The 56663-nt window shown below is 51.2% G+C and carries 60 protein-coding genes, 6 pseudogenes and 2 riboswitches; of the genes and pseudogenes, 18 read left to right on the top strand and 48 right to left on the bottom strand.

What is annotated here, in order from left to right; translation table 11 throughout:
- Positions 1-500: 500 nt before the first annotated feature.
- Complete coding sequence (locus CD000_RS18845; protein WP_198962546.1) at positions 501-647, bottom strand: hypothetical protein; 147 nt, start codon at positions 645-647, stop codon at positions 501-503.
- Positions 648-840: 193 nt separating this feature from the next.
- Here CD000_RS18845 and CD000_RS12005 point away from each other — a divergent pair, with 193 nt between their 5' ends.
- Positions 841-1182 (top strand): YhaI family protein, encoded by a 342-nt coding sequence (locus tag CD000_RS12005; RefSeq protein WP_011230157.1) that lies wholly within the window; start codon positions 841-843, stop codon positions 1180-1182.
- Here CD000_RS12005 and CD000_RS12010 read toward each other — a convergent pair.
- Positions 1175-1780: an HTH-type transcriptional regulator Hpr gene (locus tag CD000_RS12010; RefSeq protein WP_198962507.1), complete on the bottom strand. Its 606-nt coding sequence runs from the start codon at positions 1778-1780 to the stop codon at positions 1175-1177. The two genes, CD000_RS12005 and CD000_RS12010, sit on opposite strands and share 8 nt — an antisense overlap.
- 154 nt (positions 1781-1934) lie before the next feature.
- On the opposite strand from CD000_RS12010, the gene yhzF reads away from it, so the two are divergent.
- Positions 1935-2123: a membrane protein YhzF gene (gene yhzF / locus CD000_RS12015; RefSeq protein WP_096225753.1), complete on the top strand. Its 189-nt coding sequence runs from the start codon at positions 1935-1937 to the stop codon at positions 2121-2123.
- 93 nt (positions 2124-2216) lie between these two features.
- Here yhzF and CD000_RS12020 read toward each other — a convergent pair whose 3' ends face one another.
- The 7 genes and pseudogenes from CD000_RS12020 to CD000_RS12050 all read right to left on the bottom strand — a co-directional run.
- Complete coding sequence (locus CD000_RS12020) at positions 2217-2741, bottom strand: tryptophan transporter (protein ID WP_011230154.1); 525 nt, start codon at positions 2739-2741, stop codon at positions 2217-2219.
- A 95-nt stretch (positions 2742-2836) separates the two neighbouring features.
- Positions 2837-3919 (bottom strand): 3-phosphoserine/phosphohydroxythreonine transaminase, encoded by a 1083-nt coding sequence (serC, locus tag CD000_RS12025; protein ID WP_096226287.1) that lies wholly within the window; start codon positions 3917-3919, stop codon positions 2837-2839.
- A gap of 123 nt (positions 3920-4042) precedes the next feature.
- The gene (locus tag CD000_RS12030) at positions 4043-4231 is read right to left on the bottom strand and encodes a sporulation YhaL family protein (RefSeq protein WP_096225754.1); all 189 of its coding nucleotides are present in this window, start codon (positions 4229-4231) and stop codon (positions 4043-4045) included.
- A gap of 108 nt (positions 4232-4339) precedes the next feature.
- Positions 4340-4468, bottom strand: a complete 129-nt coding sequence (locus tag CD000_RS12035; protein WP_014194989.1) for a hypothetical protein — start codon at positions 4466-4468, stop codon at positions 4340-4342.
- A 22-nt stretch (positions 4469-4490) separates the two neighbouring features.
- Complete coding sequence (yhaM, locus tag CD000_RS12040; RefSeq protein WP_096225755.1) at positions 4491-5468, bottom strand: 3'-5' exoribonuclease YhaM; 978 nt, start codon at positions 5466-5468, stop codon at positions 4491-4493.
- A gap of 118 nt (positions 5469-5586) precedes the next feature.
- Positions 5587-6279 (bottom strand): annotated as a pseudogene (locus CD000_RS12045) (ABC transporter permease); the annotation flags it as partial.
- Positions 6264-6692, bottom strand: a pseudogene (locus CD000_RS12050) (ABC transporter ATP-binding protein); the annotation flags it as partial. The pseudogenes CD000_RS12050 and CD000_RS12045, both read right to left, overlap by 16 nt.
- A 149-nt stretch (positions 6693-6841) precedes the next feature.
- On the opposite strand from CD000_RS12050, the gene CD000_RS12055 reads away from it, so the two are divergent.
- Positions 6842-7027 (top strand): YhzD family protein, encoded by a 186-nt coding sequence (locus CD000_RS12055; protein WP_014194986.1) that lies wholly within the window; start codon positions 6842-6844, stop codon positions 7025-7027.
- A 37-nt stretch (positions 7028-7064) separates the two neighbouring features.
- On the opposite strand, the gene CD000_RS12060 is transcribed toward CD000_RS12055, so the two are convergent.
- From CD000_RS12060 to CD000_RS12075, 4 genes are all read right to left on the bottom strand, one after another.
- Positions 7065-8570, bottom strand: coding sequence for a coproporphyrinogen III oxidase (locus tag CD000_RS12060; RefSeq protein ID WP_096226288.1), 1506 nt, complete (start codon positions 8568-8570; stop codon positions 7065-7067).
- 214 nt (positions 8571-8784) lie between these two features.
- Positions 8785-9648: a Cof-type HAD-IIB family hydrolase gene (locus CD000_RS12065; RefSeq protein ID WP_096225756.1), complete on the bottom strand. Its 864-nt coding sequence runs from the start codon at positions 9646-9648 to the stop codon at positions 8785-8787.
- A gap of 133 nt (positions 9649-9781) precedes the next feature.
- Positions 9782-10141, bottom strand: a complete 360-nt coding sequence (locus CD000_RS12070; RefSeq protein WP_011230144.1) for a YlbF/YmcA family competence regulator — start codon at positions 10139-10141, stop codon at positions 9782-9784.
- A gap of 71 nt (positions 10142-10212) precedes the next feature.
- Positions 10213-11346 carry a DUF445 domain-containing protein gene (locus tag CD000_RS12075; RefSeq protein ID WP_042381801.1) on the bottom strand — a complete coding sequence of 378 codons (1134 nt, stop codon included), beginning with the start codon at positions 11344-11346 and terminating at the stop codon, positions 10213-10215.
- A gap of 126 nt (positions 11347-11472) precedes the next feature.
- On the opposite strand from CD000_RS12075, the gene CD000_RS12080 reads away from it, so the two are divergent.
- From CD000_RS12080 to CD000_RS12095, 4 genes are read left to right on the top strand one after another with little or no spacing between them, the layout of a single operon-like run.
- Complete coding sequence (locus CD000_RS12080) at positions 11473-12549, top strand: YheC/YheD family endospore coat-associated protein (protein WP_011230142.1); 1077 nt, start codon at positions 11473-11475, stop codon at positions 12547-12549.
- Between the two features lie 6 nt (positions 12550-12555).
- The gene (locus CD000_RS12085; protein ID WP_096225757.1) at positions 12556-13623 is read left to right on the top strand and encodes a YheC/YheD family endospore coat-associated protein; all 1068 of its coding nucleotides are present in this window, start codon (positions 12556-12558) and stop codon (positions 13621-13623) included.
- On the top strand, positions 13620-14969 hold the full coding sequence (locus tag CD000_RS12090) for a YheC/YheD family endospore coat-associated protein (RefSeq protein ID WP_096225758.1): 1350 nt from the start codon (positions 13620-13622) through the stop codon (positions 14967-14969). The genes CD000_RS12085 and CD000_RS12090 overlap by 4 nt, the downstream gene beginning before the upstream one ends.
- Positions 14963-16129: a YheC/YheD family endospore coat-associated protein gene (locus tag CD000_RS12095; RefSeq protein ID WP_096225759.1), complete on the top strand. Its 1167-nt coding sequence runs from the start codon at positions 14963-14965 to the stop codon at positions 16127-16129. Before CD000_RS12090 ends, CD000_RS12095 begins: the two co-directional genes overlap by 7 nt.
- Here the strand turns inward: CD000_RS12095 and CD000_RS12100 are convergent.
- Complete coding sequence (locus CD000_RS12100) at positions 16089-16490, bottom strand: hypothetical protein (protein WP_011230138.1); 402 nt, start codon at positions 16488-16490, stop codon at positions 16089-16091. The two genes, CD000_RS12095 and CD000_RS12100, sit on opposite strands and share 41 nt — an antisense overlap.
- A gap of 115 nt (positions 16491-16605) precedes the next feature.
- On the opposite strand from CD000_RS12100, the gene CD000_RS12105 reads away from it, so the two are divergent.
- The 3 genes from CD000_RS12105 (at position 16606) to CD000_RS12115 (ending at position 19165) form a co-directional block, all read left to right on the top strand.
- The gene (locus CD000_RS12105; protein WP_011230137.1) at positions 16606-16794 is read left to right on the top strand and encodes a hypothetical protein; all 189 of its coding nucleotides are present in this window, start codon (positions 16606-16608) and stop codon (positions 16792-16794) included.
- Between the two features lie 239 nt (positions 16795-17033).
- Positions 17034-17924 carry a PucR family transcriptional regulator gene (locus CD000_RS12110; protein ID WP_096226289.1) on the top strand — a complete coding sequence of 297 codons (891 nt, stop codon included), beginning with the start codon at positions 17034-17036 and terminating at the stop codon, positions 17922-17924.
- Positions 17925-18052: 128 nt separating this feature from the next.
- Positions 18053-19165 carry an ABC transporter ATP-binding protein gene (locus CD000_RS12115; RefSeq protein ID WP_096225760.1) on the top strand — a complete coding sequence of 371 codons (1113 nt, stop codon included), beginning with the start codon at positions 18053-18055 and terminating at the stop codon, positions 19163-19165.
- A gap of 82 nt (positions 19166-19247) precedes the next feature.
- Here CD000_RS12115 and CD000_RS12120 read toward each other — a convergent pair whose 3' ends face one another.
- Positions 19248-19490: a hypothetical protein gene (locus CD000_RS12120; protein WP_011230134.1), complete on the bottom strand. Its 243-nt coding sequence runs from the start codon at positions 19488-19490 to the stop codon at positions 19248-19250.
- 289 nt (positions 19491-19779) lie between these two features.
- Between CD000_RS12120 and CD000_RS12125 the strand changes: the two genes are divergently transcribed.
- Positions 19780-19992 carry an alpha/beta-type small acid-soluble spore protein gene (locus CD000_RS12125; RefSeq protein ID WP_011230133.1) on the top strand — a complete coding sequence of 71 codons (213 nt, stop codon included), beginning with the start codon at positions 19780-19782 and terminating at the stop codon, positions 19990-19992.
- 84 nt (positions 19993-20076) lie between these two features.
- Here the strand turns inward: CD000_RS12125 and CD000_RS12130 are convergent, their stop codons facing one another.
- From CD000_RS12130 to tenA, 10 genes are all read right to left on the bottom strand, one after another.
- Complete coding sequence (locus CD000_RS12130; RefSeq protein WP_011230132.1) at positions 20077-21348, bottom strand: hemolysin family protein; 1272 nt, start codon at positions 21346-21348, stop codon at positions 20077-20079.
- 481 nt (positions 21349-21829) lie between these two features.
- Positions 21830-22855: a thiazole biosynthesis adenylyltransferase ThiF gene (locus tag CD000_RS12140; protein ID WP_023634429.1), complete on the bottom strand. Its 1026-nt coding sequence runs from the start codon at positions 22853-22855 to the stop codon at positions 21830-21832.
- The gene (locus CD000_RS12145; RefSeq protein ID WP_013146257.1) at positions 22852-23619 is read right to left on the bottom strand and encodes a thiazole synthase; all 768 of its coding nucleotides are present in this window, start codon (positions 23617-23619) and stop codon (positions 22852-22854) included. Before CD000_RS12145 ends, CD000_RS12140 begins: the two co-directional genes overlap by 4 nt.
- Positions 23620-23621: 2 nt before the next feature.
- Positions 23622-23825, bottom strand: coding sequence for a sulfur carrier protein ThiS (gene thiS, locus CD000_RS12150; protein WP_011230128.1), 204 nt, complete (start codon positions 23823-23825; stop codon positions 23622-23624).
- Positions 23822-24955 (bottom strand): glycine oxidase ThiO, encoded by a 1134-nt coding sequence (thiO, locus tag CD000_RS12155; protein ID WP_096225761.1) that lies wholly within the window; start codon positions 24953-24955, stop codon positions 23822-23824. The genes thiS and thiO overlap by 4 nt, the downstream gene beginning before the upstream one ends.
- A 3-nt stretch (positions 24956-24958) precedes the next feature.
- The gene (gene tenI / locus CD000_RS12160; protein ID WP_011230126.1) at positions 24959-25564 is read right to left on the bottom strand and encodes a thiazole tautomerase TenI; all 606 of its coding nucleotides are present in this window, start codon (positions 25562-25564) and stop codon (positions 24959-24961) included.
- A gap of 16 nt (positions 25565-25580) precedes the next feature.
- Positions 25581-26363, bottom strand: a complete 783-nt coding sequence (locus tag CD000_RS12165; RefSeq protein ID WP_011230125.1) for an energy-coupling factor transporter transmembrane component T family protein — start codon at positions 26361-26363, stop codon at positions 25581-25583.
- A complete protein-coding gene (locus tag CD000_RS12170; protein ID WP_096225762.1) occupies positions 26363-27814 on the bottom strand; it encodes an ABC transporter ATP-binding protein in 1452 nt (483 codons plus the stop codon). Before CD000_RS12170 ends, CD000_RS12165 begins: the two co-directional genes overlap by 1 nt.
- A gap of 14 nt (positions 27815-27828) precedes the next feature.
- Positions 27829-28419 (bottom strand): ECF transporter S component, encoded by a 591-nt coding sequence (locus CD000_RS12175; protein ID WP_096225763.1) that lies wholly within the window; start codon positions 28417-28419, stop codon positions 27829-27831.
- 23 nt (positions 28420-28442) lie between these two features.
- On the bottom strand, positions 28443-29126 hold the full coding sequence (gene tenA, locus CD000_RS12180) for a thiaminase II (protein ID WP_011230122.1): 684 nt from the start codon (positions 29124-29126) through the stop codon (positions 28443-28445).
- A 106-nt stretch (positions 29127-29232) separates the two neighbouring features.
- Positions 29233-29340, bottom strand: a riboswitch (TPP riboswitch).
- Positions 29341-29482: 142 nt separating this feature from the next.
- Here tenA and CD000_RS12185 point away from each other — a divergent pair.
- Entirely contained in the window at positions 29483-30667 is a 1185-nt protein-coding gene (locus CD000_RS12185) for a class I SAM-dependent rRNA methyltransferase (protein ID WP_025038991.1), read from the top strand.
- Positions 30668-30730: 63 nt separating this feature from the next.
- Here CD000_RS12185 and CD000_RS12190 read toward each other — a convergent pair whose 3' ends face one another.
- The 6 genes and pseudogenes from CD000_RS12190 to CD000_RS12220 form a co-directional block, all read right to left on the bottom strand.
- Positions 30731-31936, bottom strand: a complete 1206-nt coding sequence (locus tag CD000_RS12190; RefSeq protein ID WP_096225764.1) for an MFS transporter — start codon at positions 31934-31936, stop codon at positions 30731-30733.
- A gap of 217 nt (positions 31937-32153) precedes the next feature.
- Positions 32154-32690 carry a YfiT family bacillithiol transferase gene (locus CD000_RS12200; protein WP_011230120.1) on the bottom strand — a complete coding sequence of 179 codons (537 nt, stop codon included), beginning with the start codon at positions 32688-32690 and terminating at the stop codon, positions 32154-32156.
- 55 nt (positions 32691-32745) lie between these two features.
- Positions 32746-34413, bottom strand: a complete 1668-nt coding sequence (locus CD000_RS12205) for a glycoside hydrolase family 13 protein (RefSeq protein ID WP_096225765.1) — start codon at positions 34411-34413, stop codon at positions 32746-32748.
- Between the two features lie 139 nt (positions 34414-34552).
- On the bottom strand, positions 34553-35479 hold the full coding sequence (locus CD000_RS12210) for a ketopantoate reductase family protein (protein ID WP_011230118.1): 927 nt from the start codon (positions 35477-35479) through the stop codon (positions 34553-34555).
- A 151-nt stretch (positions 35480-35630) separates the two neighbouring features.
- Positions 35631-35834: a YbdD/YjiX family protein gene (locus CD000_RS12215; protein WP_011230117.1), complete on the bottom strand. Its 204-nt coding sequence runs from the start codon at positions 35832-35834 to the stop codon at positions 35631-35633.
- A 19-nt stretch (positions 35835-35853) separates the two neighbouring features.
- A pseudogene (locus tag CD000_RS12220) lies at positions 35854-36693 on the bottom strand (carbon starvation CstA family protein); the annotation flags it as partial.
- Between the two features lie 304 nt (positions 36694-36997).
- On the opposite strand from CD000_RS12220, the gene CD000_RS12225 reads away from it, so the two are divergent.
- Positions 36998-37384 (top strand): hypothetical protein, encoded by a 387-nt coding sequence (locus CD000_RS12225; protein WP_063330479.1) that lies wholly within the window; start codon positions 36998-37000, stop codon positions 37382-37384.
- Between the two features lie 66 nt (positions 37385-37450).
- Here the strand turns inward: CD000_RS12225 and CD000_RS12235 are convergent, their stop codons facing one another.
- From CD000_RS12235 to CD000_RS12255, 4 genes and pseudogenes are all read right to left on the bottom strand, one after another.
- Positions 37451-39121: an IS1634 family transposase gene (locus tag CD000_RS12235; RefSeq protein ID WP_096225766.1), complete on the bottom strand. Its 1671-nt coding sequence runs from the start codon at positions 39119-39121 to the stop codon at positions 37451-37453.
- A 512-nt stretch (positions 39122-39633) separates the two neighbouring features.
- Positions 39634-40425: a TerC family protein gene (locus tag CD000_RS12245; protein WP_063329850.1), complete on the bottom strand. Its 792-nt coding sequence runs from the start codon at positions 40423-40425 to the stop codon at positions 39634-39636.
- Positions 40426-40959: 534 nt separating this feature from the next.
- On the bottom strand, positions 40960-42240 hold the full coding sequence (locus CD000_RS12250) for an IS110 family RNA-guided transposase (RefSeq protein WP_096225767.1): 1281 nt from the start codon (positions 42238-42240) through the stop codon (positions 40960-40962).
- Positions 42241-42920: 680 nt separating this feature from the next.
- Positions 42921-44285: pseudogene (locus CD000_RS12255) on the bottom strand (ISLre2 family transposase); the annotation flags it as partial.
- Between the two features lie 161 nt (positions 44286-44446).
- Here CD000_RS12255 and CD000_RS19210 point away from each other — a divergent pair.
- Positions 44447-44551 (top strand): annotated as a pseudogene (locus CD000_RS19210) (transposase); the annotation flags it as partial.
- 6 nt (positions 44552-44557) lie between these two features.
- Positions 44558-44854 carry a hypothetical protein gene (locus tag CD000_RS12260; protein WP_047818047.1) on the top strand — a complete coding sequence of 99 codons (297 nt, stop codon included), beginning with the start codon at positions 44558-44560 and terminating at the stop codon, positions 44852-44854.
- Positions 44855-45015: 161 nt separating this feature from the next.
- On the opposite strand, the gene CD000_RS12265 is transcribed toward CD000_RS12260, so the two are convergent.
- Positions 45016-45288 (bottom strand): YkvA family protein, encoded by a 273-nt coding sequence (locus tag CD000_RS12265; protein WP_063330078.1) that lies wholly within the window; start codon positions 45286-45288, stop codon positions 45016-45018.
- Between the two features lie 392 nt (positions 45289-45680).
- On the opposite strand from CD000_RS12265, the gene CD000_RS12270 reads away from it, so the two are divergent.
- Entirely contained in the window at positions 45681-46052 is a 372-nt protein-coding gene (locus tag CD000_RS12270; RefSeq protein WP_063330077.1) for an EamA family transporter, read from the top strand.
- Between the two features lie 74 nt (positions 46053-46126).
- Here the strand turns inward: CD000_RS12270 and CD000_RS12275 are convergent, their stop codons facing one another.
- The 7 genes and pseudogenes from CD000_RS12275 to CD000_RS12300 form a co-directional block, all read right to left on the bottom strand.
- On the bottom strand, positions 46127-46447 hold the full coding sequence (locus CD000_RS12275) for a DMT family transporter (protein WP_096225768.1): 321 nt from the start codon (positions 46445-46447) through the stop codon (positions 46127-46129).
- Positions 46448-46503: 56 nt separating this feature from the next.
- Positions 46504-46606, bottom strand: a riboswitch (guanidine-I (ykkC/yxkD leader).
- Between the two features lie 107 nt (positions 46607-46713).
- A complete protein-coding gene (locus CD000_RS12280; RefSeq protein ID WP_096225769.1) occupies positions 46714-47004 on the bottom strand; it encodes a hypothetical protein in 291 nt (96 codons plus the stop codon).
- A gap of 82 nt (positions 47005-47086) precedes the next feature.
- Positions 47087-47188, bottom strand: coding sequence for a cytochrome bd oxidase small subunit CydS family protein (cydS, locus tag CD000_RS19665; RefSeq protein WP_483299629.1), 102 nt, complete (start codon positions 47186-47188; stop codon positions 47087-47089).
- Positions 47188-48216 carry a cytochrome d ubiquinol oxidase subunit II gene (locus CD000_RS12285; protein ID WP_096225770.1) on the bottom strand — a complete coding sequence of 343 codons (1029 nt, stop codon included), beginning with the start codon at positions 48214-48216 and terminating at the stop codon, positions 47188-47190. Before CD000_RS12285 ends, cydS begins: the two co-directional genes overlap by 1 nt.
- Positions 48213-49559: a cytochrome ubiquinol oxidase subunit I gene (locus tag CD000_RS12290; RefSeq protein WP_096225771.1), complete on the bottom strand. Its 1347-nt coding sequence runs from the start codon at positions 49557-49559 to the stop codon at positions 48213-48215. Before CD000_RS12290 ends, CD000_RS12285 begins: the two co-directional genes overlap by 4 nt.
- Positions 49560-49848: 289 nt before the next feature.
- Positions 49849-50487, bottom strand: a pseudogene (locus CD000_RS12295) (SpoVR family protein); the annotation flags it as partial.
- 47 nt (positions 50488-50534) lie between these two features.
- Positions 50535-50891 (bottom strand): Kiwa anti-phage protein KwaB-like domain-containing protein, encoded by a 357-nt coding sequence (locus CD000_RS12300; protein WP_255404869.1) that lies wholly within the window; start codon positions 50889-50891, stop codon positions 50535-50537.
- 55 nt (positions 50892-50946) lie between these two features.
- Between CD000_RS12300 and CD000_RS12305 the strand changes: the two genes are divergently transcribed.
- Positions 50947-52416, top strand: a complete 1470-nt coding sequence (locus CD000_RS12305; RefSeq protein WP_096225772.1) for an IS5-like element ISGka1 family transposase — start codon at positions 50947-50949, stop codon at positions 52414-52416.
- Between the two features lie 278 nt (positions 52417-52694).
- On the opposite strand, the gene CD000_RS12315 is transcribed toward CD000_RS12305, so the two are convergent.
- The 5 genes from CD000_RS12315 to CD000_RS12335 all read right to left on the bottom strand — a co-directional run bounded on the left by CD000_RS12315 (position 52695) and on the right by CD000_RS12335 (position 56169).
- The gene (locus CD000_RS12315; RefSeq protein WP_062898466.1) at positions 52695-54143 is read right to left on the bottom strand and encodes an IS66-like element ISBst12 family transposase; all 1449 of its coding nucleotides are present in this window, start codon (positions 54141-54143) and stop codon (positions 52695-52697) included.
- A gap of 87 nt (positions 54144-54230) precedes the next feature.
- Positions 54231-54479, bottom strand: a complete 249-nt coding sequence (locus tag CD000_RS12320) for a hypothetical protein (RefSeq protein WP_233130439.1) — start codon at positions 54477-54479, stop codon at positions 54231-54233.
- Positions 54469-55347, bottom strand: a complete 879-nt coding sequence (locus CD000_RS12325; protein WP_014195983.1) for an IS982-like element ISGsp1 family transposase — start codon at positions 55345-55347, stop codon at positions 54469-54471. Before CD000_RS12325 ends, CD000_RS12320 begins: the two co-directional genes overlap by 11 nt.
- 86 nt (positions 55348-55433) lie before the next feature.
- Complete coding sequence (locus CD000_RS12330) at positions 55434-55679, bottom strand: hypothetical protein (protein WP_233130440.1); 246 nt, start codon at positions 55677-55679, stop codon at positions 55434-55436.
- Complete coding sequence (locus CD000_RS12335; RefSeq protein WP_096225773.1) at positions 55672-56169, bottom strand: hypothetical protein; 498 nt, start codon at positions 56167-56169, stop codon at positions 55672-55674. Before CD000_RS12335 ends, CD000_RS12330 begins: the two co-directional genes overlap by 8 nt.
- A 132-nt stretch (positions 56170-56301) precedes the next feature.
- Between CD000_RS12335 and CD000_RS12340 the strand changes: the two genes are divergently transcribed.
- Positions 56302-56663: DUF6444 domain-containing protein (locus CD000_RS12340; RefSeq protein ID WP_233130441.1), on the top strand; the 362-nt coding region annotated here is incomplete at its 3' end.

Genomic DNA, 56663 nt, shown 5'->3' on the forward strand with positions numbered 1-56663 from the left:
AATACGTTTGCCGCTGAACTTATATTCTTTTGGATTGTCGGCATTATATTCAGGAATCTCATCGCCGTCAAAAAAGCTGGCTTGAGACGTATAGGATTCTTCCTGTTTCAAGAATTCAATGCCGTAAAATTCACAAAGATATTCTAGTTTTTCTTTTATGTTACCGAGAGGATTATTGACAAAGTTTTGATTTGTCTTTTTTCCTAGATTAATATTGCGTTGCCATGTTTCCGCATAGCCAATGACAAGTTTGCCAATTTACAATCCGACGTTGTACATGTTCTTGGCAATATGGCACAGTTCTCGAAGAGTCAAGTATTCTTCTTTGGTCAAACCATTTAGCTGTTGTTTGATACAAAAATACATTTTTTCACCTCCCATCTAACTATATTATACTATATTTTACTGAATCTGTCCTATTTTCAGCAAAATATAGTTAAGGCGATTCATCTCCCACTTACTCCGCTTCGCTTCGTTGAAGTGGGAGTCTTCTCGCCTAATTAAGATAAAATCGTAATAAGGACATTAATCGTGCGAAAAACCGCCGGCTGCTGCTCCTCCGGGATGTCACGCTGCGCGCAAAGCGAGTGTGTGAGCTGGTTGATAAAAAATAAGACCGTAACCGCCAGGAGGATGAAATAAAGCACCAAAACTGTTCCCCTCCTCTTTGATCTTCACCAAACGCCGCCCATGGCTTTAACTTTACATCGTTCATGGCTGGAAATCAATCATTTCTCTTTTTCCGGACACAAACCGATTTTTCTATTGGTGAATGCGCACAAATTCGGTAAAATATACGTAAAAACGGTCACATTTTCGTCACCAAAAGGAGCACGATATATGGAATCGTTGGAAAAGCGAGTGGCCAAGCTGGAATTTCACCAGTCTCTGCTGATGGAAATGATCGACGAAACGAAAAAACCATTTTATTCCCTCATCATCCGCGCGGATTTGACCAAAGAAGAAGTCGACGCCTTCTTGGCGTTTTGCCAAGAGCTTGCCGACCAATACGAACAGCAAAAAGCGGAAGGGTTGACGATTTTCACCCCCCTGCTCGTGCAGTTTGCTGGGATGCTTCATCCGAACCTTCCGCTGGAACAGACAGTTGACGCCCTTTTGGCCCAACAAATGTTTGTCCCGCTGATGACTGAGCTGAAAACGCTCATTCGCACCATCAGTTAGCCTGGCTGGCCAATTCTTTCTCGTGCTCTTCCGTTTTCGGCTTTCGCTTGACAAGTTTGCCGTCCTGCTCGATAAAATCTTCTTTAATGTTTTCAAACACCCGCTCAAAAATTTCCATGAAATCATCGCCATAAATGTTGCGGACGATGCACATCATTTCTAAAATTTCTGGAAACTTTCCGTACAACTCGCGCAACGGCAACGCCCCATTGAAAACGGCATTTTTCGTCGGGTCATACGTCTCCATCAGCTTCATCAACACTTCTTCTCCTTTTTCCGTCAACTCAATGTACGTATTGCGCTTGTCATCCTGTTTTTTGGAAAACGAAAGCAATCCTTTTTCTTCTAATTTCTTTGAGAAGTTGAACGCCGTCGACACATGCATCACACCGAACTTAGCGATTTCCGAAATCGAGGCTCCTTTGAAGTGGTAGGCGATCCATAAAATGTGATGTTCGTTAATGTTCAAGTCAAACGGCTTGATCCACTGCTGCCAATCTTTTTCAATCGATTTCCATAGCGCTTTGCTCAGCTGGGCAATTCGTTGGCTGAATAACATCGCCTCTTTGATGGAATAATGCTGTTCTGTCGCTTTCATCGTTCCACCCACTCTTCCCTCACCGTATTTTTTACTCTCCATTATATCAATAAAACAAAAAGAAATAAAGACAAAAGTATTTATTTTTATGATTTTTTTTGCATATTCATAGTAGTAAGCATAAGGCGCTTGGCGCATACAGGAGGAGAATGCCATGGTGTATATACAATGGCTGCTTATCGCTGTCGGATTCTTATTTTTCTGTCTTTTTATAAACGCATTTTTCGCCTTATGGAAAGCGCGGTCGTACCCGCCGAAAGCATTGCTGAAAGAACGGACTTTGCGCTATATTGGAATAGCGTTCATTTGCTTGCTCACCGCTTGGCTTCTCAGCTATGTCTAATACGCGTTAAAAACAAATGGAGCATAAGTATTTTTTCCTACTCTCTCTTTGATAGCAAAAAACCCGACCAGCAATGATCGGGCTTTTCGCCGTCTACACGTGCGCTGTAACGTTCATCCGTCGGAAAATCGACGATGCGATCGGATAGATGATGGCCATCGCCACTGCGTTCAACGCCGCTGTCGGCAGCACGATGGTGACAAACAGCGCCGAAAACGTCGCTCCGCCCGGCAACCCGACAAGCAAGAGCGCCGCAGCCAAAAACACCCCGCCGGAAATGACCGTGCCGACTGCCGCCAGCACTGAAGCCCCAATGACCGTTTGGCTGTATGCTTTCATCAAAGTCGCTAGGGCAAACACGACAAAGGCGGTGATGATCTTATCGATCATATTCGGCAGCTGTCCGCCCGGGAACGTCGTCGTCATGGCTGAGATCAAGCCAGTGACGACGCCGACAAGGCCGACCGCTTTGACGTTTGGAAAAAGCAAAATCGCCAAAAACATCATCGCCAGCATCATATCCGGCTTCATTCCGAAAAACAACCCCGGAATGACCGCGTGCAACACGGCTCCGATTCCGACTAACAGCGCCATCGATACTAATGCTCTCACATTCATGCTCATCTCTCCTCATCTCTCCTCGTCTATATCTTTTGCTCGAGAATCTTTCTATCATTATATCACTTTGCAGTGTAAAAGTGAAGAAGAAATTTTCAGGCAAAACGGCGGCGGAACTCGTTCATAAACGACGCGAGCGCTTCGCACGCCTCAAGCGGCACCGCGTTGTAAATCGACGCCCGGCAGCCGCCAACCGATCGGTGCCCGCCGAGCCCGACAAACCCGCGTTCTTTCGCCTCGGCGAGGAACATTTTCGTCAGCTCCTCATTTGGAAGCGTAAAGGTGACGTTCATGAGCGAACGGCTTCCCTTTTCGGCGTGCGGTTTGTAAAAGCCGCCGCTTTCATCAATCGCCTCATACAGCACGGCCGCCTTTTGCTGGTTGCGCTCTTCCATCGCCGCCACACCGCCTTGCTCTTCGACCCATTCGAGCACGAGCGACAGCATGTAAATCGCAAACGTCGGCGGCGTGTTGTACAGCGAATTGCTCTTCTGGTGCGTCCGGTAATCCAGCATCGTCGGCAGCCTGTCCGGAATGCGCTCAAGCAAATCGTTGCGAAGAATGACAACCGTGACTCCTGACGGCCCGAGATTTTTTTGCGCCCCGGCGTAAATGAGGGCAAACTTGCTGACATCGAACGGCCGGCTTAAAATATCGCTCGACATATCCGCGACCAAGTCAACCGGCGTGTTTGGAAATTCCTTCCATTGAGTGCCGAAGATCGTGTTGTTGGACGTAATATGGACATAGGCGGCGTTTTTCGGCCATTGGACGTCATCAAGCGGCGGAATGTATGTGTAGTTCGCTTCTTTGCTCGACGCGACGACCGTTGTCAAACCGATTTTTTGCGCTTCTTTCAGCGCTTTCTCCGACCACGCCCCGGTCAGCACATAACAGCCGATTTTCCCTTCCGTGAGGAGGTTCATCGGCACCATTGAAAACTGCAGGCTCGCCCCGCCTTGCAAAAATAAAATGTCATATCCGTCCGGCACATTTAGAAGCCGCTTGAGCCGCTCTTTCGCCGCATTGTGCACCGCCTCGTATTCCTTGCTTCGGTGGCTTAATTCCATCACCGACATGCCGGTGTTTTGAAAATTAAGCAGCTCTTTTTGCGCCCGCTCGAGCACCGGAAGCGGAAGCGCGGACGGGCCGGCGTTGAAGTTGTACGCGCGTTTCATTGTCATCCCTCACTTTGCCTCCTGGTAGTCCGTTGATATTACTATCCTAACACGATTCAAAAAAAAAGAAAGAGAATTTTTTGAAAAAAGCGTTTTCAAAAATCAAAAAAAGAAAGCCCTTGGCTATTGCAAGGACTTCGCTTGCTTCCGCCGCTCCCGTTCTTGACGGATGCGCTCCATATAAATTTCGCCTTCTTTTTCTATAAACGCCTCGTCGATTTCCCGCTCGCGCGCCGCTGTTTTTACAGTCATGTAGCCGCTGAAAATAATGCCGGCCACGATCAAATAAATCCACCATGGCAAACTGAACATCGCCATCCCCTCCTTTGTACGCTTGTCTTACTACACTATACGCGTGAACGGCCAGCTGTATGCATGAAGAAAGAGGCGGGGACACCGCCTCTTTCCTCGGGACAACGCTTATGCTTCGTTTCGCTTCTTCTTTGTTTTCTTCTTCGCTTTCTTCCACTGTCGGCGCAGCTCGTTCAACTCTTCTTTCGCCTGTTCATACTGAGTCGTCGGGACGATTTCAATGATCGGTTCGATCATGATCATCCCCCTTTTTCCGCCCCTACTCTTTACTACCCGGATTTTTTGGCTTTGAAACAGACAAAAACGCTGGTTTGTAAAACGAGCGGTTGTCAAGGGCAAAAACGCGTTCCGTAAACTCGCCCGGCTTCACCTTCTCGAGCGCGCGGTCGATCATCGTAATTTTCGCATCCAAATTGTCAATGTAATGAAGCACCTCAGCTTCTTTGACGAGCGGCGGCTTCGGGCTGCCCCATTCCGCCTTGCCATGATGCGCGAGCACAAGATGCTGCAAAATGACGACTTCCTCACCTTGAATGCCGAGCTGTTCCGCCGCCTTGCTGATCTCGCTCACCATGATCGAAATGTGTCCGAGCAAATTTCCTTCCAGCGTATACGCCGCCGATACCGGACCGGATAGTTCCATCACTTTGCCAAGGTCATGCAAAATGACGCCGGCATAAAGCAAATCTTTATTGAGCGACGGATAGAGATGGATGAGCGCCTTGGCGAGCTCGAGCATCGACACGACGTGATACGCCAGTCCGGAGATGAATTCATGATGGTTTTTCGTCGCCGCTGGATACTCAAAAAACGCCTTTTCGTATTTTTTCAACAAATAGCGGGTAATGCGCTGGATGTTTGGATTTTCCATCGCAAATATGTATTCCATGACTTTCGCCTTCATTTCCTCGCGGCCGAGCGGAGCCTTCTCCAAAAAGTCATCGATGCGCACGGCATCGCCCGGATGAGCAGGACGGATCGAACGGATGCGCAACTGCAATTTGCCGCGGTAGTTATGGATGTCTCCCGCCACTTTGACGATGCACTCCGGCACATACCGCTCTTCGTCATCCGGCGAGACATCCCACAGTTTGGCTTCAATGTCGCCGCTTTTATCTTGCAAAATCAAAGTTAAGAACGGCTTGCCGTTGCTGGCGATGCCTTTCGTTGCGGATTTGATGAGCAAAAAGAGATCAACTTGTTCCCCAACCTCATAATGGATGATGCCTTTCGCCACTTCGTTCTCCTCCGTTTCTCTGTACGTACTTTCTAGTATATCATAACGGTTAGAGGGCAAAAAGAAAGCCTTGCCGAAACGGCAAGGAAACATTGGCCCAAACGCCCCGTCACGCTGTTTATTTTTTTGTTAGCTGAATGGCCCGTTTTACATCCTTGAAAATGTTCATTCGCCCATACATCAGCACACCGCCTCGATACACTTTGGCGCCAAAATAGATCAACAAGGCAATCGTCGCCGCTAAAAGCACAAGGCAAAGCGCCACTTCCCACCCCGGCACGGAAACGAGGCCGATGCGCAAAAACATGAGCATCGGAGCGAAAAAGGGAACAAACGAGGCGCCGGTCACGAACGCCGACTCTGGCGCATTCAAGCCAAACATCGCGATCATAAATGCAGCGACAACCAACATCATGACCGGCGTAATCGCCGGCTGCACATCTTCGACCCGGCTGACGAGCGAACCGAGCACGGCAAATAGCACCGCATACAAGAGGTAACCGAGCAAGAAAAAAACGAGTGCATACACAAATATCGATGCCGGCAGGTGGTCAAATCCGAGGAAACGCCACACTTCCTGCCCGCTCGTTTTTAACGCGGCGAAAGCGACGGCGAAAAAAACGAAAAATTGCGTCAAGCTCACAAGAGCAACGCCGATGATTTTGCCAAACAGCTGTTGGACCGGCGGGACGCTTGACACTAAAATTTCCATCACGCGCGACGATTTTTCCGTCGCCACCTCCGTCGCAATCATTCCTCCATACATCAAAACAAACATATACATCGCGAAAAGAAGGACATAAACTGGATTTTTTGCTGGTTGCCTTTCGACAGCTCCTCCACCCGCTTGTTGGCATAATCGCGGATATGGAAGCGCTCAAGCCAGCGGTCGATTTCCGGAAGAATATCCGTCTTTTTCATTCCGCGCAACCGCCCTAAATACAGAAGCTGCTCTTGCACTTTCAGCTTCGGGTACAACCCGCGCTCTTCCGGCAAATAGCCGATCAGATGGCCTTTCGAGTCATCAATCGGTTCGCCTTGCCAACGGATCACCCCTTCCGTCGGGAGCAGAAGGCCTAAAATCATGCGAAAGGTCGTCGTTTTTCCCGCTCCGTTCGCCCCAAGCAATCCGAACATCTCCCCTTCTGGAACCGTCAACGTCAAATGGTCGACGGCCGTCGCCTGACCAAACCGTTTCGTCACCTCAATGATCTCTAAACTCATCCACATTCCCCCAACGTAAAACAAATTTTCCATCCACATTATTAAAACGTGCAGTCTCAAAAAAAGTTTCAGACAGAAGCAGGAATTTGCCTATCAAACCTCTAAATGAAAGAGAAATGAATGATGATTCAGCGAAAGGAGATGGTGACATGCCGATGTATACGTTGACCGCTTTTGAGCGCGACGGAGAAAAATTGCTTGATGAAACGTTTGAAGCAGCCAATGATGAAGAAGCAAAAAAAATCGGTGAACAAAAGTTGCGCGAGCGCGGTTGTTGGGACAAAACACACCGTTGCGTCAATGCCAGCGGCAAGCTCATTTTATTTCACCGCTAATCAAAACACCCCGGGGTTGTTCCCGGGGTGTTGTTATTTATCCAAATATTTCCTTTAATATATTGATTTTCTCTTCCGTATATTCGGCGAAATGCTCGTTGTACACTTTCGGCTCTTTTGGGTTCGCCTGGCGGGTGATTTTCCGCGTTTTCGGATCGACGAATTTGCTTGATGCCCCGCAGCCAAGGCCGATGATCGACTGCTGCTCTTCCATGATCATAATGTTGTATATGCTCTCTTGACCTGGCAGCGCGTAGCCGACGTTTTCAAGGTTGCCGAGAATGTTTTTTTGTCGATACAAATAGTAAGGGACATAACCGTGTTCCTTTGTCCATTCTTGGGCAGCCTTCATCATCGCCTGCACTTCCTCGCGGCTGGCGACTTTGTACTTTTGTTTGTTCTTTGTCATTTCCGACGCCCGTTTAAATGACAGCGTGTGGATGGTGAGCGATTCCGGCATGAGCCGCTCCGTCTCGGCGAGCGTATGCGTAAATTCCGCCAGACCCTCGCCGGGCAGTCCGATGATTAAATCCATATTAATGTTGTTCATACCCATTTGCCTTGCTAAATGAAACTTGTTGATCGTCTCTTCGACCGTATGATGGCGCCCGATCGCTTTTAACGTCTCCTGAATGTAGGATTGCGGGTTAATGCTGATGCGGTCGATCCGCCACTTTTTCAACACTTCGAGCTTCTCCAGCGTAATCGTATCCGGACGCCCGGCTTCGACCGTGATTTCGCGGACGCGGTCGACGTCTGGAAATACGTCATACATATGAGCGTACAGCCGGTCCATCTCGTCGGCCGTAATGCTCGTCGGCGTCCCGCCGCCGTAGTAAATCGTTGTGATGCGGATGCCGCGCTCGCGCAAAAAGCGGCCGACCGCCTCCATTTCGTAATGAAGGCCGGCCAAAAAGGCGTCGACCGACCCTTGGCGGCCGTTGATGGCGTACGCCGGAAATGTGCAATAGGCGCATTTCGTTGGGCAAAATGGAATGCCGATATAGATGCTCACTTCGTGGGCCAAATCGTATAAATCCGGAACGACCGTGAGCTGACGATCCACGATCGCTTGCATTAATTCGATTTTTTCGTTTGTCACTAAATACTCTTCAGCCAGCTTCCGGTGCGCCTCTTCTTTCGAAAGGCCTGAGCGCAAAAGCTGATGAAGCAGCTTGACCGGACGAACGCCGGTCAGCACGCCCCACGGCTGAATGAGGCCGGTAGAACGCTCAAGCAACGTCAAATAGACATGCAAAACGGCGTTTTTCAGCTGTTTTTCGTACGTTTTCCCGTCAGCATCCGCCGGCGTGCTGCATTCATGACTCGCTTCCTCAACGCGCCCGGACGTCTTGTCGAGAAGCGTCCCAGAAACAGCGATGCACCCGTCTTTCTTGACGGAAAACATAACGGCCATATCGGCCTCGGGAAGCGGCGCGAGCGACAGCTCCGGCGCTTCGAAGAACAGCTCGGTCATCACTTCGAGCGGGCGCTGAAACCGTTCCGGATGAGGCAGTCCTTGAATTTCGATCCGCACGTTCATCACCTTTTCTTTCAAACTTCTTTCAGTGTACTGAACGGCTGTTTCCTTCGTCAAGCGGAAGAATGCACCTTTGCCGCCGACTTTACGGAAATGACTCTCGCCCGGCCAACTAGATTAAAAAAGCCGGACATTCGCTCCGGCCTCATTTTTATGATTTTCGTGAAAACGGCAAGCGCCAGTTGTCCGCTCACGGTTCGCTCCCCGTTCAAGCTGCTTACTGTTTCGTTTTGAGTTTTTGCAAAAACTCGATCCGTTGCTGTTTGCGGAAATGTTCTTTCACCATGTAGGAGACGCCGAGCTGTTCGTTCGAACGCGTCACCCAGTCGGCCGCCCGCTTCACCTCAAGCGGCGCGTTGCCCATCGCGACGCCGAGCCCAGCCGCTTCAATCGCCGGCAAATCGTCAAGGCCGTCACCGATCATCACCGTTTCTTTCAACGATACGCCGATATGTTGAGCCAGCCGGCGCAACCCCGCGAGTTTAGACACTCCTTGCGGGACAATTTCCATTTTTCCGTTTGGCTGCATAATCATATCAATGGACGGAATCGATTTCGTCAATAAAGCGGCCGCTGCATCCCTCTCTTCGTCTGTAGCAAAATATACATCAATTTTCGGCACAGCGATCGGTTCGTCGATCAGCACATCGCCAAGTGAATCGACAAATTGGGTCGGATAGAAAAACGGGTCGCTTGAGGAGAGAACCGTTTGCACGACAAGGTTTTTCTTCACTTTCTTCCGATTGCCGAGCGAATACCGCTCATGCATGAGGCGGATGTTGCAGTTGAAATTTTCCAAAATTTGCACGATATTAAACGTCCGCTCCTCAGGGATCACGGCGTCAAACAGCCTATCATCAAGCGTTCTGGCAATCATCGCTCCTTGGAATGCAATGAGCATCCCATTAAGCCGCAGCGCTTTCGCCACTTTGCGGGCGGAAAGCAAATTGCGGCTCGTGATTAACGTAACATAAACTCCTTTTTTCTTCACGTAGTCGACCGCCTCTTTTGTTTCGCGCGGCAGGCGGCCGTTGTTTTTTAAAATCGTTCCGTCAATGTTGAGCGCCAACAGCTTATACACGGCTGTCTCCCCCTTTTGTCCGTCTCAACCTCTCTTGCCGCCGCCAGCAAGCTGGCGGCGGCTTTGCATTCCTTATCATTTTCATGACTATGACGAAACGGACAAAAAAAGAACACCCGACCGGGTGTTTTTCCTATCTTCCTTCCATGAATGAACGGTGCAACTCCTCAAGCGGCTTCATGGCGATTTGCTGAACCTCGGCAATGGTCATGCTCATTTGCTGCTCGAGCGCCATCAGGCGGGCGAGTTTCTCGTTTTGCTGGGCGAGCGCCATCGCCTTTTGCGCCTGTTCGATTTCATCAGGCAAAATGGCCGCCCCGCGCATCTGTTTTTCATGGAGCTGAAGCTGGATGTCGCGGACATTCGCGAACATTCGATAGGCGGTTTCATCTCGGCGGACATCTTCGTATGCCCGTTTCAGCTGCTGAAACGGCTCGCTCGCCCGAATCGCCTGCTCAAGCTGTTTAGCGAGCGCATGAAGGGGTTCAGACATAAAAAGAGCCTCCTATACGAATATCGTTCACGTTCTAACGTATGCGCCATCTGGCGGCGATATGCCACAGCCTACAGCCATAAGCCAATGACACCTTGAACGGCGCCGATCAGCCCGCCAAGCAAAGCGCCCAAATACGTAATCATCTTTAGTTCACGGCGGGCGATCGATAAAATGATCGCTTCCAATCGTCGTAATGAAAACGACTCCACTTGGTCGCGGACAATATCCGCCAACCCAAGCTGTGCAACAATCGCCTCGATTTTGTCGCTTAACAGGCAACTGACCGTTGCCGCCGCCTGCGGGATGAGGCGGTCAAACAATGGTTGCTCGTACGGAGCGATCAGCTCATCAAGCGGGCGATGCAGCCAGCCGCCGCTTTGCACCAAGCGGCGGGCAGCCGACCGCACCGCTTCATCGATGCGCCGGCGGCCGATCATCTCTTCCACGGTTGCGAGCGGATAGTCCAACCATTTGTTCCACTCCGTCCAAAGAAGGCGGGAGAGCACCTCTCTTGTGCCAGCATGGCGCAAAAATTTACCGAGCTCCGCCTGCACCTTATCGACGAAATTGACATTGCCAAGCAACATCTGCAGCATATTTCCAACCATCCCGCGCTCTTGGAAAAAACGCTCGATCATGCTGGAAATCTGCTGCTTTCCCTCCTCGCTGCGAAAGTAGTCAAGCGTCCTGTCGGCCAAATAACCCGCTAGACTTTCGACGCGCGCTTCCATCGTCTGCTTCAACTCCGCTGGCAATACATCGCGTATCGGCCGCAGACGCCACGTTTCGCTCCACCGTTCATACGCTCGCTCAGCTTGCTCGGCCGCCATCGCTTCGAGCCGCTCGGCGGGAGAGCGAATACCGAGGCGTTCAAGCAACTCAGCCGGCGTTTCTTTGCGCGCAAGCCACTTTCGAAGCCATTCCCGCCCCCACTCGGCCATCTCGGCCGTAAAGGACGGATCCATGAGTTTGCGCCGCAATCCTTCCGGCGTCACCAAATGCTCCACGACCGTTTTCCCGAGCTGTTCGGCCAGCTCCCGCCGCCGCTTTGGAATCAATCCCGGCGTAAACGGCAGCCGTTTTCCAAACACGTACATCGGCTCATATGGGCGAAACAGCATCACGATGGCGATAAAATTCGTCACCCCGCCAATGAGCGCCCCGACCGCCACCATAAACAGCAAATAAACGAACGTTTCCATCCTCTTCTCCTTCCGTCCCCGCCGCTGTCACCAAACGGCGTCCGTCATCATACGATGGCGATATAAACGTTTGCCTAATTGTTCATTATAGAGCTTGCCTGACGAATGCGCAAATGAGGGACTGCGATGAGCAAACAACGAACGATGGCTGTGCTGACGGAAATCAATGAAACAAGTGAACGGGCTGCCTTTGGATCCATCCATCATTTTTGCGAGGAATTGGCGGCATATGCTAGAAAGCGTGGTCTCTTTTTTTACGTGTCCTCGCCGGCGCTTTACTTAGAGGGAGTCGGCTATCAGTGGACCGAAAGCGGATGGGGCAAGCGGGACGTGCCTCCAGCCGATGTCGTTTACAATCGCCTTCACTCGCGCAAGCTCGAACGCTCCCCTTTGTTTGCCGAGCTGCTCGCTCGGCTTGCCGAAGAAAACGGGATGATGTTCAACCATCGCTTTTTGCATAAATGGGAAGTGCACTGCCATTTTGAGCGGCACGAGTACTTGCACCCGCACTTGCCGAAAACGGCGCTCTGGAGCGGTCAACATACGCTTGAGGCGTTCCTTGACGCTTTCCCATCCGTCTTTCTCAAGCCGATCTATGGCAGCCAAGGGCGAGGGATTTTCTGCCTCCAACATTCGGACGACGGAATTTGTCTTCGCCATTCCACTTCCGCTTCAACGGCCGTATATCGTTCGATGGACGCTTTAGCTTCCGCTTTGCGGCAACAAATCCGAACGCCGATGATCATCCAACAAGGGCTTGAGCTTCGCACCCTCGACGGCCGCCCGGTCGATTTTCGCCTGCTTTGTCATCGCGCCCGCCACAATGATTGGCGCGTCACTTCCGCCGTCGCCCGCGTAGCGCCGCCCGATCAGTTTGTCGCTAACCTTGCCCGCGGCGGAGAACTGATGGCGGTCAATGATGTCTTGCGGAAGTGGTATACGAGAGCTGACGCGTTCCAGCAAAAACAGCTTCTGAAAGAAATCGCACTGGAATCCGCCGCCGTTCTCGCCTCGGAAGCGGAGGGACTGTATGGAGAGTTTGGCGTTGATCTTGCCATTGACATCCATGGCCAGCCGTGGATCATCGAGGTGAATACGAAGCCGTCGAAACAGACGGATATGGCCGCTTCCTACCAATCGGTCCGCCCGTCGGCGAAGGCGATCATCGACTATAGTTTGACATTGATGGAGGAAAAGGAGTGAACCGTTTTGCTTTCACTCGGTTTTGTCACCCTTGACGAACAGCAAGACCACACGTATTGCACTGAGGTGGCGAAATGCGCCAGACGCTACGGCATTTCCGTCTGCCGCTTTTCGCCGCTTGGCATCGATCCGCAGACGGAAAACGTCCGCGGCTTTCTCTTTCAAGAGGAAACGAATGAATGGACAAACGCCGTCTTTGCCATTCCGCCATTTTTATATGACCGCTGCTTTTACGGCAATGATGAGCGGTCCAAAAAAGCAAAACCGATTATGAACTGGTTGAAGCAGCGGCCTGACCTCACGTTTTTAGGCTATGGCCTGCCGGGCAAATGGGACGTATATGAAGCGCTCTCCTCTCACCCGCTCTTGTCCGCATACGTGCCTCCGACTGTCCGGCTTGAGCGCGCCGATGATGTGCTTGCGCTTCTCCGCCGCGAACAAGCCGCCATCGCCAAGCCGGTGCACGGCTCCGGAGGACGCGGTATTTGCATCTTTCAAAAGAAAGGGAAGGCGCTGTCCGTCCAAGACAGTCACGGTCAAGAACCGGCCGTCATTGCCCGCCGAAGCGAGCTGGAACAGCTCCTCGCCTCTTGGAGCCGCCGCGGCGAGTATGTCCTGCAGCCATTGCTTCAGCTATCGACCCCGGAGGGTGAACCGTTTGACCTCCGCATTCTTTTGCAAAAGGATGAAAACGGACGCTGGGTGGAGCGGGTGCGGGCCGTGCGAGTCGGCCGACCGGGGGCATGGGTGGCCAACGTCCGCGCCGGCGCGGACATTCGTCCGTTTTCCGAGTGGCTCGACCGCCTTTCCTCTTCAAAACGTCTCTTCGTGCTCGATGGCGTTGAGACGATCATCCGCACGCTGCCAGTTTATATGGATCACACGTTCGGTCCTTTGTTTGAAATCGGCTTGGATCTTGGTGCAACCGACAACGGGGCGGTGTGGATTTTGGATGTCAATTCCAAGCCGGGGAGAAAAGTGGCGCATCTTCTGCCCCCGGAGCAACAAAACGAACTGTACGAAGCGCCGCTTCGGTATTGCTTGTTTTTGGCTAGAGGGGGGAAAAGCCAATGACCTACACGTTGATCATTGACGAACAACAAACAAATACGGTGATTCTTCCCGCCACGCTCCAAACATCTAGACAAACATCAGCCGCGTTCGGCAGCCTTGTCACCCCATGCCGGGTCATTTCTTCCCCCCGTCTTGTCGACCGTGTGATTGTGGCGCATGACGTTGCCCGATGCTTGTCGATCCCATTTGCCGCTGACGTTCATGTCTTTTTGACCGATGAAGCTGTTCACTTCGGGCCGCTTGTCGGCATTTTGACCGCCGGATTCACAAAGTCGCTCCACCGCCCGGTCGGCAGCCGGAGCTTCTTTTTTGCCAAGTTGCTGGCGCAAGAAAAGCAAGTCGGCGGATTTGCCTTTTTGTTTGGCGCGCCCCATATTGACTGGGAAAACGGCATGACGAACGGCTATTTTTACACAGAGCGCGGCTGGGAACGCCATACGGTGCCGTTGCCGAATGTCGTTTACAACCGGCTGCCAAACCGGCGCGTCGAAAAGGAGGAAACGTTTCAAACGATGACGAAGACGCTGCAAACCACCTACGGCATCCCGATCTTTAACGGGTGTTTTTTCAACAAATGGGACATTTACCGCCGGCTCGCTGCCCATCCGAAGGCGCAGCCGTATTTGCCGGCGACGTCCGCCCACGTGACGCAGCACACCATTGAGCAGTTTCTTGCCCGCTACCGTGAAGCGTACATCAAGCCGGCCGACGGCAGCCTCGGCCGCGGCATTTATCATTTAGCGAAAAAAAACGCCTATGAATGCCGGTTCCGCGATGAAAGCGGAGAAATACAAACAGTGCTGTTTCCCACCGCCATGGCGGTGTGGCATCATTTGCTCGCCCATGCGCCGCTTCACCGCTATGTCATCCAACAAGCGGTTCCGCTTCTTGCCGTCAACGGCCGACCGGCTGATTTCCGCGTTCACGTTAACAAAAACGAACACGGCATATGGCAAGTGAGCGCCATCGCCGCCAAAATCGCTGGAAAACAAAGCATCACGACCCATATGAACAGCGGAGGCATCGTCAAAACGCTGGAAGAAATTTTCCCGGATGCCGCCGAGCGCGAAATCATGCTCGCCCGTCTTTCTGACGCCGCCCTTACGCTCAGCCGTTGCCTTGATGAAGCATCAGAAACGTTGATCGGCGAAATCGGTTTTGACCTTGGTGTTGACCAACAAGGAAGGATTTGGATGTTTGAAGCCAATTCCAAACCCGGACGGTCGATTTTTAAGCATCCAAAATTAAAGGACGCAGACGAACGAACAGCGCGGTTGCCGCTCGCTTACGCCGTCCACCTCAGCAAAACAGCCATCACCGAACCCGAGGCGCTTTGGCCATGCTGACGATCGGCTACCGTCCTGACACCGGCGAGTGGGTGTGCAACAGTCCGGGCGGCCCTTATCGATTCGGCAGCGGCTGGGTTGCTCCCGCCGCTGTCCTTCCCGATCTCGTCTTTCCCGTCCGCGAGCAAGATGGACGGGTGGGACCGCTCGTCGGCGTGCTGATCAGCGCCTCGTCCCTTTCCGCTTTGCTGGCTGGGAAAAAGCCGTGGCTTGAAACCGTCATCCGCTCCATCCACAAAGCCGGCGGCATCTCCGTCGTCAGTGCGGCCGCCGGCATCGGAGAGAAAACGGTCTCCGGATATCTATTCGTTCCGACGCTTCATCGTTTCATCGAAGCGGCCGCTCCACTGCCCGATGTCGTCTACAATCGAGTAAAAAGCCGCGAAGAAGAAGAAAGCGAGCCGTTTCAAACGGCGGCTGCCCAGTTGAGCGCCCACGGCGTTCCACTTGTCAACCGCTCTTTTTTCCGCAAATCGGACGTTTATGACGCGCTGCGGTCCGACCGCCGGCTCTGGCCGCATCTATTGCCGACGGCGCCTGTCCAAACAGCGACCGATCTTCGCGCTTGGCTCCGCCAATACAGCTGCATTTACTTGAAGCGGGATGACGGCGCCAGAGGAATGGGGCTGTTTCGTCTCACCGCCTTGTCAGAGACGGAAGCCATTTGCGAATATCCGGGCGGCCAAAAACGGTTCTGCTCGCTCGATGCGCTCGCATCACTCATTCAGTCCGGCCGCTACATCGCCCAAGCATTGGCTGAAACGGACGAGTGGAATGGACGCCGCTACGATTTGCGCGTGCTCGCCCATTGGCACAACGGCCGCCATACGATCACCGGCATCGGTGTTCGTTCGGCCGACATCGAGTCAGTGACGACCCATGTGTTTCATGGCGGAACCATCCTCCCGTACAAAGAAGTCAAGGAACGCATCGATGAAGCGGCGCTCGAGCGGCTTATTGCCTTGAGCGGCGCACGCCTTGGCGAACGGTTTGGCTTTGTCGGCGAGTTTTCCGCCGACATCGGCGTCGGAAGCGAACAGCAGCTTTACATTTATGAAATCAACGCCAAGCCGATGGTGTTTGATGAGCCGGAGATTGAGGCACGGCGGCTTGAGAGGCTCAATCAGCTGTTTGCCGAGCTCGCTCATCGTACGCCATAGCTAGAAACTGGCCGCTGTAGCGAAGCGCCTGGCGGAACACAGCATCAACCGCTTGTTTGGCGGCTCCATTTAAGCTTTGGCAGACGTTCTGGCATAACATCGCTTTTTCCCACTCAGCCGCCGCCATGGCTTGCAAGAGATCACAACGAGGTGCGCCTGCTTTGCTTTGCTCTCTTTCCGCTCGACCGTCGGCGTTAGCCCCAGCAACTAAATAATGCACGTATTGCCAAAGTTTACGCTGCCGCTCGGCTTCAGCCAAATAGACCGCCCATGCCTCATCCGTTTCCATCTCAGCGAGCTGCCGGGCTTTTTCTTCCGCCGCGGCGGTTGTTTCGAGCAATTTTTTGATCAGCATGATCATCGCGTGCCGCCCCTTTCTTCCCGCTTGTCCTCTTTCATCCATATGAATGGCATGGATAGCGTATGCCTCTTTTGGACAAACTTTAGGAAAAACGATGAGAGGAAGGAGCGAGATGATGGAACGAAATGAAGCCGAGCGCCGGGATTCATTGTACGAAGGACGCGATGAATACTATATGGACATCGACCGCATGATCAACGAAGGGATGGCCGGAGGTGCTGTGTACGGCCACGGCGATGACGTCAACATTGAGGAAGCGCGCGATCTTGTCAAAGAAGAGCCGCCGTACGAAGCCGGCCAGTAAACGGAGCCGATTTTCCCGCCTCGGGAAAGTCGGCCTTTTGTTTTATGAAGCCTCTCCGCTAATGCGTTAGGCAGGGATCGTTCGAAACGACCGCTGTTGGCCAAGCCGCCCGTTCATCCTGCGGCTTTCCCGCTTTCATCCATTGTCTTTCTTTCCATTCGCAGAGATTTGGTATAATGAAAACAACGCCGATTCCTCTTCGGCGTGACATCATCCTTGACGGAAAGTGGTGCGCCGCGATGCTAAAAGAGCTCGAATCGCTTTATGAAGGGGACATCGTCATCAACGGTCAGCCGGAACACCCCGAAGATTACGAATGGTTTTATACCGCCGATGGCGATGAGATCGGCATCGCCAAGCATCGATTGACAGAGCAGGAGCGGCGATTGCTGGCGCTTTTTTTCACCCCCGCCGAGCGCCGACGCGAACCGGAAAGCGAAGAGGAGCGGGCATGGAAACGATGGATGGCAACCGGCGACCCAGCCGCGCTCGCTCGGCTCGCTGCTCCGTATTGCCGGTTCATTCATTTTACAGCCAGCCGGCCGATCGCCAACAAAGAGGAATTTGCTGACGCTGTTCGCGGCTTATTTTCCTCCTCGGTTGCCATCGTCTGGGAACAAGATCGGCGCGGGCTGATCGTCGAAGCGAAACAAAAGCGGACGACGGAGCCGCCTTCGTTAGCGGACATGGCTGAGGCGCTCGCCGCTGATTTTTATACTGCCATTCATTTATTGATCGGCCCAATCCGCTCCGTCGATGAACGGCTATATGAATCGTTTCTCCTTGAAAAAGAGTGTTTTTCCGCCGCTCGGCGCTTTTGGCCGAAACGAACGGTGTACGAATGGGAAGACGTCATTCCGCTTCCGCTCTTTGAAGAAGGAGCAGTCAGTGAGAAAGCCCGCCGGACCCTCTCGTTTCTTGACGGATTCGACGAGGAGGAAGTGCGGGCGATGGAGACGTTTTTGCAATGCAACTTAAACGTCTCGATGGCAGCGAAAAAGCTGTATATGCACCGCAATAGTTTGCAATATCGAATCGATAAATGGACGGAGCAAACTGGTGTTGACATCAAACGGTTCAAAGGGGCGGCAGCCGTCTATTTGGCTATCTTGCACCGGCGCCGTTCGTAATCCCCCGCTTTTTTGTCATGTCGCCGAAAATCGGCGGCATTTTTTGTGCACCTCGTCCATTTACGAATGTTCCTATTTTTCTATACACTAATGGCAAGAAAACGATTTCGGCGATGAGGAGGATGGTTATGGCAGAACTCATTCTTGATCATATTTACAAAATTTACGACAACAATGTGGTCGCCGTCAAAGACTTCAATTTACATATTCAAGACAAAGAGTTTATCGTATTTGTCGGCCCGTCCGGCTGCGGCAAATCCACCACGTTGCGGATGATCGCCGGCCATGAGGAAATTTCCAAAGGCGATCTTTACATCGACGGCAAACGAATGAACGATGTGCCGCCGAAAGACCGCGACATCGCCATGGTGTTCCAAAACTACGCTCTGTATCCACATATGAGCGTCTATGACAACATGGCGTTCGGTTTAAAACTGCGCAAATTCCCGAAAGCGGAAATTGACAAACGCGTCCGCGAGGCGGCGCGCATTCTTGGGCTCGAGCAATATTTGGACCGCAAACCGAAAGCGCTCTCCGGCGGGCAGCGGCAGCGCGTGGCATTGGGACGGGCCATCGTCCGCGATGCAAAAGTGTTTTTAATGGACGAGCCGCTCTCGAACTTGGATGCGAAACTGCGGGTGCAAATGCGCTCAGAGATCGCGAAGCTCCATCAGCGCTTGGAAACGACGACCATTTACGTCACCCACGACCAAACGGAAGCCATGACAATGGCCACCCGTCTTGTCGTCATGAAAGACGGCGTCATCCAGCAAGTCGGGACGCCGCGCGAGGTATACGAAAAACCGGAAAACATTTTTGTCGGCGGCTTTATCGGTTCACCGGCCATGAACTTCCTTCGTGGAACGCTGCAAGACGGCAAGTTTGTCGTCGGCCAAACATCGTTTGGCATTCCGGAAGGAAAAATGAAAGTGTTGCGTGAGCAAGGGTATGTCGGCAAGGAAGTGATTTTAGGCATTCGTCCGGAAGACATTCACGACGAACCGCTCTTCCTTGAAGCATCTCCGGCGACGAAAGTTACCGCTCTCGTCGAAGTCGCCGAGCTGCTTGGCGCTGAATCGATGATCTATTTTAGCATCGACAACCAAGAATTGGTCGCTCGCATCGACGCCCGCACGGAAATCAAGCCGGGCCACCGGATTGACCTGGCGCTTGATATGAACAAAGCGCATTTCTTTGACGTTGAAACGGAACGGCGCATCCGGGCGGCGGATGAAAAGTAACCCCCCATTGTTGTTCATATAGATTCATTCGAAGGCGTTCCGAAAAAACGGAACGCCTTTCCTTTCCACTCCATCAACAGCCTTATTCCTTGATAAAACGCACTTCCTCCTCATGGCAAGTCGGACAGTAAAACAAATGAACACATTCATGATTCGTATACGTGCGCAAATAGCCGTCGACAAGCTTCATGACGTCCGCATCCATGTACGGGCTGTAGTCATCGAAATAATCTGTAACTTTCCCATGATCTTCCATTGGTTGCCGGCAGTAGCTGCAATACACCGTCACCCGGCGCAACCCGTTGCACAGCGGGCATACATTCATGCTGCTTCCTCCTCTAAGATGTTCCTTATCTTTACATATTCCCTAATGGTGACGGCGGTAAAACGTTAAAAATTCCCATATTCTCACCATGCATAACAGGCAAAAAACGTCCCAAACTATGAGTACCGCCAGCGAAATCACCCATCCGTTGCAACAGGGACGCTGGCGAAGCCAAAGGCGGGTGGGCCAGTGGGTTCAGCCAAGCTTGGCACACGCCTTGCAGCGTGAAGTGTTGGTGCAAATCCAACCACCCCAACCATCAAAAATTTTTAAGAGGAGATGATCAACAATGGCACGCAACAATAACAACAACCAACTGTTAGTCGCTGGTGCTCAACAAGCCATTGATCAAATGAAGTACGAAATCGCCCAAGAATTTGGTGTGAACCTCGGCGCTGACACGACTTCTCGCGCGAACGGTTCGGTCGGCGGCGAAATTACGAAACGTCTTGTCGCCATGGCTCAGCAACAACTTGGGGGCCAATTCGGCAACATTCAATAACCGCCTTAACGAACAACTTCATATAGATGGCAAACGCCCCGGGCAGTCAGCCCGGGGCGCTTTCATATGGGAACGGGGAGCGAATCAGGCGCCTCCCGCCTGCTCGGCAAGCGGTTGGCTCAATGAGACAAGCACTTTGCGAATGCGCCGATTGTCGACTTGGCGGACGGTGAACGTCAGCGATCCATATTGCAACGTTTCGCCGACTGCTGGAATACGCTCAAACATCTCAAAAATCCAACCACCCAACGTATGCGATTCGCTCCTTGGCACGTCGATGTTCATCACTTCGCAAAATTCATCCAGCGGCAGTTCGGCGCTGAACTCGAAGCTGTGCTCGTCGATTTGGCGCACCGTTTTCACCGCTTCATCATGCTCATCCCATATTTCGCCGACAATTTGCTCGAGAATATCTTCGAGCGTAATGAGTCCAGCGGTGCCGCCAAACTCGTCGACGACGATCGCCATATGCACTTTGCTTTTTTGCAGCTCCGGCAGAAGATCCGACACTTTCATGGACTCGACAACGAACAACGGCTGGCGCAACAAATCGCGGATGCGCACCTCCCGCTTTTGCACAAGCTCGCTGAAAAAGTCGCTTTCCGACAAAATGCCGATCACGTTGTCAATATCCCCTTCATAGACCGGGATGCGGGAATATTTCTCTTCCAAAAACACGTCGCGAATCTCTTCAATCGGCTGGTTCACTTCTACCGCCACCATATCAGCACGCGGCGTGAAAATTTCTCCGACCAAAATTTCATCAAAATCGAGCGAACGTTGGATCAATTCTTTTTCTTTGTTGTCGATGACCCCTTCTTCTTCACTCAGCTCAACCATCACTTTAATATCTTCCTCCGTAACAGCCGGCACAGCCACCCCATTGGCGAACCTCTTGGCGATTCGATCTTTTAAGGCTTGGAGCGACGCCGTAACCGGCGTCATCAACTTCATCAGCCCATAGGCAAGGCCGGCGTATCGGATGGCGAGCTGCTCCGCATGCTCTTTCGCCATCGATTTTGGCAAAATTTCACCGAAGACGACAAATAATACTGTCATCACCGCCAGCGTGGCAAACAAGCCCATCTGTTCCCCAAGCAACGAAACGGCAATGTCCGTAAAGAGCACGACCGTCACGACGCTGGTGAGGCGGTTGGCCACAGCAAGCGCCAACAACACGCGGTCAAGCTGACCGATCACCGCTTGGAGACGCTTATTGTGCAGATGCTCTTCCGCATAATGCCGCAACCGTGCCTTGCTTGCCGAAGAAAACGCGGCTTCTGCTGAAGCGAACAGTGCATTGGCGAGCAGGGAGAGGAAAAACCACCCGAACAACCTTAACGGCCACTCTTCCAATGAATCTTCACACTCCTATGGATGGTGACGATGTTATTCATATCCATTTTTCCGCCAAATCATGCTGTAAAAGCCACACTTGCCGCGCTAAGCGGAAACAAAGCGATGCGACCGGCAGCAGCCGTTTTCGCTCTTCCTATCTTAAATATAACAAATTTTTCGCCAACTGACTATAGCTGGCGAGTTGTCCTTCCATATAAATCCAGACAACCAAAAAGAAAAATGCGCCGGATAAACCGAGGCGCATCATGATTCAAGCCAACAGGAACCAATCAAATACACAAGAACAAGCAATGAGGCAATGTTGAATGTCACCGACCACTCGGCCATTCGTCTTCCCCTCCCTTTTCTTCCCCTCTTTCATCGTACCATATTGCCGGCGGGAAAAGCAGGGAGGAGAAGGGTGTCTTTTTGACAGTTTGATAAACAAAACAAGGGCGTCCTCCCATCAATGGACGCCCTTATTTCATTTTCCCTCGTTTCAACCTAAATAGCGGTAATAGATCGCCTTTGCCTCCTGCACGTCTTTCGTGCCGTGCACAAGCGCACGGCCGTCGCGAAAGACAACCAATCGCTTGTCGCCGAGCGAAACGGAGACAAGATACGGGTTCGCTTCCGCTTGAAGCCCTTGGCGGCGAAACAGCTCCGCCAATTCATTCAAGTCGTACTGGCGCGGGGCAGGCGGACGGATTTGCACAGAATCGCGCCCGCACAAGACGGCAGTCTTCGTCCGTTGTTCATAGGAAAGAAACGGATAAGATGGATGACGTCCGCACGTCGGGCAACCGTCCTTTTTCACCCCGTCAATGCGAATGGAGGCGTATTCGTTCGTCCAAAGGTCAAACGAAACGAGCTTGCCGCGGAGCGCCGACCAGTCCTCCACTAAAATTTTTAACGCCTCAGCCATCTGATAGCTGACAACCATTTGCACCGCTGGGCTGATAATGCCGGCCGTATCGCACGTCAATCCCCCTTGCGGCACCGTTTCAAGCAAGCAATACAAACAAGGCGTGCGGTTCGGAATGAAGGCGCAGCTTAAACCATAACTGCCGACACAAGCGCCATAAATCCACGGAATGTTGTACTTGTAGGCAACGTCATTGAGGACAAGGCGCGTATCAAAATTATCTGTCGCATCGATCCATAAGTCAGGGCGTTGCTTGAGGGCGATCGTTTCCAATTCTTCTGGGCCGGCGTCGCCGACAATGGCCTCGATCTCAACCTCGCTGTTGATTTGTTCAAGGCGCCGTTTGGCGGCGATCGCCTTTGGCAGCCGCTCCTTCGCATCCGCTTCGCTGTACAGTTGCTGGCGTTGCAAATTGCTCCATTCGACGTAATCGCGGTCAATGATTGTCAATTTGCCGATGCCGGCGCGAACGAGCGCTTCGGCGTTGCCTGTGCCGAGCGCTCCGGCGCCGACTAACACGACATGCTTTCCCCGTATTTTCTTTTGCCCTTCCTCGCCAATCGGTGCAAATAGTTGCTGCCGGGAATACCGTTCGTTCAAACAACACTCATTCCTTCCGTTGGACTGCTCGCTGACGCGTACCGTTTTTTCGGGATGCGTCCGGCTTCATAGCCGAGCCGGCCCGCTTCCACCGCCAGCTTCATCGCCTTCGCCATTTTCACTGGATCGGCCGCGCCGGAAACAGCGGTGTTCAAGAGCACCCCATCCGCGCCAAGCTCCATCGCCAGCGCCGCGTCCGCCGGTCCACCGATGCCGGCGTCGACAATGACCGGCACGTTCGCCTGCTCAATGATAAAGCTCAAATTGAGCGGATTGATGATGCCTTGCCCAGACCCGATCGGCGAGGCGCCCGGCATGATCGCATGGCAGCCAAGCTCCTCTAGCCGCTTCGCCAGAACGACATCATCGGATGTGTACGGCAACACGATAAACCCTTCCTCAAGCAGCATTTCCGCCGCTTTCAACGTCTCAATCGGGTCTGGGAGGAGCGTTTTGTCGCAGCCGATCACTTCTACTTTTATCATATCACACAATCCGGATGCCTTGGCGAGTCGGGCGATGCGCACCGCTTCTTCGGCCGTTTTCGCCCCGGCGGTGTTCGGCAAAAGCTTATATTTGCTTAAATCGAGCTGCTCTAAAAAGTTCGGCTGCTCCGGGGAAAAGATGTTCATCCGCCGGACGGCGAACGTTAAAATTTCCGCCCCTGATGCTTCCACCGCTTCTTTTTGCACGTCCAAGCTCGGATATTTGCCCGTGCCGAGCAACAGCCGCGAAGAAAATTCATATGGGCCAATTTTCAACATCATCAACCGCCTCCTACAAAATGAACGATTTCCACGCGATCACCATCGCATAGCACCGTCGTCCCATACTCATGTTTTTGGATGATGCGGACATTGACTTCGACGATGCAAAGCTTGTTCTCAAGCCGGAAATGGGCAAGCAAATCGCCCACCGTTTTCACCTCGTCGGGCACGGCGACCGTCTCCCCGTTAATCACTAACGTCATTCCACCCCCACCTTTCCGATATGGCGTGTCAACGAAAATGGCGCAAGATCAAACACCGTCTCTTTCCGCTCCACTAAGTCGGCGACAAGCAGACCGGTCAATGGGCTGAGCAAAATGCCGTTCCGGTAATGTCCGGCAGCGACGAATAAGCCGCGCCGCTCCGGATGCTCGCCTAGATAAGGCAAGCCGTCTTCGGTCTGCGGCCGAATGCCGCTCCATGATGCCACCCATTCCGCCTGTTCGATGTCCGGAACAAGGTGGGCGGCGCGGTGAAGCAAGTTCATCACCCCACCGGCCGATACACGTCGATCGAACGTGCCGGGCGTGGACGTCGCTCCGATGAGCAGCCGGTTTCCTGATTTCGGAACGATGTAGCAGCCGTTTTTCGCAAATACAGTCGTTTGCAACAACGGAACCGGGGCGCGCACCATGACGCATTCTCCTTTGACCGGATAAACGGAAAGCGAAAGCCCGACCCGCGCGCCGAGCCGCGCCGCCCAAGCGCCGGAAGCGATGACGACCGCCTCGGCGGCAAACGTCCCGCCTGTTGTGTCTAACACATGCCCACTGCTGTCGGAACGGATGTCGAACACTTCCGTATACTCGTACAGACAAGCGCCGGCGGAGGCGGCGGCATAGGCAAGAGCGGCGGCCAAATCCGGAGCGCTCACTTGCCCATCGCCAGGGATGTACATCGCGCCGGCAAGCGCTTCCGCCGCAAGACGCGGCTCCATTTCAAGCGCCTCCCCTTTCGTGAGCCACTGCACCGGTTCGCCTATGCCCCGCCAAAATGTATAATGGCGATAGAGATCGTCTGCTTCCTCTTCCGTTGTCGCTAGTTTGATCAATCCTTTTTCGACAAGGCCGATATCGATGCCGGTCCTCTCCCTCAGCTCTTCAGCCAAGGCCGGCATGAGAGCTCGACTTTGCAAGGCAAGCGGCACAAGCGGGCTTGACGTCGAAAACTCGGATTGCGCCCCCAGCATACCGGCCGCCGCGCTTGACGCCCCGCTTCCCATCGTTCCTTTTTCAAAAATGGCGACGCGATGCCGCCGCTTGGCGAGCTCAAAACCGATGGCCGCCCCAATCACCCCGCCGCCGACGATGGCGACGTCATACCGATGCGTCATCCCCTATCCCCTCCCTTTCACGATGTCTGCCAGCCGTTTAGCCTCAGCAACGGGGTCAGCAGCGAAAAAAACAGCCGACAATACTGCCACCCCGGCTGCGCCCGCTTCCAGCACCCGACGAGCGTTGCCGGCGTGAATGCCGCCAATGGCGATGACTGGAATGGACACGGCGGCCGCGATTTCCGCAAGCGAGTCCAGACCGCGCGGCGGCAAACCGGGCTTGCTGTCCGTCGGAAAAATATGGCCATACAAACAAAAGTGAGCGCCATCCTGTTCGGCCTGTTTCGCCTCCTCCGACCCGTGCACCGAGCAACCAACCGTCAAGTCCGGAAACGAGCGGCGGACGGCGCGCACCGGCAGGCTGTGATAAGCAAGCTGCACACCTTTGACACCGTAGACAGCGGCGACATCAACCCGGTCATTGACGATGATTTTTTGCAGCGGCACCCCGACGCGAAGCAGTGCCGCGACAAACGCCGCCACTTCACGCGCCGTCTTCCCTTTTTCGCGAATATGAATCAGGTCGGCATACGGATGGGTGTGCGCACAAATCGCGGCAAATTCGTCAACCGTCTGACGCCCGGTGGAAACGAAATGGAGAACCCCCATCGCCATCCCTTTCTTTCTACCGTACATCGCTTATAGAAATATACGGATAATGAACACCGACATAGTAGGCGGCGAACATCAAAGCGGCAAACAAGGCGACAAGCCAAATATCATATTTGCCGAACCCGATTTCATAATAAAACGTGCGCCGCCCGCTGCCGGAAAATTGTTTCGCTTCCATCGCCACGGCGATGCGCTGGGCGCGGCGGATGCTTTGCGACAACAGCGGAATGGCGTAGCGCTTCACTTTGCTGAGGACGCCCTTATTCGGCACGCCGCGCACTGTTAACGCATAGCGGATCGCCTGAAACTCTTCAAGCATAATCGGCAATAGGCGAACGGCCGCCAAAAAACTGTACGCATACTTTGGCTTCAGTCTCAACTGCTGCATGAGCGAATAAAACAACGGAACCGGCCGGGTCGTCAGCGAAAAAATCAATCCGAGAAGCCCAAGCGCCAAAGCGCGAAACCCGATGTGCACCCCGCGCCAAAAACTTTCCGCTGTAACATGGATGAGCCCCCAGCGAACCCATGTCGTCGTTCCCTCGCCAAACATCATCATCGATGAAGCCGTCGAAACAAACACGAGGAAAAACGGCAAAAACAGCCAAAACAACACATTCGCCGGATAGCCGGTGCCAAAGCAAAACAAAACGAAGAGAGCGAGCGAAACGTTAATCAGCACGTTCGGGTTATGAATGAACAACACAGCGAAAAAGAGCACGACAAGCACAATGAGCTTCAAACTCGGGTTCGTCTCATGAAGCCATGTCTCGCGGCAGCGAACCTCCCATTTCATCACCCTGCCCCACCTTCCGCCAACACCGGCTCTCGGATGTCAAGCCGTTCGTCCCGAACGAGCGCCCCATCTTCAATCACCCACTGTCTCGTCGCAAAGCGGCGGACGATTTGTTCGTCATGTGTAACCATCATGATCGCCGCCCCTTGTTCACGGTATGCTTCAAGCATTTCGAGCAACGCGAACGTATTTTTTGCATCTTGCCCAAATGTCGGCTCATCAAGCAAAAAGAGACGCTGGCCGGCGACGATCGAAGCGGCGACGCTCAACCGCCGCTTTTGTCCGACCGACAGTTGGTACGGGTGCTGGTCTTGCTGCTCAACAAGGTCAAATTCACGCAACAGACGGTCGACGATTCCCTCAATTTCCTCTTTCGGCCGCCCCTCAAGCCGAAGCGAGTAGGCGAGCTCTTCGCGAACGGAATGGGCGACAAATTGCCATTCCGGATTTTGGAAAACGAACGCAATATGGCGGTAAAGCGGGTGTTGCCGCTTGATGTCGGCGCCTAGCAGCATATACTCTCCGTCCGTGCGGATGAGTTGCATAAGCGCGTGCAGCAACGTGCTTTTACCGGCGCCGTTTTTTCCGGTGACGGCAATCCATTCGCCGGCGTGCACCGTTGCTTCAGGAACATAGATTTTCGCCTCCCGGCCGCGGAACCCGCGAAAACGGGCGAGGCGAAGAAGCTCCTCGCCTTGATGGCGATTTCGCCGCCTTGCCGTCCGGTCATAGTCATCCCAGACGCCTGGATACCAAATCCCTTCAGCGGCAATGACGTCTTTATAGTCGGAAAACACCGCCTTCGCCTCGCCGTCGGCGATGATGCGCCCATCGCGGCTGAACAAGACAATGCGATCCACAAAGTCGAGCACATGGTCAATTTTATGCTCGACGATGATGACCGTTTTGCCGCGGCCCACCTGCTTCACCGTTTGCCATACCGCCTTCGTCCCTTCTTCATCAAGCAGCGCCGTCGGCTCATCCAAAAACAAGACATCCGGCTCAAGCGCCAGCACCGAAGCAAGAGCCAATCGCTGCTTCATTCCACCGGAAAGCGTATGAATATCCGTATGCGGAGCGATCTCCAAACCGACTTGGTTCAGCAGGGCACGGATGCGGACGGGCATCTCGTGGCGCGGCACGCTTCGATTTTCGAGGGCAAAAGCGATTTCCTCGTCCGCATACGGCATGCAAAATTGCGCATCAGGATCTTGGAAAACATAGCCCCACCGTTCCGGCCGCTTAAGGCGCTCCGCTTTCATCGGCACATCGATCGAGCGGGGAATGATGCCAGCCATCACTTGCAATAATGTCGACTTGCCGCATCCGGACGGACCAAGGAGGAGCACTTTCTCCCCCTCGGCAATCGAAAGCGACAAGTCGCGAAACAGCAGCCCGTCGCTCCCGGGAAATTTCAGGCGCAGCCGATCAATCGCAATTGCTTGTTTCATCGCCATTCGCCGCCTTACCGGTTCAATGCATCGTAATCGTCTTTCGAGGCCGGCCGCCACATTTGCGTCACCCCGGTTTTCTCAAGCGCCTTGGCCAACGAGACAGCGAACACGCCGGCAATGAGGATGGCGCCGATAAAACGCGCCAGCAAAAAGAGCGCCATATTCCATGGGGCGAGCGCCTCAATATAGCCTTTGTAAAAGTCCATGATGAGCGAGCCAATCGTCGCGCCGACCGCGCTTAGCGATACGACGAGCACGTCAAACCGCCGATAGCGGAACGCCGCAAACACGAGCTCGGCAAACAGCCCTTGAATGAATCCATAAATGAGCACTTCAAGCCCCCATTGCGATCCCATGATCAGCTCGCCGGACGAAGCCGCAATCTCCGCGAGCAACGCCACCCCTGGCTTGCGAATAAGCAAATAAGCGAGCGAGGAGGCGATAAACCACATGCCGTAAATGAATTGATCGAGATGAAACCCTACTGCTCCCACCGCGCTATATAGCGGTCCCCATAATTTGTAAATAACGCCAAACACAATCGCAATGACGATCGTCGTTAAAATATCCACCAATTTTAACCCTTCTGTCTTCACTTCCATCCTGTTCTCCTCCTTGTCTCACGTCAACGGCTCGCCGCCAATTCAGCCGACGGCCACTGCTCAAGCCGATACGCCATCTCCCAAAACTCGTACTCATATTCGCTGCTGATGAGGAAATGCCGCTTCATCCGATGGCGATCCTCTTCGGTGACCTCGTCAGCGATGTCGTCAAGCCGCGCGATTTGCTCTTCCACAAGCGAGCGGAACCAGTCCGAACTGTAGGTGCCGATCCATTTTTCATAAATCGGATCGTTCGGGCGGCACGTTTTCAAGCGCTCGCCAATTTCGTAATACAGCCAGTAGCACGGCAAAATGGCGGCGATAACATCACCGAGATGCCCTTCGTACGCCGCGCGGTACATGTGCGACGTATAGGCGTACGCCGTCGGCGCCGGAATGAACGCCGCCCTTTCCTCTTCTGTAATGCCCAAGAGCTCGGCGAACGTTTCATGCAGAGACAGCTCGGCTTCGCACGTGCTTTGTGCATGGTGCGCCAACCGGGCTGTCGTCGCCAAATCCGGCGATTTCGCCGCCCCGATCGCCTGAACGCGGGCAAAATGGCGCAAATAATAGGCATCTTGCATCACGTAATAGCGAAACTTCTCGCGCGCAAGCGTCCCTTGGCCAAGCTCCTGAACAAACGGATGGCGGAAACTCGCCTGCCAGATCGGATCGGCCGCTTGGCGCAATTGTTTGGCAAATGACATTCGTTTTCCCCCTTTTTGGCAAAATAAAAACGCCGCTTCCTTTGCCGATTGGCGTAAAGAAAGCGGCGTGGGCATGCGACGTTGGCAAGGCAAAGCCTAGCCTTGCTGTGCTGCTCCTCCACTTCCCTACGCTGGCATTACCCAGATCAGGTGCTAAGGGTCTCAAAGGCACACTTTGATCTCAGCCTTTCTAAAGGCTCCCCTAGTGGATGATGGTGCAATTTTCAGTTTTCTTTACACTTAATCATACCATGGCACGAACGATTGTCAATCTTTTTTTCTCCGACGTTGCGCTATGCGTTGCAATCCGCTATGATGGAAACGCAGCAATTGACGACGGAATGGGAGTGGAAACGATGGCGAAGGTCATCCTGAAAAGAGAACGGAAAAAACGGCTTGAGCAAGGGCATCCATGGATTTTTCAAAGTGAAGTTGACCGCATCGAAGGCGATGCTGCGCCGGGCGACTTCGTTGACGTTTACAATCATCAAGGGTATTGGCTGGCGAAAGGATATATCAACCCCGCTTCGCAAATCATCGTCCGCGTCTTGACGCAAAACCCAAACGATGAACTCGATGAGCGCTTTTTCATCGACCGCATCCGTCAGGCGTGGGCGTACCGTGAACGGATGATTCCCGGCGTTCGCTCCTGCCGCGCCGTCTATGGCGAAGCCGACTTTTTGCCCGGATTGATCGTCGACAAATATGAAGATGTGCTTGTTGTGCAAATTTTGGCGCTCGGCATGGAAAGGCGGAAAGACTGGATTTTGCGCGGCTTGCTTGACGTGTTTGCCCCAAGGGCCATTTATTTGCGCAACGATGTGTCCGTTCGGGAGCTTGAGGGTCTCAAACAAGAAAAAGGCTTTTGGTACGGGGAAGCGGAAACGGAAATCGAAATCGAGGAAAACGGCGTGAAATACATCGTCGATATTGAAAACGGACAAAAAACCGGCTTTTTCTTCGACCAACGGCAAAACCGCGCCGCTCTTCGTCCGCTCATCGGTCCGGAGACAACCGTGCTCGACTGCTTCACCCATACCGGCTCGTTTATGCTAAACGCTTGTCTGTATGGGGCAAAACATGCTACTGCCGTCGATATTTCCGAACATGCCATCGAAACGGCGAAACGGAACGCCGCGTTAAACGGATTCACGAACGTTGAATTTGTCGTCGCCAACGCCTTCGACTATTTGCGCGAATCAGTGCGCGCCGGCAAACAGTGGGATGTCGTCATCATCGACCCGCCGGCATTCGCGAAATCGGCCCATGCCGTCCCGAAGGCGCTGCGCGGCTATAAAGACATTAACTTAAACGGATTGAAGCTTGTCAAAGACGGCGGCTTTTTCGTCACATCAAGCTGCTCGTACCACGTCCGCCCGCACCTATTTCAAGAGATGATCGCTGATGCGGCATTTGACGCGAAAAAAGTGCTGCGCCAAGTATATTGGAACGGCGCCGGCTACGACCACCCGAAACTCCTTGCCGCGGAAGAAGGCGACTACTTAAAATTCGCCATTTACGAAGTGCATTCCCGGCGGTGACGAGCCGCCCTCAAAGGCCGTTTCGATGCGCCGCTGGGCAGAAAAAACGCCTAGGGGTTATCCCTAAGCGTTTTTTCGTTCCCGGGGGCGAAGCGATTGTTCTTTATGCAAGACCGACAGATAGACAAGCATCGAAAGGAACACCGAACCGCTAGCAGCTAAATAAATGCTCGGATAGCCGAACCAATGGCTGATTTGGCCAAACACTATCGCCCCGACGCCGACCCCTAAATCAAAAAACGAGAAAAATGTCGCGTTCGCCATTCCCTTGCGGTGGGCAGGCGCCCGCTCGACGGACCACGCCTGCAGCCCCGGTTGCACCATGCCAAAGCCGAAACCGTACAGCACCGCCGCCAAAAGCAACGCCCATTCTCCCGGCAGCCAAGCGAGAAGAAGCATCGCCAGCAAAATAAGCCCCGCACCAGGGAGAAAGACGGCCCGATGCCCTTTTCGGTCATACAACTGGCCAGCGAACGTTCGCGTCACCATCAAGGCAAGCGCGTAAAGCAAAAAGTACAGTTGCAGGCCGCCGATCTGTTTTTGCGCCGTATATAGAGGCAAGAATGAGGCGATGCCGCCGAACGTCACCGTCAAGAAAAACAACAGCAACGACGGGGTCAAAGCGCTTTTTTCATACAAATCCCATCTGTTCGCCCCTTTGCCATGCACGGCTTCCGCTTTTTTATACGTGATTGCGGCGGCAAACAGCACCGAAGCGACTCCAAGCGCCGCACAAATGGCAAACAGATGGCTAAACGGAATCATAGCGGCAAGCACAAGTCCAAGCGACGGACCAAACGCCAAGGCGATATTCCCAGACAGCCCGTAATAGCCCATTCCTTCCCCGCGGCGACTCGCTGGAATGATGTCCGTCGCCACCGTTCCGGAAGCGGTTGTCGAAAACCCCCAGCCGATTCCTTGGACGACCCGCATCAAAAAGAGAAGGAAAATGCTTGAGATCAAGCTGTAGGAACCGACAGAAATGACAAAAATGAGAAGCCCCAATAAAAACACAAACCGGCGCCCTTTCGTCTCAAGCGCATGGCCGGCGAACGGACGGACGATGAGCGCCGAAAACGTAAACACACCGACGACAACGCCAATCAGCTGATCGTTGCCGCCCAAATGCTCGACAAACAGCGGAAGGGTCGGCAGCGTCATTTGAAACCCAAGAAACACAAAAAAATTGGCCAAACAAATCAAAACAAAATCTTTCGTCCATATTTTTTCTTTTTGTTCTGCCATAAGCGGCTGCTGCTCCGCTCCCATACCGATCCCCCTTGCGAACGATGTATTTCGTGTCCCCTAATATTTGTTAGTATAACATAATCCTATGCCGCCGTTTAAGCAAAAATGCTATTTCACCGTTCTCTCGGCAGGATGACGACAAAAAAGCCCCGCCCAGCCGGCGGTTCCCGGGTGTTGTTTGCGCAGCACCATCCTTCTATGATGCATGAAGAAAAAGCCGCCGAAGAATCGGCAGCCTTTACCATCCTTTTCGTTTGCGCAACGACGCAACTTGCGCGGTATGATGCTTCCCATGCCATGCATACAACGCGGTCAATACATACAGCGGCATCTCCCCCGCTGCCCCTTCCGGCCGAACGGTTCGGTGAAAATCTGCCTCCGTCATCGATTCAAGCAACGCCGCCCATCGCGCATGCAGCCCGTCAAGCAATAAAAGCGACGGTTCAATGGGCAACAAGCAAGCATCGGCCGTTTTCGCCCATTCGCTTTCCGCAAACGGCTTCACCGTTGGGCCGTCTTCCGTCACTCCCCATTTCGTGCGCAAAAACGCATTCATGCTTGCATCAGCCAAATGATGGACGACTTGGGCAACCGTCCAGCCGCCTTCGCGGTACGGCGTGTTCAGCTGCTCATCGTTCAAGCCGGAAACAGCGGTTCTTAAGTCGCTCGGCAGCCCGCGGATGGCAGCAATCCACTCTTGCACCTCCCCAGCCTCAAACTGCTGCGGCGCTTGAAACGTTCCGATCGGGTAGCGAATCGGATCGACCGTTGCCATGTTGATCATCTCCCTTCCGTATGCATTTATTCCACACGGAAAGGCAAATTCCTTCTTATTCTTTCCAGATGTATACGCGCGCCTCGTACGGCTTCAGCTTAAAACGCGTCGCATTTTTATGCGGACGGACCGGGTAGTTCGAAAGCGCCAAATCGCTTGACTGAAGGCGGAAGCCGTCATAGCGGTAAAGTGAAGGACGATCGGATACGTTGACAATGATAAGCGCCCGATCGCGGCCAAGCGTTCTTGTGTACGCGTAAATGGATGGGTGATTTTCCAAAAGCAGATCGTACGCTCCGTAAACAAACAGCTCGTTCGCTTTCCGAAGCTGAATCATTTGTCGATAAAACGACCATACTGAGTTCGGGTCGCGCCGCTCGGCCTCGACATTGATCGTACGATAGTTTTCGTTCACCTTGATCCATGGCGTGCCAACCGTAAACCCTGCATTCGGGGCATCAGACCATTGCATCGGGGTGCGCGAGTTGTCGCGCCCGGTTTTCCAAATGATCTTCATCACTTCCTCATGCGTCCGGCCGTTCGCCCGTTCGAGCTCATACAGACGCAAGGCAGCGACATCGCGGTAATCGCGAATGTCGGAGAATTGCACGTTCGTCATCCCGATCTCTTGCCCTTGGTAAATGAACGGCGTCCCTTGCATGAAAAAGTAGAGCGCGCCAAGCGCCTTCGCGCTCTCCGCCCAATACTCGCGGTCATTGCCCCACGTCGACACCGATCGAGGCAAGTCGTGGTTTTCCAAAAAGAGCGCGTTCCACCCACGGTTTTCCAATCCTTTTTGCCATTTCGTCAACGTCCGCTTCAGCCGGCGGACATCGATCGAACCATCTGCTTTCCTTTTCCAAAACCCTAAATGCTCGAACTGAAAAATCATATGAAACACGCCGTTTTCTTCCCCGACCCATTGTTCGGCCTCATCAACCGTTACTCCGTTCGCCTCGCCGACCGTCATAATGTCATATCGTGCAAACGTTTGCTCTTTCAACTCTCGCAAATACTCCATAATCCCTGGCTGGTTCATGTGCGCAGCAAATGACGGCACGTACTTCAGCCCCTTCGGATTTGGCAAATCGGGAAGACCCGGCTTTTTCTTAATGTGGGAAATCGCGTCGATGCGAAAGCCGTCGATGCCTTTATCCAGCCACCAGTTGATCATGTCATACAGCGCTTGGCGCACCTCGCTGTTTTCCCAGTTCAAATCGGGCTGTTTCACATCGAAAAGATGTAAATAGTACTGACCCGTCCGCTCGTCATACTGCCATGCCGAGCCGCCGAAAATGCTTTCCCAGTTGTTCGGTTCGCGCCCATCTTTGCCGTCGCGCCAAATGTACCAGTCGCGCTTCGGATTGTCTCGCGATGACCGCGATTCGATAAACCACGGATGCTCATCACTCGTATGATTGATGACCAAATCCAAAATGATTTTCAACCCGCGCCGATGGGCTTGGGCAAGCAATTCATCGAAGTCATCCATCGTTCCAAACTCATCCATAATGGCATAATAGTCGCTGATGTCATATCCATTATCAGCGTTCGGCGACCGGTAAATCGGACAAATCCAAACGATGTCGACTCCAAGCTCCACCAAATAATCCAGCTTTTCGATGATGCCGCGAAGATCACCGATGCCGTCGCCGTTGGCATCCATAAAGCTGCGAGGATAAATTTGATACGCAACGCCTTCTTTCCACCATGTTTTTTTCAAGGCTGCCTCCTCCTTGTGCACACGTTTTCACTATTAACTGTACACTATATTGGTGCGGTAAACAACTTCTCTTTTTCTCAAAAAACAGCCGTTTGGCGGGGCTGCACGCTCCTGCCAAACGGCTGGGTTGAACAACTGGTCACTCACCGGTTGCGCGGCTCGCTTCGTAAATTTTTAAATTGTGATATACCACCTCAAGCATCGGAGCATGGATGCCATGCCGCTTCGCCAATGCTAGCAGATACCCTTGCAAATGATCGGCTTCAATGAGCTGTCCTTTTTCCATATCGCGCTGCATGGACGATTTCATCGTTGGGGCGATCTGCTCGAGCTGGGTGCGCTGCCGCTCGGCCATTTCATCGGTCAGCGGCGCCCCATGCGCCTGAATGATCGTTTTGATTTCCCGAAACAGCCGATCGATGATGACACTCCCGTACTCCCCGGAACGGATCGGCCCGATCGGGGCGCGGAACAGCGTTGTCACGCCCGACATCGTCGCGATAAACAAATATTTGTTCCACATATCAGCTGCAATTTGTTCGCTTAGGCGAAAGCAGGCGTTAGCGCCGGCAAACAACGATGCAAGCACCTCCGTTCGCTCGCTCCGCCCGTTTGGCCATTCACCGAAACGCATCTCATGCGCCGGGCTCGTTTGGATGATCTCCCCTCTCTCGTTTAACGTCGTTTCGATAAAGCAAAGCCCGCCTAAGACATTCTCGCGGCCGAACGCCTTCCATAACGCATCCATATGGGCCATGCCATTTAACAACGGCAAAATCATCGTCGCCTCTCCAACATACGGTTTCGCGTCGGCGATGGCGCCGTCTAAATGGTACGCTTTGCTTGAGAACACGACAAGATCAAATGGCTCGGCCGATTCGCCGGCAACAAGCAATTTCGGCGCCAATCCCACATCGCCATGGACACTGTGGATGACAAGCCCATATTTCTCCAGTTCCTGTTTTCTGCGCTCGCGAACAAGAAACGTTACGTCCACCCCTTTTTCAAGCAGACGGCCGCCGAAATACCCGCCGACCGCTCCTGCTCCGACAAACAGAATGCGCATCATATGTACAGCTCCTTTCTCCACTGAGGGTTGATCCAACGCTCCCAACGTCTTTCACAAAAACCATGCCGCCAATCGAACATTTTCTCAGCGATGATGAACAAGAAGAAAAAAGGAAGAAGGGAACGCGCCCCTCCTTCCTTCCCGTTTGCTAGCAGCAACGCGACACTTTGCCGCCTTTAGCATTGTAGCGTGCCTCTTGCGCCTCGCAGAAAAACTCTTTCCGCGACTTAATCGGCTCGCCCGGATGATGGGTTTTCATATGCTCGACATATTTTTCATAGCTCGGCACACCGACAAGCAAGTCAAGAAACTGCCGGCGATAAGCCAAAACGTTTTGCAGCCATTTAGGCATAGTGCTTCGCTCCTTCTCCATCGCGCGGCGCAAGCAGCAGCCATACCGGCAACGCCGAAGCGACAAAGCCATAAATGATCATTAAGATGGCGATCGTTTCCCCTTTTAGCGTAAACATCGCCGAGAGCGTCGGGTGCTCCGCGACATATTGCCCGACCACGATCGACAAAATCAACAGCACAAATCCCCCAAGCGACGCTTCAGCAACGCGCCCTGGACGGATGAAGCGCATGTAAATGCCCATCAAAATCGCAATCGGAATCGTCGCGGCGATCGTAAACATCCCCCATGGGCTTCCGACAAGCGCTTTCACGACAACGAGCGCCAATACGGCCAATAAAATAATCATAATGCCCAAAATGCCAAGCGCTGCGATAAAGCCCGTCACCGGACCCATTTCTTCCTTAATCATTTCGCCAAGCGACTTCCCATTGCGGCGCATCGACGCAAACAAAATGACAAAGTCTTGCACCGCTCCGCCGAGCACAACGCCGATCACAATCCAAAGCGTCCCAGGCAGATAGCCCATCTGCGCGGCCAAAATCGGTCCGACAAGCGGTCCCGCACCCGCAATAGCGGCGAAGTGATGGCCAAATAGCACCCATTTGTTCGTCGGAACATAGTCCTTCCCGTCGTTAAACACTTCAGCCGGCGTTTTCCGGTTATCATCAAGACCAAACACTTTGCGGGCGATAAACCGGCTGTAAAACCGATAAGCGACCGCATACGTGCAGACGGCGGCGACGATCAGCCACATGGCGTTGACCGATTCGCCGCGGCTTAAAGCCAAAATGGCAAACGCTGCGGCCCCAAGGACGGAAATCAGGCCCCATAACAAAATCGATTTTAGCCCCTTCACACGGCTTCCCCCTTTATTTATTTGTCAAAATCCTTTACGTCACTATTATATTCATTATTCCGAAAAATTTAAAGTATTTTTTATTTTCAGCTAACATATCGTTTGGTTCTATAGGAAAGTTTTCCTGCATTCCTATTGCAAAAAAAGTATAAAACAAGTCTTTGGCGCAAAAAATGTAATTGCACCCATCGGCTTAACCAGCAACTGACCATGAAGCACCCATCGATTGTCTCCAGCTCCATCTGACGGTGCAACGGACAAAGCAACGATCAACTAATATTATCTCAGTAAAGGGTTCGAGAAGGTGAAAGCGATCGAAGCATTGTTATGGAGCATTGCTTTGCCTGGATTCGGGCAACTGTTGAACAAAAAGTATATAAAAGGAATTTTGTTTATTGCGTTGGAATTTGTGATTAACACCCAATCCCATTTCAATGAAGCCATCCGCCTCAGCTTTTTGGGACGTACGGATGAGGCCGCCCGCATTGTCGATATCGGATGGCTGATGTTTTATCCATGTTTATACTTTTTTGCCATGTGGGATGCGTTTAAAGACGCTGGCGGCGGGCAAACGCCGTACTCGTTTTTGCCGTTTGTCGTCTCCGCCTACTTTGTGACGGTCGGCTTAACTCACATTTCGCACCCTAACAAGGTCAAAACAAAGGATTTTTTATTTAGTTTTTCAGAATAACTTTTTGACCAACACGACGAGCGATGGCTATCCTTTTTTTACCATCGCTGGTCGTTCCGTATGACGTTACACGTAAATGCTCTCATCCAGCCCCAACCCCTGCAGAATCCTTCGTTGTCCAGGGGTGAGGGAGCGATCCAGTGAGCGTTGGATGCGTCCATCCGGCAGCTCCAGGAGGACGACGTTCACATATTGAAACAGCTGGAAAATCGCCTGCCCCGTCGGTCGGGTCAGCTTGCGGCCTCCGGCGCCCTTTAATGGGTGGTCGGGTGTGATGAACTGGCGCACCCGGCGCTGAAAGACGCGGTAAATGGCCAAGGCCAAGAGAAACAAATAGCCCAATACCGCAACTCGTTCTGGCTTTTTGACATAGATCTCATCCGTGAAAAAAGGGTCTTTCATAAAAGCGAAGTTCATTTCCACCGAGATCTGCCCTTTATACAGCTTCAAGATCTCTTGGGCATCCATGGGTTGGCCCTTCCATTCCTTCGGAACGGTCGTGACGAGGACAAACCGGGACGCTTTCCGTCTTGCCTGTTCCCACGCGTCTTGGTCGAATTCGACGTCAAGGTGCAAGAAATACAGCGTCTCCACCTCGGGTTCCGCCCCTTTTTTCGGCCGTCCGCGCCGTTTTTTCAGGCGTACGGTCTCTTCGACCGCGGCCTCAACCCGATGAAACCGGGGGCGAAGGGACGCCTTGAGGGACGCCTTGAGGGACGCCAAGGCTTGTTCGGCATCTTCCCGGCACGAGAAAGGGTGACGCTCCCAACGGGCTTGTTCCTCGCGAAGAAGCGCCGCTTCTGTGGTTCGTTCTTTTTCAAGCGTCTTTCCTTTTCGCTGGTCGAGCGCGCTCGATTCAACAACGATCAGCCGAACGGGGTGGCCTTCATACGTCGAGGCCGTTTCCCATACCCGGTACGTGGCGCCGTTTCTCTCCGCCAACGTAAAGGGATCGCTCCACGTCGTGTCCTCAGCATCCGCTTCGGCCAGCGCGGTTTTCACGATCCGGAGCGACGAAGGGCCTCTGGTGATCAAAAAGGCGTTGGCCGCTTTGGTTTGCGCCAGGGTCTCTTTCGTCATCGCGGCAGAATCGGCCACGTAAATCCATTCGTCTTCGATTTTGCCCTGCTCCAGCTGTTCGTGGACACGGGACAGCACCTCCGGATTCCACGTTTTGTCAGGCAGGTTGCCGTCGTGCACATCGCCGTAAAACGGGATGCCGTCCTCGTTGCCGACCAGTCCGAAGCCGATCTGTTTTTGCCAACGATGATGGCGGTTATAGCCATGTGTGATCTGCAAAGCCTCTAATGAGGCCGATTCATACGCGCCGTAAACCGTCTTGTCCGTCGTATCGGCGTGAAAGGCTCGGAGGGAAAGGCCTTCTTTGCGATAAATGTGAATCAAGCAAGTGCTGATCACCTTGTGAATATCGGCCTCATACAAGCGGTCGAGATGACGAGCCAAGGCATCGTCGTTCAACCAGGAAGGATGGAGACCGGGACGGATGAGTTTCTCTAGATCGATCTCCTGAGCCCATCGTTCCACGTGAACGAGGGCTTGCCGGCCGTCAAACAGATTGTAGATGATGGCCTGAACGGCATCGCTGACTCGAGTCTGGCACTGTGGATCAACGGGAACGAGATGGTCAATCAATTGGGGCAGGCCCAGTTTCTTGAATAGGGCACTTATTATATTCAAATAATCATTACGATAGACCTTTTTGACTTGAACGTTCATGAGAGAAAAACTCCTTCACTTTCCTGGTATGTCAAGGATTCATTCGACTTATATTCAAATAATAATTGCGATAGACCTTTTTGGCTTGAACGTTCATGAGAGAAAAACTCCTTCACTTTCCTGGTATGTCAAGGATTCATTCGACTTATATTCAAATAATAATTGCGATAGACCTTTTTGGCTTGAACGTTCATGAGAGAAAAACTCCTTCACTTTCCTGGTATGTCAAGGATTCATTCGACTTATATTCAAATAATAATTGCGATAGACCTTTTTGGCTTGAACGTTCATGAGAGAAAAACTCCTTCACTTTCCTGGTATGTCAAGGATTCATTCGACTTATATTCAAATAATAATTGCGATAGACCTTTTTGGCTTGAACGTTCATGAGAGAAAAACTCCTTCACTTTCCTTGTATGTCAAGGATTCATTCGACGATGGACACAAAAAATCCTCCCGATTTTCGTTGGGAGGGTGCGAAATGTGAGTTCTAAAAGGGAAAATCTTTGAAACTACCCATTTCCATTGGATTCTTCTGCGGAAGGCAGTTCTTTTTTCTCCTTTGATAAAAACCAGCCACCTAATGCGATCAGAACGAGTACAGCATAGAATGTTATTTTCCATTCAGGTGATTTTGCAAACCCTTCAGGCAATATTGCCAGCTGAGGGTGTGATAGCGTATAAACAGCCAACTTTACTCCAACCCAGCCAACAATGAGAAACGCGGCGATTTCCAAGCCAGGTTTCATATGAAGCAATTTTACAAAGAGATTAGCGGCAAAGCGCATAATAATTAATCCTATTACTCCTCCAGCAAAGACAACAAGGAACTTGCCTCCATCCATCCCGCCGATTTGCGGAAGATTTGTATTCGGAAGCGTAACGGCCAATGCTACTGCTGCAAGAATGGAATCGACCGCAAATGCGATATCAGCCAATTCTACTTTGAAAACAGTTCCCCAAAATCCGGATTGTTTCTTTTCCTGTATTTCTTTATTTTTTTCTTTTTCTTTATTTACAGCAACTTTTCTAAAAATATGATTGATTGCGATGAATAAAAGATAAAGAGCGCCTATTGCTTGAATCTGCCATATGTTGACAAGGAAGGAAATCACAAATAGTGAAGCAAAACGGAAGACGAATGCGCCTGCAAGCCCATAAAACAACGCTTTCTTTCTTTGTTCTTCCGGAAGATGCTTGACCATAACAGCTAAAACAAGCGCATTATCAGCTGACAAAAGCCCTTCAAGCACAATTAGAAGTAGTAATACCCAGCTGTATTCTAATAAAATTGAAAGTTCCATGTAACCTGAATCCTCCTTTAGTATTTTACTGTAGTTTGATATTTCATTTTCTAAATAAGACCGTATTTTCCTTTAGGAGAGCCAACATTCATTTTTACCAACCATTATGAATTTTATCCTTTTTATACACTCAAGCAAATAAATCATCCCTCTAGAAATGTTGATCTATCAAGGCTTTTCGGCTTCTCAGGGGTGTCCAAAAAATATTTTTCGACAAAATCCCTTATATCCTTTTTCAGTTTTGTGGATATCTTACAGACCTAGGGTGCGCTTCGCGGCCACGGCTGGTTATATTTTCATGCCACGGGGGGGAAGCATATTCGATGCACCCTTTGGATCTCCGCGTCGCTGATGAGGACGAACCCTCCCATGTCTCCGGGCGTCTTCGCGCCAACATTCCCTCGTTCGGTCTCGTCATCAGGCGGAGGCCGGCCAAGCTCCTTTAGGGACTCAAGGTCGAATGGATGAAATCACGCCAGCTTCTCCGGTGTCATCTCGTTGTCCAACGATTCTTCCGTTCGCAGGGGGGAGGCCTTAGGCCGCCCGTTGCACCTGGGACAAGACGTCCTGTTTCATTCGCTCCGCGTCAAACGCTTGTTTCTTCGTACAAATCGCAAACAGCACATTCAACAGCTTCCGGCACAAGGCGACGATGGACTGCTTTCCGGTCAGCGGATTGACGGATCGGGTCGTATAATACTCATGCAGCTCGCGAAACGCCTCGTTATGCCGAATCAGCGGAATCATCGCCCGAAACAGCACCGAGCGCAACCGTTTCCGTCCCCGTTTGGAGATGTGCTTTTGCCCTTTGCGCTGGCCGGAGGAGTTCTCCTTGAGCGTCAGGCCCGCCAACTTCACCAATTGGCGCGGGTCCCGATAATGGGCGAAGCTGCCGATCTCCGCCAGCAGATCGATGATCGTGGCGTCTCCCAACCCGTCGACCGTTTTCAACCATTGATACTCCATCGTCATTTGAACCAATGCCTTCAACTCGGCGTCCAGTGCGGCGATCTCCGCCTCCAATTGGCGGTATCGGCGGACGAGCGCGGCGATCTCAAACCGGGCCATCGCTGTCCCTTCCGTCACCCCAATGGAATCCTTCGCGGTGTTGATCAACGCCTGAATTTTGGCCTTCTGCGGGCATTTCATCCCTTCGCTTTGCCGGTACACCTCAAGAAGCTCCTCCACCGTCCGGCCGGCCATATCAGCCGGAAGCGGCGTCCACTCCAACACCGAAAGCGCCGTTTTCCCCAAGTCACGAAACACGGTCCAAAACTCTGGAAAATACCGATCCGTCCAGCGGACGATCGCGTTTTTCACCGCCGTCTGTTCCTTGCGGAGCTTCTCTTTGAGCGTGCTCCCCACGCGCAAATCGGCTTCAATCTCGTGCAGCAGCCGGGGAACGAGGAATCGTCCGTCTTTTGCCAGTCTGGCAATGACCAGGGCGTCTTTGGCGTCGTGTTTCGTCGGCAGGTTGTCATCAAGTTCTTTCGACCGGCACACATGCGCCGGGTTGACCATGACCAACGGGATCCCGTGCTCCTCGAGGAAGTAGGCCAGGTTCAACCAGTAGTGCCCGGTCGGCTCCACGGCGACGATCACCTCTGACTTCCCGAACGCTTGCATCGCCCCCTGAATCGCTTTATACAGCTGTTGAAACCCCTCTTTCGACTGGAAGATCGGGAACGATTTGCGAAGCACGCGCCCCCGGTCATCCACGAAGCAGGCGTAGTGGGTTCGTTTCGCGATATCAATACCCACGACAAGCGTTTGTTCGGTTACTTGATCAATTTTATAGTTTTGTGTACAATTCATCTGAAGTCCTCCTTGGTATGGTGAGTGATGTGGTTGACACCCCTGCATCATACCAAGAGGGCTTTTTTTGATCAAGTCCCCGGAAAAGCTCCTAACGGGAATGCTCCTTTCGTATTTTACTGTAGTTTGATATTTCATTTTCTAAATAAGACCGTATTTTCCTTTAGGAGAGCCAACATTCATTTTTACCAACCATTATGAATTTTATCCTTTTTACACACTCAAGCAAATAAATCATCCTTTTTACAACGAGTAAATGCTGTCTTTTTTTCATACACTTACCTCCCAGATTATCAAATAAAAAACCTTTACCATGTATGGTAAAGGTTTTACATACAAATAAATACCTTTACCAACGGGTAAAGGTCTTGCTAACAACGTTAACGTTGCCAACAAAGCCGGGAGCGGCAAAACTCCGAAATGACGACTTTGTTGTAAAAGCTACTCCCCTTTAGGAGAACTATTCAACTGTCCAATTTAATCATAAAATAACCTATATGAATCTGTCAATTATTATTTTTACCCGGAGTCAGTCAAGACTTTGTGGAGAACATTTTTTCGGTTCACTACGGGTGTTGTCAATCACTAGTTAGCGAACCATTTTCAGGAATTGATATCGTAAGCGCTTTCGGACTCTCATCCCTCATCTTGAGGCGATGATACGATATTCCATTTTTTTGCACCCAACCACCATCCCGGAGCGCCGACAACGCTTGATGGATCGGTGTCCCGGATGACCGCTGCAGACACGGTAGATTCTGACGCACCACATCTGCCCATAACCGTCCGGCCTTCCGTTTGGCCTGTTCGATCCGCTTGGACTTTGTTGAGGCCGAGGCTGCCGTTCGGGTCTCTTCTTCCTCCACCAACTGCCCATTTCTCCGCCAAATCCCGTCGATTCGGGCTGCCATCGCCCTCAGAAACGCCCGAAGCCCTTGGTCTTTCCAGCTGCGGCGGGATTTCACCCGATGCGCAAACCGGCTCATCACGCTCTCGGCGTGGCCCATCGGACGCATGCCGGTCGTCTCCACCCCTTGCTCCGACAGCCACTCCCGATAGTCCCGGATGCATCCCGGCATCGACTCGATCCGGCGGATCATGGCAGCCATCTGCTTCTCTTTCGCTTCGTCCTCCAACGTGCCGACCGCGCTGTTCAGCTCCACCAGAAGTCCCTCTTCGTCTTGTTTCGCCAGCTTCTTCCGCACCTCCCGCCAACGCGGATGGCCGGACAGACACTGACGCAGCTCCCGCGCCACATGAAATCGATCCAGCTGAAAGCAGGCTCGCTTTCCAAAATACTCCCGGCAGGCTGTGATCCACGACGCCGCGTCGCCGTTGATGATCAAAAGGTCCCGGCACGGGTCATAGGCATATTCGTTCATCAGCCACTCTTCAAACCGTTCCCACACGTCTCCCTCCCCTTCATGGAGGTAGTGGCGCCGGTTCACGAGCTCGAGCTGCGAACCGTTTCGTTTCCATCCCTCGTGAACCGCCAGGATTTTCTCTTCTTTCGCCCGTTTCCCTTTCCCCTGGCGGGAAATGAACAGTCCATCCGCCTCCACAAACAGCACTCGGCCGTGCCGTTGGGAAACAGGGTGGTGCAGCGAGACAGGGGCCTCCAGCACCAGTTGGCGAATCGCCTCGTGGCTTAGGACCGCATACCCCACGATCGACTCCAACGTACGGGCCGCTTTGCGGTAGGAAGAGCACTCTACGGCCAACTCGACCGCCGTTTCCTCGAGGCAAGGGCTGATCGACTGCGCTCCATCAAAGCCCAGTTCGGCATCCAGCAAGAAGGTATACGCCCCCGCCTGCCGATCATAGTAGTAGTTCCGTCGAAACGTCACTTCTCCAAACAGCGTTTGGATCGTGGTCGGCCGTTTGTCTTTCAGCTGATACCGGCGCTTGTCCCGCGCTTCCGCCAGTTGTTGATCAATCTCCTCCAAAAGGGCCGCCAACAAGACAGCGAACACCTTTTGAAGAGTTCTGACGAATTGTTCCTCCAGCTCTTTTAATAAAGGCCATTCTGTGGTAAGATGTTTCATGGACTCTCTCCCTCCTGTTTTATGGATGTTGGTCATCACCATCATAGCAGGGAGAGAGTCCTTTTTGCATGACATTTGCTTTTTTCTACCGCGCTTCGCTTGGTGGCCCCGACGAGCGTCGCGAACAAAAGTTCGCAACCCTCGTCGGGGATCATTTCGGAATGTCACCCACAAATATTTTACTCACACATGAGCTCTATTCCCTGCGCTGGCAAATTGAATTGTTGTTTAAAGCCTGGAAATCCGTATTTGATTTGGAGAAAGTCAAGGAGATGAAAAAAGAACGTTTCGAATGCCATTTATACGGGACGTTGATTGCCATTTTGGTCACCCAGACGTTTCTGTTTCAAGCTCGGATGTATTGGCATCAAAAGGAAGACATTGAAATCAGTGAACGGAAAGCGCTCGATCTTCTCCAATCGTATTGGCACCAGTTGCTTTTGCGTTCGCATATGGCGGAAATCAACCTTTTCTCTCTCCTTTCCCTGTTACGAAAACATGCCAAGAAAGGTCGAAGGAAAGGGGAAGAAACGGCATCAGATATCTTAACGAAATTAGAGATATGGTAGAATTAGATATGGATATAAATACCAAATACCCCTCTTCTGGAGGGGTATTTGGTATGCCCAATAATGGATGTGATCCCCATCATTCACTGCGGGGATGAACACGAGTATCGTCTTAAAAATTTTATACCGCTAAACTTGACGGGTATGGGAACAATCCCCCTTCACAAGTTATATTTTTCCTTTAGCGAAATCGGCGCCATCTTGATGACTTGTTGCAAAATAAACATAAGAACGGCGAAATCATCGATAAAACCAAACAACGCGAGCCAATCCGGAATGAGATCAAACGGCAGCACCATATATAGCAGAAACAGCCCGACAGAGAACGCTTTTTTTCGCATCGGCACCTCGCGCGAAGCAAAAAATTCAACCAAAAACGGAAGAAAACGTCGGACGTGAACGACCAAGCGAAGTCGCCTCCACCACTTGCGCATACCATTCCCCTCCATCCTTCTGACGATTTTCTTCCAAAGCCTCTCCCATTTTCTTTTACGATTATCTTCCCCCTTTCGTTTCGGGCAATGAAAAAAGACCTTTACCATTCTTGGTAAAGGTCTTTTCACAAACAAAGACCTTTACCGCCGCAGGCAAAGGTCTCGCTAACAACGTTGCCGTTGCCAACAAAGCCGAGGGTGTTGCCCTGAACTGACGACTTTGCTGTTAAAGCTACTCCCCTTTTAACACAGAAACCATGTATTTATTTTTACATTTTTATGATATTCAATCTTTATATATGTTGTCAATAAAAAACTGCTCTAATCAATATCTTCTGTGCCAATAGAAAAAATATGATATAATTCAGAAAAAATCATCGGGAGAGACGAATATGAACGCAAAAGAAATCACGGCGCTTTTTGTGCTTGCGGCTTTATGGGGAGCCTCTTTTTTATTTATGCGCATCTCTGCCCCTGCCATCGGTCCTGTGCTTACGATCGAGCTGCGCGTGCTTATTGCCGGTATCGTGCTGTTATTGTATGTATGGATGTTCAAAAAAAGCATAGAGCTGAAAGCTTATTGGAAGGAATATCTTATCGTCGGGGCATTGAATGCGGCAATTCCGTTTACACTGATCGCCGCTGATTGGCATGCTCGGCGGATTAGCCATTATTTTAATAAGCATTTTCCTTTTGTCAGATGTCAAAATCACCTTGAAGCGGCAAGAGTACATAAAAGGATAAGGATCGGCGATCGTATTTGATCCAAGCGAGAATTGGCATGTTTCACTTCCTGCCAGTAATAAATGACAAAAAAGCAGGGCGCCCCCCTGCTTTTTTACTGCCCGGATGTCAACTTTAATCCGATCAGCCCGACAAGAATAAACAACAAAAAGATAACCCTTGGCACTGTTACCGGCTCGTTTAAAAAGAGCATGCCGATAATGACCGCTCCCATCGCCCCGATTCCCGTCCATACCGCATAGGCGGTTCCGATCGGCAATGTTTTCGTTGCCATCGATAAAAAGTAAAAACTGGCCGCCATCCCCGCAACAGTGACGACAGACGGCCACAGACGGGTGAACCCAGCCGTATATTTCAGGGAAATGGCCCAGACGATTTCGAATATCCCGGCGACAACTAAGTATACCCACGCCATGTTTCATTCCTCCTTTCGAAAAATAAAAAAGCCGTGAGAAATATCAAAAATGATACTCCTCCCGGGCTTTTATCCCTCCGTGTACGCGAGAATGACGCGCGTTTTCTCTCGGTCGCAGTCCAGCCGCCAGGCAGCTGCGGAACCCTAGAAAACCTTTTTCTTCCTTTATCCGCTGTTATTGTACCATGTTTGTTGCCGATCGGCTACTGATTTGACCTGCCGCATTACCGTCATAGAAGAAAGCAGATGGGGCATCCCCACCTGCCTTATACCGGATCGTTATCAACATCGCTGTACGATTCAATCGCTTGATCGAGCGCCCGATAGGCCTCAGCGAAAGCGTTTGTCGCCGATTCATCTCCCGCCTCGGCCAGCTCCATTCGTGCATTGCGCGCGTGAGTCACCGCCTGGATGACGTCTTCGATCATTTGCCGTTTGTCCCCGGCGCTCACTTTCAATTGCTCCAATTCGTGAATCGCCCCATCAAGACTCGTCGAGCGCGGTTCGTCAAACGATTGTTCCAGCTGCTCTTTCACACGCTCCAATATTTCTTTCATGATCGCCCATCCTTTCTCTATTCGTTGTCATCCGCTAGTGTGGGCCATATGCGGCAAACTATGCATCGTTGTTTATGCAGCCTTATTCATTCACCCGCTCGTCTTTCAATCCGGCCCAAAACGCCGCGACGACCGACAATGCAACGACAATCATCGGCGCATACATAATCAAAAACGTTTGCATCATCCTTTTCCTCCTTCCCATTCTCCTTTGACATATGCCTTATTGAACAAAAAGAGGCGCATAAGCAAATACAGCGACGGAATTAAAAGCAGCAAGCCAGCGATAAATGCGATAATCAAGGCAATAGCCATCGTTTCGTTTGTAAACCCGTCGTAAATCGTCAAATACGGGTAGAGCAAATACGGGTAATGGGAAATGCCATACGCGTAAAACGCGAATGCATATTGAAACAAAAGCGCGATAAACGCCCAGCCAAACCGCCGCTGCCGCCAAAGCAAATAAACGGTGGCCGCAAAAAACAAAAGCGAAATGATGAGCATCCACGCCATCTCCCATAGACGGGCGTAATGTTCGGGATTATGATGACGCAGCTGGTAAATGATGAGCAGCGCCGACAAGATCGTCGGTCCGCTCCAAAGAAGGGCGTAGCGCCGCAGCAATGCCCGCGCCGCCTGGTCGCCCGCCGCATCGGCATAATACGTCAAAAAAACAGCGGAAATGTAAAGAACGCTCGTCACACTGAGCAGCACAATGCTCCATGACAACGGGCTTGCAAACAGCTTCCCATAATCCAGCGTAACGCCTGAGGCGCCTACCTCCACAAACCCGCCTTCAGAAATCGTCAACACGATGGACAAGGAGGCCGGAATAAACAACCCCGTCAATCCATAAGCGATTAAATACCAGTTCCGTTCCGTCCCCCCATACGTATGAAACGCATAGTACGAGCCGCGAATAGCTAACAAAATGATGGAGATGCTCGCCGGGACAAGCAAAATAGAACCGTAATAATACGCCGTTTTCGGAAAAAAGCCGACAATGCCGACAAAGAAAAAGACAAGAAAGACGTTCGTCACTTCCCATACAGGGGAAAGATAGCGCTGAATGATGCGGTGCAAAATATGCTGTTTGTTTGCCCAATGGCTATAGGCGCTGAAAAACCCAGCCCCGAAATCAATCGAGCCAACGATAATGTACCCGAACAAAAACAGCCATAACACCGAAATGCCAATGACTTCGAGCGTCATGGCGCCACCTCCCCATTATTGGCCCGCTCTGCCAGCTCCCGTTCAACCGGGTTGCGGCGGAACATACGGATGAGCACTATTGCGCTCGCAATTACTAACACCATATACAAAAGGCAAAACAACACAAGCATCGTATCCACATGCGCCGACGATGTCGCTCCTTCCGCCGTTTTCATATAGCCACGCAAAATCCACGGCTGCCGCCCGACTTCCGCTAAGTACCATCCCGCCTCAATCGCAACCATCGCCAGCGGCCCTCCCGCCACCAGCAGTCCAAAAAACCACTTTTTCGCCGTCCACTTCCAGCGGAAAATCGATCCGAGCCAATACGCGGCTGCGACAACCGTTAAAAACACCCCGATCGTGACCATCACATCGAATAAGTAATGAATGTACAGTGGTGGGCGTTCATCTTCCGGAAATTCGTTCAGCCCGGTCACAACCGCCCCCGGGTGGTTGTGCGCCAAAATGCTTAACGCATATGGGATTTTAATGGCATATTTCACCTCGCCATCCTCTGTCAGCATGCCAAACAACACGAGCGGCGCGTGGGAGCTCGTTTCAAAATGCCATTCAGCGGCCGCCAGCTTTTCTGGCTGGTATTCGGCTAAAAATTTGCCCGATAAGTCGCCAATCAATACACTGGCTACCGAAAAAATAAAAGCTGTTTTCATCATTAAATGAAGTGCCTTGCGATGATAAATGTGACGATTGCCTTTCCATAAATGCCAAGCGGCGATCGAAGCAAGCACGAATGCTGACGTCATATACGCAGTCGCCAGCACATGGGCGACTTTCGTCGGCATCGCTGGGTTGAACATAGCCGCGATTGGATCGATGTTGACAAGCTCGCCGTTTTTAAATTCAAACCCTTGCGGCGTATTCATAAACGCGTTCACCATCGTAATAAACATGGCTGATGCTGAAGCCCCAATTGCCACCGGGATAAGCAAAAGCAAATGTTTTTTCTGATTTTCGAACCGATCCCATGTATACAAATAAATGCCGAGGAAAATGGCTTCAAAAAAGAAGGCGAACGTCTCCATGAACAGCGGCAAGCTGATCACTTGGCCAGCCAGCTGCATAAAGTTCGGCCATAAAAGCGACAGCTGCAAGCCGATCGCTGTTCCTGTCACCACGCCGACCGCTACGGTGATGACAAAACCGCGCGTCCAGCGGCGAGCGAGTAAGATGTAATGCATATCATTTTTGCGAATCCCAACCCACTGGGCAATGGCGATCATCAGTGGAACCCCGACGCCGATCGTGGCATAAATGATGTGGACCGTCAGCGTCAATCCCGTCAAAATACGGCTAAGCAGCACCGGATCGTAACCGTTCACGATTCATCCCCCCTTATGAAAACAAGCGACCAATCAAGGAAAGCAAGACAACAGCCGCAACAGCAAAGCTAACGAACACAAGCGTTTTTTCATGCCGCTTCCACATATACATCCCCCCGGACGAACACACAATTATGAAGAATTTGTGACAAACATCACAAATCGCCTACTTGTATTATTTCATAAAATCGAGGACCTTATCCGGCATGATTCCGAACAATTTGTGTCATTTTTCACATATTCATCGTAACAAACAAAAAAAGCAGGATTTCCCTGCTTTTTATTCAAATTATAAATATTTTCGATGCACCGTTTTCCCGTCATACGTAAACAACATCGGCTTTTCCTCGACGACCGTCTCCATATGGACCGGACGGCCCCACAACTGATAAATGTATGGCAGCACTTTTTCCAAATACTTCAGATCGAGTTCGATCCCTTCATACCAATGTTTTAAATACAGCTCTCCGTTGCGCATATAGTCGCCGTCGTTCACCGTAATGTACGGGAACCCGCCGTTCACCCGCATGCTGACGAGTTGGTCGCGAATATGTTCCCAATGCTTGTCGACAATTTTGTAATCTTTCCCTTGTTTTTGGAATAAGTACATATCTTCGCGCATAACGAGCTCTTTCGTTAAATAGTTGCGCAAAAACGAAATATCGGATTCCAGCTCGCGCACTTCAAAAATTTTCGCCCGTCCTGAGCCTGGCTTGACACCGTATTTTTTCATCTCTTCCGTCGGGTTGTTCCAGCGCTCTTCGATGTCCTCAAAAATTTTCAGCCCTAAATAGTACGGATTGATGCCGGTGCGCGACGGCTGCACAACGTTGGCATTTAACTTCGCGAATTCAATGGCTTCATCGCTCGTTAAGTCCATTTCCCGCAAAATGCGCTGATGCCAATACGTCGCCCAGCCTTCGTTTATCTAAGATGCTTATTTTATTCCAACACTGACACAACAAAACACAGTAATTATTGTATACGCATTTTATTGATAGCTCGGTATTTATCATCAGTAATTAAAGAGGAAACAAAATTGTCTAATATTACATCAATAACCAATCGCGCTTCTTCTTTTGTGGTACAGACTATCCTGCCTTGCTCATCTAATTGCAAATTAATCATGCCAGTATTTATCAATTCCTCAATACGCTCTCTTTTTATGCGTTCCAACCCATAATCAGCTGCCTTAGCTAGCTTCTTTTGAAGACTTATCTGAGACTGAACAAATTGTAAAAAGTTAGAATCATCTGAAACAATCCCTTTTTCCATTATCTGTTCGACTATTTCATCTGCTGCTTGTCTAAAAGGCCGGTGAAAAAAGTACACCCTGAGGCAGGGATTTAGGAGGGCTTATGTCGAAAAAAGAAGAAAAATCGTTAGAATGGAGCGTGAGCGGATCATGAAAGCCCCCAAAAACCCTTCGACTCAGCCTCGTCTGTTTCAAGTCATCGACATGGAAGAACTGGTTCCTCCACATCATATCTTGCGCCAAATCAACGAAGCGGTTGACTTTTCCGTCATTCACGATTGGGTGGCTCCCCTGTACACGGAAAAAACGGGTCGCCCGGCGGCGGATCCGGAACGGCTGCTTCGCCTAATGCTGCTCTCGTATTTGTTCGACCACTCTGAGCGGGAGTTGTATGAGATCCTCCCCATGCATGCCGGATACTTGTGGTTTTGCGGTCTCGACTTTGAATCCGTGCTCCATCCGGATCCTCATCACCCCACACTGCCGGATCGAACGACGCTCGTCAAAACACGGAAACGCTGGCGCCAACATGGAATCTTTGACCGGCTGATGACCTATGTGGTGGATCAATGCATCGCGGCGGGGTTGGTCTCGCCGGATGTCCATGCGGCGGCTGACGGCACCCAAGTGCGGGCGAATGCCTCGATCCACAGCTTGCGGGAGGTCAAGCTCGCTCCGGTGGAGACGTTGGAAGACTATCTGGCCCGCACTGCCCGGGAAGATGAACAGACCGAGGCCCGGGATCCGGATGACGACCCACCCTCTCCGTCTCCAAAATCAGGGGAACGCGTCCATGCCGAAGAACGGGGAAACTTCCGTGGAGCCACGTTTTCCAACCGGACCCATCGAAGCGTGACGGATCCGGATGCCCGGTTGTACAAGAAAGGCAAAGGGCAGGAAGCGTATCCTCGGTATCTGGTGCACGACGTCATCGATGTCCAGTCGCGCGTGATTTTATCCAGACGGGCCAGCCTCGCCACTGGAACGGCGGAACGGGAGACGAGTTTGGAGCAGCTGGCTTCGATTCAGTTTCGCCACCCGTCGATTACGATTCGGACCTTGTCTGCGGACAAAGCGTATGGCACCACCGAGTATCTGGAAGCGCTCTTCGTTCAAGGCATCACACCGCTCGTGCCGCTGCGCCGCAAGGAGATGGAGGAGATTCCAACCTGGAAGCGCCGGGCGAAGGATCCCGCTCAGGAAGCAAAGCGCCAGGCGAAAGTCCGAGACGTTCAGATTCGCAATCAAGCGAGGCTCATTCAGCAACAGGGCGGCTATCGATCCATTCAAGCCCTTCGCACGCGTTGTGAGCATGTGTTCGCCGAAGGGAAGGAATGTCACGGGCTGGACCGGGCCCGAAGCCGGGGCCTTTACGCCATGGAAGAACAGGCGCTGTTGACCGCCGTCGTGCAAAATCTGAAGCGATTGTGCCGGTTTCGAAAAAAACGAGGGGGGACCGGCTCTTTGGCGTGCGCAAAACCGGAATTGGGAGCAGGAAGTCCTGCTCGTCTTCCCATCCTTTGGCGCCAAACGGCGGGGAGAATGGCCTCCAAAATTCGACATATGGAAAGTCTATGCCCCATTAATTCACCGGCCTTCTAAATCTTTCATAATATCTAAACAAAGATAAAATTTTATTTTCATTGTACAATAGAACATTATTACCAATTATAATTCCGTCCCATTGATCGTCTAAAAAAAGCTTCTTGTCTCTTTCTTGGGAGATCTGATAATCACCTCTATCCACAACTTCAAGTATTTTACGTTTTTTTAGAAATACACTTTCGTTTATTATTTTTAAAAAATAGTAACTATTCACCCCAGTGCTAGTGTATAAAAAAGCCCAGCACAAATAGGGCATTTCGGTCATAGAAAATGCCCTAGGTAGCGGAAAGAACTCGATCGATCGTTTCGCCTGCCAACAGAAGACATAACGAATCCCACACGTTTTTTTCGTGTTTCGTCAGTGTGGAAACGATGCTTCTTGCGATGCAAAACGACTGCGCGAATGTTTCTTCGCGAAACGTACCCGAAATGTTCTCTTTGACTTTGACCATGCGAAGATCGCGTTCGGCTTGGTTGTTATCAAAGGGAACATGTACTTCACGTAAGAAACGCAGCGCTTCTTCCTTTCGTTTTTGAAGGCGTCGAACAAAAGCGAGTGCTTTTTTCGGAAGAGGCGTCATCGTTTCTAATCGGTGTTGTGCTCTTTCTAGGATGCGATCATACACTCGTTCCCACCGTCTCGCTTCTTCTTCGGAAAGTGCACCGTGATGGGCTTCGACGGCTTGCTTGGCGGCTAACAGAAACGTGGTCATGCGCATCGCCCACGTATGCCCTTGTTCGATGAATCCTTTTAACTCACGCAAATGGTGGGCATGACAAAGGGCATGGGTGGCATGTGTGTATTTCGGATATGTACCGAACGCATCATGCATCATCGTCCCTTCATATCGGGGAAGAATCCCGATATCATCGGTCGCTTTTTTTCCACGAGAAGCGTGAGGAGCCAAGTATGTATATCTCGATGTACACGCGACATGCACCCATGCGAGTTTCCCATTGATGCGCAAACTCGTTTCATCGACATGCAGGATGTTGGATTCAAGTAAGGCGTCTTCGATGATGTCCATATTTGATTCCAGCGCTTCGCGTCCTCGTTTCACCATATTGGCAAGGGTTCCTGTACTAATCGAGTGTTGATATAACGCTTCGATTGTATCACTTAAACGCTTGTACGGGATCAATTGGATATGATGTAAATAAACAACGAGCGCCGTGAGCCGTGGACCGTATTGCACATGATTCGTGACATGGGATGGGAATTCGGCTTGTTGCACGCATCGACAATGTGGACACGATTTCACTTCACGTTCATGTTGTGTCACCTCGATCGCCACAGGAGGGACATCAAACACTTGACGGATATCGACTTTGAACGGTTTGACTTCACGCAAAGAAGCTCCACATCCTTGACACGTATGCACACGGTGGACGACACGATGATGTGGATGTTCCACTTGACGGAGCGTCTTCCCCTCATGTCCCTCTTGCCCACCAGGCTTTTTGCCAGACGGCTCGCGGGAGGAACGCTTTTTCTCAAAACGGTCAGAAGATGGGGGCAAATGGCTATTGGAGCTGTTTTTTTTCGTGCGTGCTTCCAGCTCTTGAACACGGTACTTCAGTTGTTCATTTTCTTTGCGTAGTTGTTTGTTTTCGTGACGCAAATGTTCATTTTCTTGAATGAGTTGATGAATGAGCTGTTTTTGTTGTTGAACTTTGCCGATTAAGCTCTCAACTGTAAATACAGCTTGTTGTACCGTCAACATGTGATTCACCTCCTTGTCTATCAATATTCACATCATGGACAGGAAAAGCAAAAAATATTCAGCTCACTTTATGATGTGGCTGAATAGTTACAAAAAATAAACCTTCATTTCATCATCAATTTCAAGTTTCGCTAATAACACTTTAGGTTTAAAATCATCTCTATTTATTAAAGTCCTTGCATCATTTTCAACTTGCTCATTATTTATACGCTGAGTCCATAAATAAAGTTGATTTAAATTATTTATTTCAATATATCTTTTTATTGTCTCGCTTTCTTCGTCAACTTCTCTAATATTTAATACTACCCGTGGTGCTAGTTGAGCGTCAGCGCTCAACCAGCCCTAGTGTGACCAAGGAATAAGCCAACAAGATGCCATCGAGTGCCACTTCAAACCCGGCCATGGAATTCGCTCGAATGTCGGTGATCCGGTATTGGTCTACGAGAATCGAAAACACCGTCTCGATGACTTTGCGTTTTTTTTGGATCCATTCTTCCCATGCCTTGGATGGGCCGTGCTTTTGATTGTGTCGAGACGGTGTCCAGAACGCGACTTGGTGTTCTTCGTACAGCTTTTCTCGAAGAGCGTGGCTGATGTACCCTTTGTCCCCAAAGTTGTAGGGATGAGGGATTTGAGTCATCACCGTTTCAGCGGCTTTGACGTCGTGGCAGGACGCTTCCGTCACGACATAGCCCATGGCCAGCCCTTGATTGGTCACTTGAAGATGCAGCTTGAAACCGTAGTACCATTGCTTTTTGGAAGCACAATACCCCATATCCGCGATCCCTCGAAATCGCTTGACGCGCTGCATTCTCACGGGATGGCACAACGGAAGAGGCAAGCTGTCGACGACCGCATAAGCATGGTGTTGGCCACGTTTCGCCAGCTCATGACGGATCCATTTGATGGCGAAACCAAGCGCCCGGCAGCGGCGGTTGTATCGGGAGCGTTCAAGAAACGAGCCGTTTGTGAACAAATTTCCCGTGACAAAACGATGCCAGGCTCGTTCGGAAGAAAAGCCCAGCAGCTTCCCCAAAAGGTGAACCGCCATGACCACTTCGTCTTCTTGCTTGACCAAGTGACGGTTGCGGCGATGAAGATACATTTGAATCAACGACAGTTGGGCAGAAACAAAACAGAAAATAGCGGCATATTGTTTTTGAAGTTTGGCTGGATCTGTAGTAAAATGAAAGTGCTCTTGCATGGGGGATCTCTCCTTTCGAATGTTGGGTGACACTTTCATTCTACTGGAGATCCGCCAGCAAGGGCTATTTTTATGCTTGATCAAGTTTATCTAGCACCACGGGTTAATACTTGATAATTTTCTGTTACATCCTCTAGCAAAGCCTTTGTGGTTCCCAACAACCAATCTTGTACTGATTGGTCGATTGGAATTTCTTTTGGATCACAATCATCATAAACAGATTGTGTTCCTTCTCTTAGTACAGAACCTACTATAAATAACTGGTAAACGTAATCATTGTTATGTTCCATTTCATTAATTTTTTCTTTTACATAAATCAATTCATCATTCATTTTGTTGCCCCCTACTCCCATCGATTAATACTGTTTCTTTATCTCTAATAAAACGATAACAAATTATTTTTTTACCTAAGCATTCCTCGAATTTATCATTTTTAGAAATAAGGAGTGCTTCACCTAAATCTGTTTCGATAGCGTATATTCTTAATTTTAGAGCTGCCATAACTGGATTGACATAAAGTAAATCTGAATACATCGATAACCAGAATATTAAAAGAATAAGAACAAATAAAACTATTATATCCCTAAAATTATCCATATCTAGACTAATCAGCGGTAAAACATAAGTAACAAGGTAAACTAATATATCCCTATCCCTAGGTTGTATTTTCTTAATGGTATATTTTTTCTGTCCAATCCTTTTTTTCTCTGTGGTTCTTAATTCAAACAATATAAACAATATCGATAATAATGAAATTACCAGCAGCAAAGTTGATATAAGTCCCATTACTCCATTTAATGTTTTAATCTCTAACAGAAACAATATATCGATAAACCTCCAATATTTAATACAATAAACAAGGAGTAACTATTCAGCCACATCATAAAGTGAGCTGAATATTTTTTGCTTTTCCTGTCCATGATGTGAATATTGATAGACAAGGAGGTGAATCGCATGTTGACGGTACAACAAGCTGTATTTACAGTTGAGAGCTTAATCGGCAAAGTTCAACAACAAAAACAGCTCATTCATCAACTCATTCAAGAAAATGAACATTTGCGTCACGAAAACAAACAACTACGCAAAGAAAATGAACAACTGAAGTACCGTGTTCAAGAGCTGGAAGCACGCACGAAAAAAAACAGCTCCAATAGCCATTTGCCCCCATCTTCTGACCGTTTTGAGAAAAAGCGTTCCTCCCGCGAGCCGTCTGGCAAAAAGCCTGGTGGGCAAGAGGGACATGAGGGGAAGACGCTCCGTCAAGTGGAACATCCACATCATCGTGTCGTCCACCGTGTGCATACGTGTCAAGGATG

Origin of the sequence: Geobacillus sp. FJAT-46040, assembly GCF_002335725.1 — a bacterium.
GTDB lineage: Bacteria > Bacillota > Bacilli > Bacillales > Anoxybacillaceae > Geobacillus > Geobacillus thermoleovorans.

Coding starts and splice junctions, on each gene's coding strand:
- CD000_RS12090 (WP_096225758.1), top strand. CDS start 13,620: ATGACCTACACGTTGATCATTGACGAACAACAAACAAATACGGTGATT.
- CD000_RS12285 (WP_096225770.1), bottom strand. CDS start 48,216: ATGACGCTCGAAGTCATTGGCATTTCGGTGTTATGGCTGTTTTTGTTC.
- serC (WP_096226287.1), bottom strand. CDS start 3,919: ATGAAACGCGCGTACAACTTCAACGCCGGCCCGTCCGCGCTTCCGCTT.
- CD000_RS12280 (WP_096225769.1), bottom strand. CDS start 47,004: ATGAAAGAAATATTGGAGCGTGTGAAAGAGCAGCTGGAACAATCGTTT.
- CD000_RS12245 (WP_063329850.1), bottom strand. CDS start 40,425: ATGGAACTTTCAATTTTATTAGAATACAGCTGGGTATTACTACTTCTA.
- CD000_RS12095 (WP_096225759.1), top strand. CDS start 14,963: ATGCTGACGATCGGCTACCGTCCTGACACCGGCGAGTGGGTGTGCAAC.
- CD000_RS12215 (WP_011230117.1), bottom strand. CDS start 35,834: ATGCCTAAATGGCTGCAAAACGTTTTGGCTTATCGCCGGCAGTTTCTT.
- CD000_RS12305 (WP_096225772.1), top strand. CDS start 50,947: ATGGAGCGTGAGCGGATCATGAAAGCCCCCAAAAACCCTTCGACTCAG.
- CD000_RS12200 (WP_011230120.1), bottom strand. CDS start 32,690: ATGGCAACGGTCGATCCGATTCGCTACCCGATCGGAACGTTTCAAGCG.
- CD000_RS12020 (WP_011230154.1), bottom strand. CDS start 2,741: ATGAATGTGAGAGCATTAGTATCGATGGCGCTGTTAGTCGGAATCGGA.
- CD000_RS12170 (WP_096225762.1), bottom strand. CDS start 27,814: ATGAAACAAGCAATTGCGATTGATCGGCTGCGCCTGAAATTTCCCGGG.
- CD000_RS12275 (WP_096225768.1), bottom strand. CDS start 46,447: ATGGCGTGGGTATACTTAGTTGTCGCCGGGATATTCGAAATCGTCTGG.
- CD000_RS12075 (WP_042381801.1), bottom strand. CDS start 11,346: ATGGAAACGTTCGTTTATTTGCTGTTTATGGTGGCGGTCGGGGCGCTC.
- CD000_RS12060 (WP_096226288.1), bottom strand. CDS start 8,570: ATGAACGTGCGGATCGAAATTCAAGGACTGCCTCATCCGGAACGGTTT.
- yhzF (WP_096225753.1), top strand. CDS start 1,935: ATGGTGTATATACAATGGCTGCTTATCGCTGTCGGATTCTTATTTTTC.
- CD000_RS12165 (WP_011230125.1), bottom strand. CDS start 26,363: ATGAAATGGGAGGTTCGCTGCCGCGAGACATGGCTTCATGAGACGAAC.
- CD000_RS12080 (WP_011230142.1), top strand. CDS start 11,473: ATGAGCAAACAACGAACGATGGCTGTGCTGACGGAAATCAATGAAACA.
- CD000_RS12270 (WP_063330077.1), top strand. CDS start 45,681: ATGAACGCAAAAGAAATCACGGCGCTTTTTGTGCTTGCGGCTTTATGG.
- CD000_RS12265 (WP_063330078.1), bottom strand. CDS start 45,288: ATGCGCAAGTGGTGGAGGCGACTTCGCTTGGTCGTTCACGTCCGACGT.
- CD000_RS12010 (WP_198962507.1), bottom strand. CDS start 1,780: ATGAAAGCGACAGAACAGCATTATTCCATCAAAGAGGCGATGTTATTC.
- CD000_RS12210 (WP_011230118.1), bottom strand. CDS start 35,479: ATGCGCATTCTGTTTGTCGGAGCAGGAGCGGTCGGCGGGTATTTCGGC.
- CD000_RS12110 (WP_096226289.1), top strand. CDS start 17,034: ATGCTAAAAGAGCTCGAATCGCTTTATGAAGGGGACATCGTCATCAAC.
- cydS (WP_483299629.1), bottom strand. CDS start 47,188: ATGCAAACGTTTTTGATTATGTATGCGCCGATGATTGTCGTTGCATTG.
- tenI (WP_011230126.1), bottom strand. CDS start 25,564: ATGGGGGTTCTCCATTTCGTTTCCACCGGGCGTCAGACGGTTGACGAA.
- thiS (WP_011230128.1), bottom strand. CDS start 23,825: ATGACGTTAGTGATTAACGGGGAGACGGTCGCCGTGCCCGACGAGGTG.
- CD000_RS12330 (WP_233130440.1), bottom strand. CDS start 55,679: ATGAATGATGAATTGATTTATGTAAAAGAAAAAATTAATGAAATGGAA.
- CD000_RS12005 (WP_011230157.1), top strand. CDS start 841: ATGGAATCGTTGGAAAAGCGAGTGGCCAAGCTGGAATTTCACCAGTCT.
- CD000_RS12070 (WP_011230144.1), bottom strand. CDS start 10,141: ATGTCTGAACCCCTTCATGCGCTCGCTAAACAGCTTGAGCAGGCGATT.
- thiO (WP_096225761.1), bottom strand. CDS start 24,955: ATGACGCATCGGTATGACGTCGCCATCGTCGGCGGCGGGGTGATTGGG.
- CD000_RS12115 (WP_096225760.1), top strand. CDS start 18,053: ATGGCAGAACTCATTCTTGATCATATTTACAAAATTTACGACAACAAT.
- CD000_RS12190 (WP_096225764.1), bottom strand. CDS start 31,936: ATGGGAGCGGAGCAGCAGCCGCTTATGGCAGAACAAAAAGAAAAAATA.
- CD000_RS12100 (WP_011230138.1), bottom strand. CDS start 16,490: ATGATCATGCTGATCAAAAAATTGCTCGAAACAACCGCCGCGGCGGAA.
- CD000_RS12055 (WP_014194986.1), top strand. CDS start 6,842: ATGCCGATGTATACGTTGACCGCTTTTGAGCGCGACGGAGAAAAATTG.
- CD000_RS12125 (WP_011230133.1), top strand. CDS start 19,780: ATGGCACGCAACAATAACAACAACCAACTGTTAGTCGCTGGTGCTCAA.
- CD000_RS12185 (WP_025038991.1), top strand. CDS start 29,483: ATGGCGAAGGTCATCCTGAAAAGAGAACGGAAAAAACGGCTTGAGCAA.
- CD000_RS12175 (WP_096225763.1), bottom strand. CDS start 28,419: ATGGAAGTGAAGACAGAAGGGTTAAAATTGGTGGATATTTTAACGACG.
- CD000_RS12145 (WP_013146257.1), bottom strand. CDS start 23,619: ATGTTGAAAATTGGCCCATATGAATTTTCTTCGCGGCTGTTGCTCGGC.
- CD000_RS12235 (WP_096225766.1), bottom strand. CDS start 39,121: ATGAACGTTCAAGTCAAAAAGGTCTATCGTAATGATTATTTGAATATA.
- CD000_RS12120 (WP_011230134.1), bottom strand. CDS start 19,490: ATGAATGTATGCCCGCTGTGCAACGGGTTGCGCCGGGTGACGGTGTAT.
- CD000_RS12260 (WP_047818047.1), top strand. CDS start 44,558: ATGAAAAAAGAACGTTTCGAATGCCATTTATACGGGACGTTGATTGCC.
- CD000_RS12325 (WP_014195983.1), bottom strand. CDS start 55,347: ATGCAAGAGCACTTTCATTTTACTACAGATCCAGCCAAACTTCAAAAA.
- CD000_RS12035 (WP_014194989.1), bottom strand. CDS start 4,468: ATGATCGAACCGATCATTGAAATCGTCCCGACGACTCAGTATGAACAG.
- CD000_RS12105 (WP_011230137.1), top strand. CDS start 16,606: ATGGAACGAAATGAAGCCGAGCGCCGGGATTCATTGTACGAAGGACGC.
- CD000_RS12030 (WP_096225754.1), bottom strand. CDS start 4,231: ATGTTCAGTTTGCCATGGTGGATTTATTTGATCGTGGCCGGCATTATT.
- tenA (WP_011230122.1), bottom strand. CDS start 29,126: ATGTCATTTGCCAAACAATTGCGCCAAGCGGCCGATCCGATCTGGCAG.
- CD000_RS12250 (WP_096225767.1), bottom strand. CDS start 42,240: ATGAATTGTACACAAAACTATAAAATTGATCAAGTAACCGAACAAACG.
- CD000_RS12315 (WP_062898466.1), bottom strand. CDS start 54,143: ATGTTGACGGTACAACAAGCTGTATTTACAGTTGAGAGCTTAATCGGC.